Genomic DNA, 56,743 nt, shown 5'->3' with positions numbered 1-56,743 from the left:
ACAAAGTAGACTTTCCAACATTTGGCCTGCCAGCAATAAGAACACTTTTAAAATTTTGAACTTTAGAATTAATCAAAGCTAACCTGCCTCTTTCTTTATGTAGGTATTTCTATTATAATATCAAATATTACAGCTTTATGCCAATTATAAACGGATGCTTAATTGATAAGAAAAAAAAGGAATAGTAAACGAAAAAAAAGTAGATTTAATCAAATAGATATATTTTTAATATTATTTGCAATATTCCTAACAGGGCTGTGCTTATTACTCATAATTCAAAATTCACTAATTAAAAATATATTCAATGAACAAGTTGACAATAATGACAATTTTGAATTTAGTCAATCAAAACCTAATAAAATAGAAGCAAGACTAGATAATACAAAAAATGAAACTATGAAAATACTTAGTAATGAAAATTTTTTAATCAAGCCACCTGAAATACAGAAGATTGAAGAAGAATTTAAATATCAAGAACAAAAACACTTAAAAAACAAAAAAGAAGTTAAGCTATATTTTATAAAAGTAACTGCTGAGGGACATTTTTTAAAACAAGGGATTAAGAGAACTATTCAATATGATAAAAATATTCTTAAAGAAACATTAAAAGCACTAATTAACGGTCCGAATGAATATGAACTTAAAAATAATTTCTTAAGTCTAATTCCTATCAATACCAAAGTATTAAACTTAAGTATAAGTGATGGAATTGCTCACATAAATTTATCTAAAGAGTTTTATGAAAATAGCTTTGGAGTAGAAGGAACAATCAATCAGATAAAGCAAATTATTTCAACATGTCTTGAAATTCAAGGCATCAATGGAATAACCTTAAAAATTGAAAACAATCCAATAATACTTGAAGATTTAAATTTAAACTTTTCAGGAATTCTAGATAACACAAAACTCGCAAAATATTAAAAATTAATATCACCAATAAGTGCAAGAGATTGCGCAAGATTTATTGAGCTATCTTTAACAACTAAAAACATAAATTCTTGATTTCCCTTCCGTCCCTTGGTTGTAAGTTTTAATATATTTTTAATTTGTAAGTTATTATCATAAAATTTTCTAATTACCTTCTCTAATATCTCGCTTAAATACCTATTTTCAACTATACCATTAAACTCTTTTATATCTAAATGTAATCCTTTAAGCTCAAATTGGGGCTTAACAAGAGCAACGATAAGCTTATCAGAAAGTTTATCAATTAAATTTGTACATATACTTACAACAGATCTAAAAGAGACATCAATAACAGCTAAATTAGGTTGCATGTCAAATTGTTTAATATCAAAAATATTAGTCTTTTCAAAAACTCTAACCCTTGGGTCAACTCTTAGCTTATAAGAGAGTTGATTAAATCCAACATCAACTGCATAGACTAACTTTGCACCTTTTTGCAAAAGACAATCCGTAAAACCACCTGTTGAAGCACCAACATCAATGCAAATTTTATCTTTAACTGTAATTTTAAATGTTTCTAAAGATTCAAAAAGTTTAAATCCCCCTCTTGAAACAAACTGTCTAGATTTATCCTCTACTAAATCTATTTTACTATTTCTTAACAGCAAAACCTTAGGATTTCTTTCTTTGTGAGAATTGACATATATCCTGCCAGTCAAAATCAGAACTCTGAGTTCTTCTCTTGTTAAACTTGGATAAGTTTTACAAAGCACATTTAATAAACTATTTCTGTATTCTTTCAATTTTCAGAGCACGTCCCGTCTTTAAATGAGAAGTAATAACAACTCCCTGTATAATCACATCCTCTTCAACGGTTTCTGTTCGTAAAGCTACATATTCAAGTAATCCTTTAAGAGAAATTTCAGGATTAAACCCTATTACAGAGTTCAAACTACCAGTCATTCCAAGATCACTAATATAAGCAGTTCCCTTATCCAAAATCCTCTCATCTTGTGTCATTATATGTGTATGTGTACCAACAACCCCCGTTACCAATCCATTTAAAAAATATCCAAAGCTTTCTTTCTCATAATTACTCTCAGCGTGAAAATCAACAAAAATAGTCTTAGCCTTATTCCTAATCATGTTTACAACTTTTTTTATATTTTCAAAAGGATTTTTAACAATGAAAGTCATTCCTAAAAATCCCTGAATGTTTATAACAGCAACCTTTTCACCCTTAACATTTAAAATACAATATCCATGTCCTTCAAGTAGATCTGAAAAATTATTTGGTCTTAAAATATACTCTTGTTTATCCAAATATTCTCTTATACTACTTTCCGCATAAACATGATTACCCGTAGTAATAACATTTACACCTGCCTTAAAAAGATTTTCCGCTATCTCTGGAGTAATTCCAAAACCACCTGAGGAATTCTCTCCATTAACAATTGTCAAATCTATATTGTACTTCTCTTTAAGGCTCTTAAGATTAAAAAAAATCTTTTTAAGTCCCCCATCACCTATGATATCTCCAATTATCAACGCTCTAATAACATCATTATCTTGCATACTCAATAACTCTAGTCTCACGAATAATAGTAACTTTTATTTTACCAGGATACCTCATCTCAATTTCTATTTTCTTTGCAATATCTCTTGCAAGCATAGTAGCTTTCTCATCATTAACCAATAAATTATCAACAATGATTCTAACTTCACGACCCGCCTGAATTGCATAACATTTTTGAACACCCTCAAATCCATACGCAATCTCTTCAAGTCTCTTAAGTCTACTTATGTAATTATTTAAACTCTCACGTCTTGCACCAGGACGAGATGCGGAAATAGCATCAGCTATTTGAACAATGATAGCCTCAAAACTTTCAGGCTTTATTTCATTATGATGTGCAGCAATAGCATTGACAACAATATCGCTCTCTCCACAACTCTGAGCAAGCTCAGCACCTGTAATAGCATGTCCCTCACTATTCTCAGAAATACTCTCCATGCCCTTTCCAATATCATGTAAAAGACATGCCCTTTTAACAACAACAGGATCTAATTTCATCTCTTTAGCTAAAATTTCTCCGATTATTGCTGTTTCTTTTGAATGACTTAAAACGTTCTGACCATAACTGCTTCTAAAATAAAGCCTTCCAAGACCTCTAATCAGTCTTTTATCAAATCCATGTATATTTAAATCAAATACTGCCTTCTCGCCTTCCTCAAGAATAATATTATTGATCTCATTAGTAACACTATAAACAATCTCTTCAATTCTTGCAGGATGAATTCTCCCGTCTGCAACAAGTCTTTCAAGAGTCCTTTTAGCTATTTCTTTTCTTACTGGATCAAAACAAGATATAACAACAGCCTCAGGAGTATCATCAATAATAATATCTGCACCTATTAATGTTTCAAGAACTCTAATATTACGTCCTTCTTTTCCAATGATTCTACCTTTCATCTCATCATTAGGCAGTTCAACAGAAGTAACTGTAAACTCAGAGCTGACCTCTGTTACTATGCGTTGCATAGTAGAAACCAATATATCTTTAGCCACCTTATCCGCTAAAAGTTGAGCCTCTTGCTCACTTTTATTAATAATTACCTGAACATCTCTTTTAGATTCATTTTCAACCCTTTCAATTACAATCTTTCTTGCTTCTTCTTTTGTAAGACCGGCAATATTTTCTAACTTTTTAACAAGAGATAATTCCTTATCTCGTATAATTTTTTCTTTTTGCTCAAATTCCTTAAGCTTAAAATCAATCCTACTCTGCTGCTTATCAAGAGCTGATATTCTCTTATCTAAAGTCTCTTCTCTTTGTAATAATCTTCTCTCTAAATTAAAAACTTCATTTTTTCGTTCTCTTATTTCCCTATCTTGCTGATTTTTCTCTTTAAGCATTTGAGCTTTTGTATGTGAAATAACTCGTTTTCTCTCATTTTCTATCTCTAAGATTGCCTCTTCTTGTACCTTCTTTAGCTTTTTATCTAAATTTAATAAAGAAAATTTACCTAAAATAATCCTTATTACAAAACCTAATACAATACCTAAAATACCAGCAAGAATAGAAGAAAAAGTAATATATGACATACAATTTACCCCCTATTCCACCAAACCAATTAAATATAAATCCTTTAGAAGAAGGACATATTTAATATGTAAGACTATTACTTTTCTTCTAAGGTTTTATCAACTAGTTCAAGAATTGCCATCTCAGCTGCATCTCCATACCTTCGTCCTAGCTTAATAACCCTAACATAACCACCCTTTCTTTCTTTAAAGATAGGGGAAATTTTAGTAAATAATTTATTAAGAATAAATTTATCATGTATAAATTTTGACACTTCTCTCCTATTATGCACGCTATCAATTTTAGCTCTTGTAATTAACTTCTCCGCAAATCTCTTAACTTCACGCAACTTTGCCTTAGTAGAAGTTATTTTTTCATGCTTAAAAAGAGAAATTACCATATTTTTCAAAAGCGCCTTTCTATGACTTGATTTCCTATTTAACCTATTAAATCCTACCTTAGTCTTCATATAAAAATGGTCTCCCTTCTAATGAGATATTTTATCGTTTTTATTCAATATTTTTAAAGCTTCTGTCTTAGACATTCCCAAAAATAATCCATAAACACTAAGTTTTTCAACTATTTCCTCTAAACTTTTATTTCCAAAGTTTCTTGCCTTTGAAAGTTCCTCTGAACTCTTGCTAATAAGCTCTCCTAAAGTCTTAACATTTTCCTTGGTTAAACAATTAAGAGATCTAACAGATAAATTTAATTTCTCAATATTTATGTTAAGTATATCAGAATCTCTAAATTCAGAATCATCAACAGAATGTACAACTTTATCTTCAAAATTAACCAATGGAAGTAAAAACTCCCTTATTATAGACGCCGCCTTTTTAATTGCATCCTTAGCACTAATTACACCTGTTGTCCAGATCTCCATAACAAGCTTATCATAATCAGATCTCTGTCCAACTCTAGTATCTTCAACAGAATATGTCACCTTTTCTATTGGAGAGAATATAGAATCAAGTGCAATGGTATTAACTTCTTCTAAATACTTAGCATTATGTTCAGAAGAAACATACCCTCTTCCATAATCAACTTGAAATTCAAAATCCAAATTCGCCTCACTTGAAAGCGTAGCAATAACTAAATCTTTATTACAAACCTCAACACCTTCTCTTTCAAGATGAACTGCCTTTAAAACATTAGTATCTTTCCCATTAACAGAAACACTTATTGTCGCACTCTTAACTCCCTCATCTAACTTTAAATGAATATTTTTAATATTAGCAATTACTTCAAGAGTATCTTCTACAACACCAGGTATTAAATCAAATTCACTTGAAACAATCTTTAAAGATCCACCTTGATTAGACTGAATTCTCATAGCAGAAATAGCATATCCTTCAATAGAAGATAGCAAAACTCGTCTTAAAGTATTACCAATAGTAACACCAAAACCTTTCTCAAAAGGATATATTATAAATTTTCCATAAGAGCCATCATCCTCTCCCCTTAAAAACTCAATCCTATCAGGTATAGTAAAATCTTTTAAAAGTTTTCCTAAAGACATCAATAGCTCCTCCAACTAAACTCGTCTAGTTTTCTTAGGTCTACACCCATTATGCGGTATTGGAGTAACATCTGAGATTGATTTAACAATGATACCTGTTGATCCAACAGCTCGTATGGCAGACTCTCTACCAATTCCTGGACCTTTAACAAAAACATGAACATAATTAATACCAAAATCCTTAACCTTGCCTAAAGCCGCTTCTGCAGTCATCTGAGCAGCATAAGGGGTTGATTTTTTAGCACCCTTAAAGCCCATTCCACCTGCGCTTGCCCAAGCTAAAGTATTTCCCCTTATGTCTGATACAGTCACGATTGTATTATTAAAAGTAGCCTGTATATAAACATTGCCTTCGCCAATACTTCTTTTTACCTTTTTTTTATTAGTTGATACTTTTGCACTCAAGCTTCTCCCTCCTCCATAAGCAAAACAACTTTATTTAGAAGCCATCTTCTTATTAGCTACAGTTTTTCTCTTGCCCTTCCTAGTTCTTGCATTAGTTTTAGTTCTCTGACCTCTTAAGGGTAAACCTTTTCTATGTCTAAGTCCCCTATAACATGCAATATCCATAAGCCTTTTAATAGACATAGCTAACTCACTTCTAAGCTTCCCCTCAACAACATACTCACTCTCAATTATTTTTCTAAGCTTATTAACTTCATCATTATCCAAATCTTTAGCTCTTTTATCTGGCAAAACACCTGTTTTTTCACAAATTTCTAAAGCTCTAGCTCTTCCTATTCCATAAATAGACGTAAGAGCAATCTGAAGTTGTTTGTTATTTGGCAAATCTATTCCTGCTATTCTAGCCATTTTTTCCCCTTATTTTTGTCTTTGTTTGTGTTTAAGATTATCACAAATAATCCTTAAAACACCTTTTCTCTTTATTACTTTACACTTTTCACAAATTGGCTTTACACTTACTCTAACTTTCATAAATTACTCCTAAATTTTCTGCAAAAAAGCATACTTTTTGCCAGTTCCACGAGACAATCCTTGGGTCTTTAAATATGCATCAATCTGAATTAATGTATCAAGAGCTACTCCTACCATAATAAGCAATGAAGAACTACCCATAATCCTTGAGACATCATAAGGAAATCTAAAAATATTTTGCACTAAAAATGGAATAATTGCAATAATAGACAGAAAAATAGAACCTGAAAATAATGTCCTATTCATAATCTTATCCAAATAACCCTCCATCTCATCTGCCTTTATACCCGGAATAGTTCCCCCATTTTTTCGAATATTATTACTTATATCTTTTGGACTTAATTGTATCTTTGAATAAAAATAGGTAAATCCTATTATTAAAACTACATTCAATAAAGTATAATAAAGCCCATTGGGTCTTAAATAAGATAAAATTTGTCTTGACATAACAGAAGTTCCAGCAAATCCACTCAAAATTTGCAAAGGCAAGGTAATAAGCACAGATGCAAAAATAACAGGCAAAACACCTGACGGGTTAAGCTTGATTGGTAAATAAGAACTAACTGTATTCCTGGAGTTTGCTCTAGCATAATGAATAGCAATTCGTCTTTGTGCCTTATACTCATATATGATCAATATCACAACTAAAATAAAAACACCTAGCACTAATATCACAAAAACAGGATTAATATTTTGCAATGGATCTCGCATGCTTTGAAAAAGATTAAATAAAGCTGCTTGAAGTCTAACTACTATTCCTGAAAAGATTATTAAAGATACACCATTTCCAATTCCTCTCTGATTAATTTGCTCACCAAGCCATAAAAGAACAAAAGTACCTGTTGTAACTGTCAAAATAGCAACGAAAATGTACCTATAAAAAGGTATATTAAGCGCTCCTGGAATACTTTTGGCATAAAGACTAGTAGCATATCCTTGGGCTACTGCAGTAACAATAGTTAGATATTTTGTGTATTTTTTAATTTTTTTCCTTCCATTATCCCCTTCTTGCATCTTCTTAAGAGAAGGAAAAGAATAAACAAGAAGTTGAATAATAATTGATGCTGAAATATAAGGACCTATGCTAAGCATAAATATGGAAAAATTACTAAAAGCACCACCTGAAAAAAAATCAAAATAATTAGTAATTGAAAAATCTGACTGGGATTTAAAATAACTTCTAAGAGCTACAGGATCTACTCCTGGTATTGGCAAGTAAGAACCCACTCTAAAAATAAAAAGAATAAACAGAGTAAATAAAAATTTGCTCCTTAAATCCTTAATTGAAAATAAATTAAAAAACAAACCTTTCATTTCACTACCATTCTAAAGTAATTTAATACTACAACCAATTTTTGTTGCCAATTCCTCAGCGGATTTCGAAATACGAGTAACTTCAAAATTCACCTTCTTAGTAAGCCCGCCATTAGCCAAAATCTTGATCTTTTTCTTATTCTTGCCTACAAGCCCTTTTTCTAACAAAGTACTATAATTTACTAAATCTCCAGTTTCAAATTTTCTATCTATGTCCCCAAGTCCCACAATCTCATACTTTACCTTATAATCATGATTGGAAAAACCTCTTCTTGGAAGTCTTCTATAAAGAGGAGTTTGTCCCCCTTCAAAACCAATCCTTGGTGAACTATTTCTAGCTTTTTGTCCCTTTTGTCCTCTACCAGAGGTCTTTCCAAGCCCAGAACCTGGACCCCTACCAACAATTTTTCGAGACTTATTAGCCCCTGAAGGTCTACTTAGCTTAATCATTTTTTACCTCACTTAATAAAACCATGCTAATTACACTATTAAGCATCCCTTTAAGAGACTTATTTAAAACATGAATTTTTCTATCTCCTATCCTCTTAAGACCCAAAGCTTTCAATGTCTTAACCTTACTATCTAATTTTCCAATAAGACTTCTCTTAAGCTCAACTTCGACCTTAATGTCACTCTTAGCAAGAATTTCTCTATTTATTGCCATTTTCTGAATAAAAGCTCTATTCTTAGCTCTAGATCTTGACGCTTTAAATCTAGCTTTTTTAAGCTGAAGTCGTAATTTTCTCTTAATCATAAACTAACTCCATAAAGTCCTTAAAGTTTTACCTCTTATTGCTGCCACCTTTCTAGCATCTAAAACCAAATCAAATGCTTTAAAAGTCGCCTTTACCACATTCATAGAATTATTTGAACCAAGAGATTTACTTAAAATATCATGGACTCCCAATGCTTCCATGACAGCACGAACAGGTCCACCTGCAATAATACCAGTACCTTGGGTTGCTGGTTTAATTAAAACTTTAGCTTTTTTAAAATCCCCAATGACCATATTAGGAAGAGTACCCTTTTTAATAGGAACAGCTCTTAAGTTTTTCCTAGCATTAGTTAAACTCTTCTTTATTGCATCACTAGCATCATTAGCCTTGCCAAATCCCCAGCCAACATGACCCTCACCATCACCAACAACCATAAAAGCAGAAAAAGAAAACCTTCTCCCACCCTTTACAACCTTAGTAACTCTATTTAATGATATTAATTTCTCTATTTGCTTCTTATGAACTTGAGCTTCCACTATAATTCCCCCTAAACATCAATACCGGCTTCACGCAAAGAAGTTGCAAAACTTGCAATAAGGCCATGATATTTATAACCATTTCTATCAAAAATAAGCCTACTTATGTTCTTATCTTTAAGTCTCTTTGCAAGAACTTCACCTAGCTTCTTTATATCATCAATATTTTTGTTCAATTTAAGGTCCTTCTCAAGGGTAGAAACACTGGCAAGAGTATGACCTGCCACATCATCAACGACTTGAACATAAAAATATTTATTAGATTTAAAAACTGTAACCCTAGGCCTATCTGCAACACCAAAGCCAATTCTATCTCTTATTCTCTTCTTACGTTTTATATTTCTTTTTTCAGCTTCTTTTACTTTTTTCATAAATACTCACCTAAAACCTATTTTTTTACGCCTGATTTTCCTACTTTTCGTCTGCCTACTTCATTATCATATCTAATCCCTTTACCCTTATATGGCTCTGGAACCCTTAAACTTCTAATCTCAGCAGCAACCTGTCCAACTCTGCACTTATCTATACCCTCAACAGCAATTTTGATATTACCATCAAGTCGAATATTAATTCCTTCAGGAATTACATACTCAAATTGAGTTGAATATCCCAAGTTAAAGAAAAGACTCGTTCCTTGTTGCTCAACCCTATACCCTATACCATTAATAGTGAGGGATTTTGAAAATCCATCAGATACTCCCTTAACCATATTAGAAATCAAACTTCTATAAAGCCCATGAAAAGCTCTTGTCTGTTTATCGTCCAAAGAACGCTCAACAATAATATTACTATCCTCAACTCTAACCTGAATGCTACTCTTTATTTCTTGGCTTAATTTGCCTCTCTTGCCCTCAACTGTTACTATGTTGTCATTAATATCAACTTTCACAGAATCAACTATCTTTATAGGAAGTTTACCAATACGTGACATAATTTACCTACCTCTTAAACCTTACCAAACTGAGCAAATTAGCTCACCACCTACTTTATTATCTTTAGCTTGCTTACCAGTAATAACACCTTTTGAAGAAGACACTATTAATATGCCATACCCATTTTTTATTCTTGGCATATTTTTGTATGAAGAATAAACTTTTCTACCAGGAGTTGAAATAGCATCTATTCTATTTATAGCCGGATTTCTCTTATTATCATAATTTAGTATTGCCTTAATAAAAGAAAGGCCCTTATTATCAAAAACATTATAACTCTTAATATACCCTTCTTCCTTTAAAATGCCTAAGATAGACTTATTTATTTTAGACATCTTTAAGTCTACAGACTCATGCTTAACCCTACTTGCATTTCTTATCTTAGTTAACATATCTCCCACTGAATGCGTAACAGCCATAAATTCTCCTTACCAGCTTGATTTTGAGACACCAGGAATTAATCCTGCAGATGCATGCTTCCTAAAACATATACGACACATACTAAAATCTCTCATATACCCCTTGGGACGCCCACATAACTTACATCTATTATTTTGTCTTGTTTTATATTTTGGCTTTCGTAAGGCCTTAACTATCATTGATTTTTTAGCCATAAATAAAAACTCCTTTAATTACTAAATGGCATACCAAACTTAGAAAGCAAAGCTTTACCTTCTTTGTCGTTTAAAGCCGTAGTCACTATTGTAATATTCAAGCCAGATATCCTTTCTATTTTATCATAATCTATTTCAGAAAATATTATTTGCTCTGCTATCCCAAAAGAGTAATTACCATTACCATCAAAAGCATTGCCATTTACACCTCTAAAATCTTTAACACGAGGCAATGCTAAATTAATAAGCTTATATAAAAACTCATACATAATATTACCCCGAAGCGTAACCTTAGCCCCTATCTCTTGACCTTGTCTAATCTTAAATCCAGCAATGGCTTTCTTAGCCTTTGTCTTAACAGCCCGTTGCCCAGTAATTTGACTAAGCTCCGAAATAGCTGAATCTAAAAGCTTTTTATTTTTAACAGCATCACCCACTCCCATAGAAACAACAATTTTCTCTATTTTTGGCGCCTGCATAATAGATTTATAGTGAAATTCACTAACAAGCTCTTTTATAATATTACTTTTATAATGCCTCTTTAACTCAGGAACATAACTCATAAGCTAAACATTCTCCCCATTCTTTTTAAGATATCGCTTTTTTTCATTATTTTCAAATTTAATCCCTATTCTTGAAGTTATACCATTTGAAAATAACATTACATTTGAAATATCTACAGGTGCTTCCTTATCAATTATCTTGCCCTTCTCTTGAGGGGTTCTTGCCTTAATAACTTTCTTAACCATATTACAAGATTTAACAACAACCTTAAGATTTTTTCTATCTATGCTAACAATTTCACCCGTCTTCCCTCTATCCTTACCACAAAGAATCTTTACATTATCACCTACTTTCAATTTTGTCTTCATAAATAGCCCCTTATATTACCTCTGAAGCTAATGAAACAACTTTCATAAAGTTAGCATCCCTTAGCTCCCTTGCAACAGGTCCAAAAACTCTCTTGCCCCTTGGATTCAAATTAGCATCAAGTATAACACATGCATTATCATCAAATCTAACATAAGTCCCATTCTTGCGTCTTATCTCTTTTGATGTTCTAACAACTACAGCTTTATGCACATCTCCCTTCTTAACAGGTGAATTGGGAATTGCTTGCTTCACAGCAACAACTATTATGTCTCCAACCCTAGCATATCGTCTTTTACTTCCACCAAGAACTTTTATACACTGTGCAATCTTACCACCAGTATTATCAGCAACTGTTAAATATGTCTGCATCTGCACCATAATCAATCTCCTCTATAAAAATGACTGGAATTACTTTGACCTCTCCAAAATTTCACCAAGCATCCATCTTTTCTCTTTACTAATGGGCCTGGACTCAATAATTCTTACCTTATCCCCAAGTCTTGATTCTTCTCTCTCATCATGAGCTTTAACTCGTTTACTCACTCTTAAGTATTTATGATAGATAGGATGCATTTTTCTTTGAACAATTTCAACAACTATTGTTTTACTCATCTTATCACTAACAACCTTTCCAATTAGCTCTTTCTTATTTTCCCTTGCCATAATACTTAAACCTTCCTAATACCTATTGCATATTCATGAACTATTGTATTAAGCCTTGCGATATCTCGCCTCAGCTCCCGTCTTTTTAAAGGATTCTCAACATGACCAACCACAGCCTTAAATCTTAAGTCCATATATTCTTTTCTTAAAGCCAATCTCTTAGCTTTTACATCCTCAAGAGTAAGATCCTTAAATTTTTTTAACATAATTCACCTCAAATCTCGCCTTACTACAAATGCAGTCTTAACCGGGAGCTTAGAACTGGCAAGCATCATAGCTGCCTCAGCAAGTTCTCTAGGCACTCCAGCCATCTCAAACATAACAGTCCCAATCTTAACAGGAGCATTCCAATGATCAACTCCTCCCTTGCCCTTACCCATTCTTGTTTCAGCAGGCTTCTTGGTATAAGGTACATCTGGAAATATTCTGATCCAAACCTTACCCCCCCTTTTAACCCTACGAGTCATAGCAACACGGGCTGCTTCAATTTGCCTTGCAGTAATAAAATATGTATCAAGAGAAACAAGTCCATATTCTCCAAAAGATATTTTGTTACCCTTATGAGCCTCTCCAGAAAGTCTTCCTCTTTGCTTTTTTCTATATTTAACCTTCTTAGGACTTAACATTTAACGCTCCTTAAAGATTCTAGACATCAGAACCATTTTTCCTTTTAAAATCATTATTGGACTTAGATCCAAGTTCTAATTTTTCTTTAGAAAATTTATCGTCACTTAAAACTTTTCTACCCCTATCATCTACTCTACTCTTGCCAAAATGCTCACTCTTTTCTCTTGAAGATTTTCTGTTAATTACCTGACCAGCATCTGAATTAGTCTGTTTTCCTAAAACTTCTCCCTTAAACAACCAAACTTTAACACCAATAACACCATAAGTTGTCTGAGCCTCAGCAAAACCATAGTCTATATTAGCCCTAAGAGTATGTAAAGGAATCCGTCCTTCTTTAACTTCAAAATTTCTGGCAATCTCAGCCCCACCAAGTCTGCCTGAGACTTTTATTTTTGCACCTTGAACACCTTTGGAAATAGAAGATAAAAGTGAAGACTTTAAAAGTTTCCTATAAGAAGCTCTATTCTCAAGCTGCTTTGCTATCCCATTAGCAACAATTTGTGCATCAAATTCTGGCTTCTTAATCTCTTTTATTTTAATATTAATCTTTTTAGATATTTTTCTAGTTAATAACTGCCCAATTTTTTCAAGATTGGCGCCCTTAACTCCAATAACAGAACCAGGTCTTGGAGTAGAGACTACTACTGTCACTCTTTGAAGATTATTTCTAATAATTTCTATGTCGGAAATATCAAATTTAATGCCTTTAAAAAACTTCATAATTTCTCGTCTTATTAAGAAATCTTCGTGAAGAATCTCAGAGTATAATTTTTTATCAAAATACCACTTTGATTTCCAATCCCTATTAATCTTAATTCTTAAACTGTAAGGATGTACTTTTTGACCCATATCTTATTCTCCACCATACATCTTTTCATAAACTTCGACAAAAATATGACAACTTCTATTAACAAGCCTATCTGCTCTACCTCTAGCTCTAGGCCAAATGCTCCTACGCTTTCTTCCATCGTCTACCATGACTGTCTTTACAAATATCATATCTTCAGAAAGATTCCTATTATGATACATAGCATTCGATGCTGCTGACTTGACCACTTTACCTAAAAGTTTAGCACCTTTATTGGGCATAGAATAAAGTATTGCAACAGCCTCAATATAAGGTTTGCCTCGTATATTATCGGCTATAGGCCTTACTTTTTTTGGAGAAGATGGCAAATTCTTGCCTCTTGCAGTATATCTTCTATTTACAAACATAAACTCTACTTCCTTCCCTTCTTATCTGATTTAGCATGTCCTCTAAAAATTCTTGTAGGTGAAAATTCCCCAAGCTTATGCCCAACAAGATCCTCAGTAATATACACAGGAATAAAAGACTTCCCATTGTAAACAGATATAGTAAGACTTACCATCTCAGGAATTATTGTTGAAGCTCTAGAATAGGTTTTAATTACTACCCTTTTCTCTCTGCCAGAAGAGGCCAAAACTTTTTGATAAAGACTTTTTTCTATAAAAGGTCCTTTTTTAATAGATCTTGCCACTACACACTCCTACTTATTTCTTCTTTTAATGATAAATTTATCTGAGTACTTTTTCTTCTTCCGAGTCTTATATCCCTTAGCCGGCTGTCCCCAAGGAGATACAGGATGACGGCCACCAGAAGTCTTACCCTCACCACCTCCATGTGGATGGTCTACAGGATTCATCGCAACACCCCTTACTTTAGGCCTTTTGCCAAGCCATCTACTCTTACCAGCCTTACCAATAGAAACATTCACGTAATCTTCATTGCCAACTTCTCCAAGAGTTGCCATGCATTTCTTAAAAATCATGCGCATCTCGCCTGATGGAAGCTTAACTGTTACATAATCTCCCTCAGAAGCAAGCACCATCGCATATCCCCCAGCACCTCTTACAAGCTGTCCACCTTTTCCAATATTAAGCTCAATGTTATGCACTGTCTTACCAACAGGAATATTCTCAAGTGGCAAAGCATTACCAATCCTTATTGGAGAATTTGGACCGCTCTCTAAAATATCACCGACTTTAATTCCTTTAGGAGCAATAATATATCTCTTATCCCCATCTTTGTAAACAAGCAAAGCTATATTAGAACTTCTATTTGGATCATACTCAATAGATACAACTCGAGCAGGTATACCAAACTTATCCCTTCTGCCAAAGTCAATCTCTCTATACCGTCTTTTATGCCCTCCACCTCTTCTTCTAACACTAATTCTTCCAGAAGAATCTCTTCCAGCCCTAGATACCTTCCCTCTAGTTAAAGACTTCAAAGGGTCATTACCCTTACTCAACTCATCAAATGATAAAGTTGTCTTATAACGCAAAGATGAAGTTTTTGGCCTATAAGTCTTAATACCCATATTTTTCTCCAAACCTACTAAAAAATATCTATCTTATCTTCTTTTTTAAGATAAACATACGCCTTTTTCCATGAAGAAGTTTTCCCTTTGCCAATAGGATAACCTTTTCTTGACACAACCATTTTAACCTTGCTCTTAACATTAAGCAAATTACATGATATTGGAGTAACATTAAAAAGCGCCTTAATAGCAGCACCAATCTCTTTTTTATTTGCTTGCTTTTTAACCTTAAAAGCATAAACATTCATACTCTCTCTTTGAAAATTAGTTTTCTCAGTAAGCATAGGCGAAATTATTATATCATAAGCTCTCATAACTCATCCCTACTATCCATCTTATTTAACATAAAGCTCATTAAGCCCATTAACAGCAGACTCAAGTGCTATTAAATTTTTAGCATAAAATAAATCAACAACTCTAAGTCTATTGAACGATAAAATCTTTAAATCTCTTATATTGCGTCCTGCTCTTTTAACCATCTGATCATCATTGCCCAATAAAATTACTGTCTTACCATTAATCTTTACAAAATGCTTCATTATCAAAGCAAGCTCTCTTGTCTTTCCTGATTCAATAGTAAAATTTTCAACAATCTTTAATCTATCTTCTACAGATGCACATAGACTTAAAACAGATCTAAAAGCAAGTCGTTTAACTTTCTTTGGAAGCTTATAACTATAGTCCCTTGGTTTCGGACCTAAAGCTATACCTCCACCAACCCAAACTGGATTTCTCTTAGTACCAACTCTTGCACGTCCTGTACCTTTTTGTTTCCAAGGCTTCTTTGAACTACCTCTAACCTCAGACCTAGTTTTAGTTGAAGCTGTTCCAACTCTAAGATTAGCTAGCTCATTATTAATAGCATTATATATAGAACCATAACTAATATCTATATTAAAAACTCCATCCTCTAAATCTATAGTTCGAAGTTCTTGTCCATCCTTAGAAAAAACTTTTCTTTCCATACTAAACACCCACTTTTTTTGCCTTTTTAACAATAACAAAAGAACCCTTAACTCCTGGCACAGCTCCTTTTACCAAAATGGCTCTTTTCTCCTCATCAATAAAAACAACTTCAAGATTTTGAATAGTTTGTTGCTCTCCACCCATTCTGCCAGCCATTTTAGTGCCCTTAAAGGTTCTAGAAGGTGTAGCAGCTTGACCTGTACTACCAAGATGTCTATGAAACTTAGAACCATGCGAAGATGGACCACCACTAAAATTATGTCTCTTCATAGCCCCTTGAAAACCTTTACCTTTAGTAGTACCAGTAATATCTACATACTTAATCTCTTTAAAAGCATCAAGACCGACCTCATCACCAGCATCATAACCTTTAAGCCCCTTAAATTCTATCACATATCTCTTAGGCTCAACATTCTCTAGGTTTTTATATTGACCTCTTATAGGTTTTGAAATTTTAGAACTCTTAAGATCTACAGAACCCATTATCAGAGCATCATACCCATCTCTCTCTACCGTCTTTTTTCCTATAATATAATTGGGCTCAAATTCTATCACCGTCACAGGCACCACAACTCCATTGCCTTGAAAGACCTGCGTCATGCCAACTTTTTTTCCAATCAATCCCAACATTAAAACACCTCAAATTCATAACTTAAAAAATCTATTTACTGCTTAATATCAACCTCCACTCCTGCAGGAAGCTCTAATTTCATTAAAGAATCCATTAAAGCAGAAGTAGGCTCTAAAATATCAATAAGCCTCTTATGAGTTCTCATTTCAAACTGTTCTCTTGATTTTTTATTAACATGAGGAGAACGCAAAACAGTATATTTCTTTATCTTTGTCGGCAAAGGAATAGGACCCTTAATTTGCGCCTTAGATTTTTGAACAGCCCTAACAATAGATTCAGCACTCTGATCTAATATCTTAACATCAAAACTAAAAAGTCTTACCCGTATCTTATCTTTAGTAATCAATTTATTCTCCTAAACTTTAGAGATATAAAAACCCCTAAACCCTACACTATTCCAATATTTCAAGAATCCTTCCTGAAGCAACTGTTCTGCCACCTTCTCTAACAGCAAACTCAACATTTTTATCCATAGCTATTAAAGATATAAGTTCAACAACAATGTCAACATTATCTCCAGGCATAACCATTTCCTTGCCCTCTAAGCTAACCATACCTGTAACATCTGTTGTTCTAAAGAAAAACTGTGGTCTATATCCTGAAAAGAATGGTTTATGTCTTCCGCCTTCTTCCTTAGTTAGACAATATATAGAAGCCTTGAACTTTTTATGAGGAGTAATTGTACCAATAGCAGCAATAACCTGACCTCTCTCAACATCCTTTTTATCAACCCCTCTTAACAAAAGACCAACATTATCCCCTGCCTCACCTTGCTCAAGAATCTTTTGAAACATTTCAACACCAGTAACAGTTGTCTTTCTGGTTTCTCTAATTCCAACGATTTCAACTTCTTGTCCAACCTTAATAATACCTCTTTCAATACGACCAGTAGCAACAGTACCACGTCCAGAGATAGAGAAAACATCTTCAACAGCAAGCAAAAATGGCTTATCAATATCTCTCTCAGGAAGATCAAAATAACTATCCATAGTCTCAAGAAGTTCCTTTATGCATTTTGTAGCTTCAGGATCATCAGGATTTGACATAGCCCCAAAAGCCGAACCCTTGACTATTGGTGTATCACTAGGGAATCCATATTTTTCAACAAGTTCCAAAACTTCAACTTCAACAAGTTCAACAAGTTCAGGATCTGCTAAATCTAATTTATTTAAAAACACTATTATCTTCTTTATTCCCATTCGCTGTGCAAGAAGTAAATGCTCTTTTGTCTGGGGCTCTGCTCCACTATCAGCAGCAACTAATAATATTGCCGCATCCATCTGAGCTGCACCTGTAATCATATTTTTAATATAGTCAGCGTGTCCGGGACAATCAACGTGAGCATAATGCCTACCGGTAGTTTCATACTCAATATGTCTGGCATTAATTGTTATTCCTCTTGCTTTCTCTTCAGGCGCATTATCAATATCTTCATACTTAAGCGCCTTAGCATCTTTATTTACCTTTGAACAATAAATACTAATAGCTGCAGTTAATGTTGTCTTACCATGGTCAACGTGCCCTATTGTACCTACATTCATATGCGGCTTTGTTCTCTGAAAAACTTCCTTAGCCATGAATCACCTCCCAAAATTTATACTCTCAATTTTTACCTATTCTTCAAAACTCTTATTTTAAGAATCCTATTTTGTTTCTATATTAAGATACAACAATCATAAAATAAGTAAAACTACTATATTTAAAAACATAACTTCTTAGAAATTGACCCGATTTTTCGTGTTTTTCTAAAAGAATTCTTAATAACTCTATCAGTCTACATATTATTTAAAATATAGTCAATACGTTTAAACATCTTAATATAAAATATATAAAACAAGCAATATTGTGCTAAGGCACAGTTGACAATCATAAAGAAAAGTTAAATTTTAAGAAAATAATGATATGAATATTAAAATTTACTTATTATTCTAAGCTTACAGTTAAAAAGATTACAATAAAATAACAATATGTCACGACACGATTTGAAACATAGACTATTAAACAGTATTACAATATTCATTGTATCCATAACTATATCATGTATAAAAAACAATTCCGTAAAATCAAAAGAAATCAGCAAAGAGATTACCCATATTATCAGCATAAAGAAAAATACAGAAAAGATTGAAATTGTAAGATTTCATACCAACAATAAAAACGAATTAATCATTACTCTTAAAAACAACAGAAAAATAGATATAAAGCAAAATTCATTAGCAATTTTTAAAAAAGGAAATAAAACCGGTCATCTAATTAAAGAAGGCATTAAAGCAAAAGAAGAAAAAACTTTTAAAGTAAATATCAATATCAATAAGAAACAAAAAAATATATTTTATATATTTTTAAAACAAGATTAATTTATCAATATCCAATTTTATATAATTTCTTTATTACTAATATAAATATTACTCACTCTTGATTTCTAATCCAACCAACATAAAACTAACATAAAATAAACCAAAACATGATCATTAAATTGATTATAATTTTTTCTGGTAAGAATTATTAAAAATAATGCTCTCTGACAAGACTCTAGCATCTTGAACTAAAGAACTTAAGTTAAAATATGATGCAAATCAATCCCAATTTATAAATTAATATTATTGTATCTTCGTCCAATATCTAGTAAAAGTTAAACACACCACAATAATCAAAGCCACATAATGTGAAATTATAAAAGCATACCCCAACGAATCTTCTATAACTCCAAAATATTGGAAAATAAACACAACTGGCAAGCGAACAATCCAAAGACGAATACAACTAACAATCATAAAAAGCTTTGTAAGTCCTACACCTATCAATCCTCCAAAAAAAACTTGTTGCAATCCAAATCCAACAGTTCCAATTGATGTCAATAATAAATAACGATTAGCATAATCGAAAACTTCTAAATCATCTGTAAACATCTTTATTATAATCTCCCTAAAAGATATTATGGATGATGCAATTGTTAGCATTATTACCAAGGTAACAAGAAATCCCTTTTTTAAAGTATCTCCTACCCTGCTAATATTTTTTGCACCAAGATTTTGTCCAACAATTGAAACAATTCCAGTACCAATACTCATTCCAGGAAGAAGTAAAAAAGAAATAATATTATTAGCCATTCCATAAGCAGCTAAAAATTTTGAGCCAATTCGAATTACAATATAATTAAGAACTAAAAAAGACAGAGAAGCCATCATCTGTCCAAAAGCCGCTGGAAGACCTAAGTTAACAATCTTTATTATTATAGCAATATCTGGAACAATATCCTTTAAGCGCACTTTAAGTCCACAATTTAATCTATAAGTAAAAAAAAGATAAGAAACAACTGTCATTAATTTTGCAAAAAGAGTAGACCAAGCAGCACCAGCAATACCTAAATTACAAGTAAACATTAAAATTGGATCAAGAATAAAATTAATAATATTTGCAACCAAAATTAATATCATCGAAATGACAGTTTCGCCTTGAGCATTTAATATGTATATAACAGCAATACTTAAAAACATTATGGGTATCGCATAGATTACGACATAAAAATAAGCTTTTGTAAGCTCTTTAAGTTCGCCACTTACACCCATAACATCTAAAATAAGATCTATAAATATTAAAACTAAAACTGTAACAAATAAAGACAATACAAAATTTAAAAATATTAATTGCCCTGCATATTTTGAAAACTTAGCAAAAGTCTCTTCCCCAATACATCTAGACATTAATGATACGCTTCCTGTAGCCATTCCCATAGCAAAAACCATAATAAGGAAATTAATAGGACCAGTAAGAGATAATGCAGCAAGCGGCATAGCTCCAAGCTTTCCAACGTAAAACATATCCACCAATTCATAAAAAGCCTGAAACACATTAGTTGCCACGATAGGGAAACTGATAACTAAAAGTACTCGATATAAATTGCCTTCCAATATTAATTTTCTAATTTTAGTTCTACTTGTTAACATAAAAATATACCTTGCATTCTATTATACTAACAAATTGGCAAGTTTTATGAAAAAGCACGCTTTTATTTAAGTCTAAAAAATAGATAAAATAGATTGTGAAACTTATGCAAATATATGACTAACCCATAAATCTGGATAACACTAAAAATAACATTCTCTTATCTTCCCTCTCTTAAAAAGCAACCTTACTTTTACCTAACAAAAATAAAATTTATTGCTCTTTCACTCTCTTAATCTTTGCTCCCAGAGAACTTAACTTGGTAACAACATCCTCATATCCTCTCTCAATTTGATAAACATTTTGAATACGACTCTTACCCTCAGCACAAAGAGCTGCAATAAGCAAAGACATACCAGCCCTAACATCAGGAGAGGACACATTACTTCCCTTAAGAATGGTTTTCCCCGTAACTACCACACGATGGGGATCACAAAGAACGATCTGAGCACCCATTTTAATAAGCTTGTCTACAAAAAACATTCTTGATTCAAACATTTTCTCAAAAATAAGAACAGTTCCTTGAACTTGAGTTGCAGTTACTATAATTATACTCATAAGATCTGTTGGAAAAGCTGGCCATGGTCCGTCATCAATTTTGGGAATATGTCCCCCAAAATCTAATTTCACCTTTAAATCCTGTTGTTCCTTAACATATATATTTTCGTTGTCATACTCAAAATTAATACCAAGCCTTGAATATACATGCCTTATTAAAACAAAATTCTTAGGATCAGCTTTGTTAATCTCAAGCTCACCCCCTGTTAATGCAGAAAGACTAATTAAAGAACCTACCTGCATGAAATCAGCACCTATGCGAAATCTAGTTCCACTTAATTTTTTTACGCCCTTTATTCTAATCATATTAGAACCAATACCAGAAATATCAGCACCCATAGCATTCAACATGTTACATAAATCTTGCACATGCGGTTCACATGCAGCATTCATTATCACGGTCTCACCAACAGCAAGAACAGCGGCCATAATAATATTCTCAGTGGCAGTAACTGATGCCTCATCTAAAAACATTTCAGCACCAACCAATTTATCTATTTCTAAAACAATCCGTTCTCTCTCTATTAACTTAGCACCAAGCCTACCAAGTCCATAAAAATGAGTATCAAGACGCCTTTTGCCAATAACATCTCCACCAGGGGGAGCAATATCGATTCTACCACACCTAGCAAGTATAGGCCCCACTAACAAAATTGAGGCTCTAATTAAATCCGTCAAGGAAGAATCTAACTCTGTTTTTACAATATTTAAAGCCTTAATTTTAAGGATATTACCTTCCCTTAATACTTCAGTCCCTATGTCCTTTAAAATTTGTAAAATAACTTCTACATCTTTAATATCTGGAATATTTTCTAAAATAACCTCTTCATCTGTAAGCAATGCCGCTACAATGCAAGGCAAAGCTGCATTCTTATTTCCACTGGCTGTTATCTTTCCACCTATTTTAAAACCACCCTCTAAAAGATAGCTATACATTATTACCTCCAAACTAAACAAGCTTACATAAATAAAAACACAGTTTAGAAAATTAAAAGTGTCGTTTTAAACGTCATTATTATTCTCAAGACTAGCATCAAAATCGATGTATTCCCTTACAACTTCAACCACTAAAGCTTTCCCATCATTAATCTCAACTATAACACCATTAAAACCAAGTCCATCCCAAGATTCAGTAAATCGATTATTTAAAAGACCTCGTAAGAATTTATCTATCTCAAATTTAGGTGCATATCCAATAACACTATTTAAACTGCCAACTCTACCAAGATCAGTAATAACTGCAGTATGATCAAAAATTCTAAGATCTGCTGTTAATATTCTCTTACCAATACCCAGACAAGCACTAACTCTAGATTTTAGATAAAAAAACATGGCATTAACCTCAGCAGTAGTATTTGAATCAAAGAGTACAATTATATTATTAGTATGTAACTTAATTTTTTCGTAAAAATAATCAAAAGCAAAAAAAGGATTATTAAAATTATATTTTGTAATTCCTGTCTGCCCAACAAGCCTAATTACGGCAACCTTACTGCCATTAACATTGTAAATAAAATAAGAATAACCTTTTAATTTGGCAGGACAATTTAAAGGTTTTAAAATAAAATTATATTTATCAAGTTCATCACTAAGTCCAGCTCTTATAAACGCATTTTCTCCTAAAGTTAAAACATCAATACCATACTTTTTTAGTAAAAATGCATGTCTTTTACACAGGCCTCGAAACCCTGTAGTAAAATTATTACCAGATATCACAAAATCAATGCCCTTTCTTTGTTTAAAAGAAGACAAAAAATTCTTAATCACAATAATGCCAGGCTTGCCTATAACTTCCCCAGCAACTAAAATCCGCAAACTCACCAAAGCCTCTCTCTTTATTTATCCAGATTAAAAAACTTAGAAATAATTTTTTTTAAAAAAATATTTGATACAAAATAGCTTATCACAATTGAAATAATAATCATAAAAAAAACCAAAATAAACTGAAAAACAGAAGAAACAATAATATTTAGTTTAGCAATAAAAAGAAATTCAATAAAAAAAACCAAAAACATTAAAGCTAAATTAATTAATGAACATAAAATAAAGTATAAAATCTTCATAAATCGGTACTTTTATTTTTGGCAAACAAATCATAAATTATAAATAAAGTTATTCCAATAACAACATAACTGTCTGCAAAGTTAAAAGTTGGCCATCTTTGAAGGCCAAAAATGCCAAAAAATTTTACGTCCAAGAAGTCCACAACCCCTAAAGATCGAAAAAGTCTATCAATAATATTTCCAATACCACCAGATAAAATCAATATAAAAGCAATTCTAGCTATTTTACTAGTTTCTTTTAAAACAAAATAAAAAACAAAAACTAAAATAATAATAGGAATTACAAGAAAAAACAAATTTTTCAAGCTAGAATGAATATTCGCACCTATTGAAAATAAAATCCCAGTATTTCTCACATGTATTATTTTAAAAAAATCGCCAAAAAAAGATAAATATTCAGTTCCAATGCTAATATATTTAACAACCAAATACTTAGACCATTGATCAATAAAAACTAAAATAGAGATAAATATAACACTGCTAGTTAATCTGTTTCTATCTATATTCATATAAAAATCCTTATAAATTAGTATCTTTTAAAATAAAATTAACCTCTAATTCCTTCCAACTCCTAAAATATTCCATTAATTTGATTAAACCAAATGTTTCAGTAAAATAATGACCAGCAAATATTAAATTCACACCATATTCTTCAGCTAAAGGATATATCTGATGGGAGGTATCCCCTGTTATGAACAAATCAATTCCATGTTCTAATGCTTCTTCAAAAAAAGAATATCCAGAACCACTAACAATAGCTACCTTATCAACATTTTCCTTAAATTTTTTGTAATAAAGAACATGTTTATTATGAATTTCAATTCTTTTTAAAATTTCAGAAAAATTAAATCCAGCAATAGAAATAATGCCTAAATTAATCCCTTTATAATTTGCAAAGGGAATAGAACTATGAAACCCCAAAAAATCAGATAATACTTTACTATGAGAATAAACAGGATGGGCATCCATCGGCAAATGAACACAATAAAGTGATAAATCATTATCAATAAGCCACTTAACTCTTTCGTACATCCCAGAAACAATTTTCTCTGATTTTGACCAAAAAATACCATGATGAGTGATTAAAAAATCATAATCTTTTGCTTCTCTTAAAGTTGCCATACTTGCATCAACAGCAAAAGCGACTCGCTTAACCCCAAGTTCTAAATTACCTACTTGAAGTCCATTAAGACTCCTATCAATATTCCTATAATCTTTCACCTTAAAAATTTCATCTAAATTGGATGATAACTCTTTAACAGTCAAATTAAATTCTCCAAATCAAAGCGTAACTTCTCTTGCCCCTAAACTTTCTATGAGAATAAAGATTGTAATTGCAATAAGTACACAAACCTGAATCCTCAACATCTAAATTAAAATTAGCAATCAATCCCAAATTAAAACTGGCATTGTCAAAATATATTTTATCATCCTTTTTGCAAAAAGATATATCTAACAATTTTTTATTAAATTTTAAATTCACCTCTGATAGAAACTCAGATGAAACCTCATAACAGCATGACCTATTATAAGGCCCAAATATAACCTTCAAATCCTCAAAATTTGAACCCATACTCTCAAACATAAGTAACATTTTTAAAATGATAAGCTTAAAACTACCCTTATATCCACTGTGAGCAAGCCCGATATATTTTTTTGATTTATCAAACATATATATCGGAAGACAATCTGCATAGTAAGCAAGAAGGGCAACATTGCAAGAAGAAGACACAAATCCATCTCCTTCCTGAAAATTAACAAAATCATCAGAAACTTTATAAACAACATTCGTATGTAATTGTTTTAAATATTTGATTTTTTTATCCTTAGGAATAAAACTTAAATTATCACTATTAATATCTCTTATATCTAAATCAAAAGGTTTCTTAGTATAGATCAATTTAATGCTAGGATCTAATTCGAACTCATAATAAAATTTCCTCTCTACCACTCTCATAATCTAAACTCTTCACCAAGATAAAGCTTTTTGGCTTTCTCGCTATTTATAACATAATCAACATTACCCTCATCAAGCACCTGTCCTTGATAAATAATGTAAGCTCTGTCTATTATATCAAAAGCATCTCTTACATTATGATCAGTAATTAAAACCCCAATATTCTTACTCTTCAAAATCCTTATTATATCCTTTATATCTCCAATAGCAATAGGATCGATACCTGCAAAAGGCTCATCAAGCAACAGAAAATACGGACTTACAGCTAAAGCCCTAGCTATTTCAGTTCGCCTTCTCTCTCCACCAGAGAGAGTATAAGCTTTTTGATGTTGTATTCTCTTGATTTCAAAGTCATTAAGAAGATTTACAAGTTCCATCTTGCGCTCAGCTTGAGATAAATCTTCCCTCCTCTCAAGAGCAACTAAAATATTATCTTCAACTGTAAGTTCCCTAAAAATAGATGGTTCTTGCGGCAGATAGACAATTCCTAGCCGTGCTCGCTCATACATGTTAAGACCAGAAATATCATGATTATTTATAAGAACATGTCCACTATTAGCTCTAATAAAACCTACAATAGTATAAAATGTTGTGGTTTTTCCAGCACCATTTGGCCCAAGCAAACCTACAACTTCGCCTCGATGCACATCAATAGTAACACCATTAACGGCTAATTTTTCTCCATACCTCTTAACAATGTTATCTGCCTTTAGCACAATATCAGTAACACTACCAAGGCTAAGCTTTTCTTTAATCGATTTTATTCTATTTTTTCTGTTGGGGAACATCTCCCTCCACTTGAGTAAATTTACCTTCAACATCACCCTCAAGATTATATTTTTTGGTTTCTGTATTTAAAACTATCCTTGAAGCAGAATAATAATTATCATCCTGATAAATCACCGGAACACCTTCAAGAACAATTTCCTTTTCTTCCTTATTATAAATTCCATTCTCAGCTCGTGCAAAAATATCACCTTTATATATCTTAACAGAATACTGCATAATATAAACACTTGTCTTGCGACTACCTTCAATTCTCTCAGCCTTAACAACAAGTTCATTTTCCAAATCTTCAAGCTCAACACCTTTTTGAAGATAAAAACTATCTAATTTTCTATTGACAAATAAGAATTGTGACTTAACATTCATTTTATTAACATAATCTTCATAATAAACATTGCCACGGGCCTCAATATAAGCACTCCCTTCTCCGTAAATTTCAATCTCATCAGCTCTAAGCTTAAAATCAGAAGAAATAACCTCAGGATTTCCCTTTAAAATAATTCTCCTATAAAGAGGTGACATAATACCATGAGAAAAATCCGCTCTAAAAGTAAATTCACCCTTTTTCTGCGCACCATCTACAGTTTTTAACTTCTCAGGCAACTCTTCAGACTTATTGAAACTCTTTTGATCTTGTGCATAACTACTTAAAAAAGTAATACAAACCAAACAGATAATCAAACTTCTCATTTTACAAGTCCTTCAATACCAGAATAAAAATAAAAATTATTATTCTTTAAAAAATATGAAAATCCCTTTCCAGTTATATTACTCTCATCAAATCTAATAAATACTGACTCATTTGGGGGCGATAATAGTTTTTTTTCATTATCTTTCCATAAAAGCCTATTAGTATTAATCAGATAATAGTTATTCATATCTTCTATCTTTAACTCCACAGAATCTTTCATATCTAAATCCTTAGTAACATGCGAGCCTTCTAAACTACTAAATTTACCTGAAATCCGATTTTCCAAAGAATGATATAAAAATCTTCCATTCTCAACTTTATAAATCTTGTAATAATTAAAATAATTAAAGCTTAAAGCTTCCAATATAGTTTGCTTCTTCCCACCTACAACATTATGATAACTAATCCCCAATATTTGTATTGAAGGGGTCTCTTTAGCAGTCTCTGCCCTACCAGAATGTTCATCGTAATCAAAAGTACAATTTAAGATAAACAAAAGCGGCAAAAAATAAAACAAAGCAAATCTCATCATACAAGTCCTTACATAAGCTTATAAAAAGCTACCTTTTAAGCTTTCCAATTGAAAAGTAAATATCAAAATCTCAATATGGCTCTCATTCACCAGATTCAGACAATTATTATCCGCTATCATTTAAATCTAAAATTTATAATATAAATTACTCAACCTATATAAAATCTCTGCTTCCATTTAAACAACTCATATTTATGCCTATCCACAAATACTATAACAATTATGCAATACTACTAAAAATTTTTCACTAGAATTTCCCTTATACTACCACGCCCAACTGGATTTGCATTAATAAATCTTTTAGAATCAACAAAAGTAACATTATAGTTTTTATATAGCCCAAGACTAAACTCGGTATTAGAATTTGAAAGCAAAAACTTAGCCCCTTTTTTATCTATTTCCTCACAAAAATGTAGTAATTTTTCATGCATTTTAACATCAAATCCATATCTACTATAATTTGTAAAATTACTTGTCTTTGAATAAGGTATATAAGGTGGATCAAGATAAACAAAATCATCTTTTTTAATTAAATCAAGTAAACAAAAAAAATCTAGACTTAAAACTTTAACCTCCCGTAGAAGCTTAGAAGCCAATTGTAAATTTTTAATTTCATAAAGACTAATCTTTTTATATTTACCAAAAGGAGTATTAAATCTCCCATCTCCATTTTCTCTATAAAGACCATTATAACAAGTTTTATTCAAATAAAGAAAAATACATGCCTTCTCTAAATTAGTTAAATCTTCATTATTAAAACTATTTCTAATATGAACATAATGCTCCTTAGTTAAAGGAGCATTATTATATTTTTCAACCTCTAATAGAAAATTATCCAAATTATAGGCAATTTCCCTATAAAAATTAATCAAATTAGAATTTATATCATTAATAATTGAATTTTTCAAATTCAAAGCAAAAAATAATGCCCCTCCTCCTACAAAAGGTTCAATATAATTATTAAAAGAAAGGGGAATATTATTTAAAATAACTTTCAATAAATTTTTCTTACCACCAGCCCATTTCAAAACAGGTCGTATTGCAACGCTCATATTAATATTTTAACCATAATAATGTTCAAGCTCATCATTTCTTTTATAAGTGAAAATTTCATCTTCTTTAAACCAAATGGGTATTTCACGAAGAGCATCATCAACACTAGCAGAAGCATGAATTACATTATAAACTGCAAACTTTTTCTCATTCGCATAGTTAAAACTATGATAAGCAAAATCACCCCTTATTGTCCCAAGAGAAGCCATTTTTGGTTCTGTAGAACCACAAAATTTTCTAACAACCTCAACAGCTTCAACACCTTCAATAACAAACACAAAAACTGGTGAACTAATTATAAAATCAATTAAAGATCGCCAAACAAACTCGCCATGCCTTATGGCAATATCATCATAAAGATAATGAATCTCGGCCATTGCTCTATTAACTAAAGTCATCTTAGCAGCCACAATTTTCAATCCTGCCTTCTCAAATCTAGAAATTACATTACCAATCAAACCCCTTCTAACACCATCAGGTTTAATAATACATAAAGTTTTTTGTATTAAAGTAGACATAAAAACCTCCCAATGTTTTCATTACAATTCAAGTTAATTATAAGATATAAGTTATTGACTTTATAAACATCTGGTTCAAAAGAATAAATAAAAAAATAAGCCTATAAATAAACTTTAATTCTCAAACTATAAATTAAAAAATTAAAATTAATACTTGAAATGAGCAAAAATCACTTGAAACAATTTTAAAATCTATAAAAAATAAATGCCTTTTAAATCTTACATATTAAATCTTAAACGCAAAGCCCTCAGAGTAGTCATTTTATCTGCATTACTAATGCTACCTCCAACAGGAAGACCAGATGCTATTCTTGTAACATTAATATCCAAATTCTTTAAAATACTACTAATATAATTTGCAGTTACATCCCCTTCAATGCTAAATTCTGTAGCAATAATTACTTCCTGAGCCCCAAGGGCACTAACATAACCTTCTAACTTATCAAGATTTAATCTATTTGGGCCAATATCTTTTAAAGGATCAAGATGACCATGAAGTACAAAATAAAATCCATCATATTCCCCAGTAGATTCAATAACCTCTAAATCTTGCGGCATCTCCACAACACAAATCACATCTTTATTCCTACTTAAATCCATACAAATATCACAAAATTCTTCCTCAGCAAAGTTGTAACAACTTTTACATTTTTTGATGCTAGAATGGAGATTGCTTAAAATTTGTCCCAAATTTTTTGCATACTCCTCACCCTTATACAAAATATCATAAACCATTCGTGATGCTGTCTTTTTACCTATACCTGGCAACTTAGAAACTAAAACAATTAAATCTTGTATAATCAAATCTTAAATCCCAAATGGCATAGAACCCATTGTTTTTGATTTTATCTCTTCCTTAACCTTAGAAATAGCATCATTAAAAGCCGATTTTATCATGTGCTCAAGAGCCTCATTATCTAAATCACTAAAAAATTCTTCTTTAATTGAAACTTTCTTAACAAGAAATTCTCCATTCATCTCAACAACGATAACATCGCTTCCTGCCCTACCACAGACAACAATTTGAGATATTTCTTTTTTAATATTATCAATATTATCTTTAAAGCTTGTCATATTTTTTAAAAAATCTAATGGATTTACTGCCATATCCTAATTTTTCACCTCACTTGCTCCAAAAATGTTTTTGATCCTAAGTACCTCATTATCAAACTCATCATCATTATCTTTAAACTGCTTCTGAAATATAACATTCAATCTAGGAAATTCTTTACAAAATTCAGCTCTTATTTCATTCTGATAAGCTTGAAGCTGATTATACTCAAATCCACTAAAAATTTTATAATAAAGCACACCATTGTCAATCAAAATTTCTCCTGAATATACTAAAGTTTGAACATACTTAGATACTAAATAAATAAAACTTTCTTTAATTTTATCATTATCATCTACCTTATCAAAACTATCTTTTGTCTCTATAAAAATCTCATCAATATCATCACCAGCATCAAAGTCAAGACGTGTAGACTCTTTAACTTCCATCTTTAATACAGGCTCAATTTTACTTAACCCCACTTTTACTGGGTCTACTGAAGGAATATTGCCTAATTCTGATTTTAAATCAGTATCAACATCAACATCATTTACATCAAAACTAACCTCATCAAGCACCTTAGCTTCGATATCTTGAATTTGCTTAATTAAAACATGACTAGATACATAATCTTTAAGCCTAAGTATCTTAATAAAACTGATCTCAAGTTCATATTTAGGACTTACTGAAAACTGCAAATTCCTATAAGTTTCAAGTAATACACTAATACTTCTCTCAACATGATTCAAATCAAAACTTAATAATTTTTCTTCCAAACTCTTAAGTTTAATACCAATAAACATAAGATTTTTAATATCTAATTTCAGAAATAATATCTCTCTAAAAAACTCAATTGCATCAAGAAGAAATTGCTCACATGAAATCCCTGTTAAAAATACAGCATCTAAAACACAAAGCAATTCCTTTAAATCATCATTAAGAATGCTTAATGCCAATTTTTCTAAAAATTCATCATTGGTCAATCCCATCTTAGATTTGATTTGTTCAAATTTAATGTCGGAATTACTTAATGATACAATTTGATCAAAGAGAGTATAAGCATCCCTTACACTCCCCCCACTCTTATAAGCAATCCACCTTAAAGCCTCATCCTCATATTTAATATTATCTTCAAGGCAAACATGCTTTAACATCTCATAAATCTTCTCTAAAGGTAAAAGTCTAAAATTAAAATGCTGGCACCTACTCTTTATCGTATCTGGAAGCTTATGTACCTCTGTCGTAGCAAAAATAAAAACAATATAACTAGGAGGTTCTTCAATTGTTTTTAAAAGAGCATTGAAAGCAGAATTTGAAAGCATATGTACTTCATCAATAATGTAAACCCTATACCTAGAACTGGCAGGAGGAAACATTATCTCTTCTTTAATTTGTCTAACATCTTGAACAGAAGTATTTGAAGCACCATCAATCTCAATAATATCAAGGCTATTATCATTATCAATAGATTTACAACTGAAACACACACCACAAGGCATAACTGTTGGCCCTGCCTGGCAATTTAAACACCGTGCAAAAGCCCTTGCAGAAGAAGTCTTACCAACTCCTCGTGGTCCTGAAAATATATAAGCATTTGCTATTCTGTTATTTTCTATTGAATGTTTTAAGGTCTCAACAACAAAATCTTGCCCCTCAAGAGAATTAAAATCTCTAGGACGCCTCTTAATGGCAGTACCTCTTGCAGATATCATCCCATCTCCCCATACACTAATAAAAATCTCACTTAAACCTTAAATTACACAAAATCAAAAGCATCAAAACAATAAAAATATCATTTTTTACAATATGTATAATATAACATCAATACTTAATATCAAGTACTAACTCTATAAAAGCAGACTTGCCTACTAAACCAAAATAAATTTATCCTAAGACGTACGCACTCATTGAGTAATTACTTACCGCTGCTACCTTCCAGTCCTGACGGGATTAGGTAACACCCAATAGTGCGGATCCTAGGAACCGGAGAAAATGGGATTCGAACCCATGATACATTTTCATGTATACACGCTTTCCAAGCGTGCGCCTTCAGCCGCTCGGCCATCTCTCCAAAACCAACGACTTCCGTGCCCAAGAGGATTTGAACCTCTGACCTTCAGAACCGCAATCTAATGCTCTATCCAGCTGAGCTATGGGCACAAACAAACATTTGATTTTATTGTAATAAAAATTATTATTTATTACAATAAAATCAAACTTATAAAAAAGTCAAAAATATTCTTAAAAAAATTACAATATTGATTCATTTATAAAAAAGGAGTAATAAATGGCAATTAAACTCATAATAGCAATATTCTTATTAATGATGTCATGTACAAAACATGAGGAACAAACAAAAAGCGCTGAAATTAATATTGAAACAAAAATTATCAAAGAAACCATTACTGATGAGAATAATAATATTTTTTACATCGATGCTCAAATTCCCACCATAGAAGGCCTAGAACTTGGATTTGAAGAGTTCATACAAAAATGGAAAATTTATAAAACCGAATTACTTAAAACAAAAAAATCTAAAGAATATGCCTATGAATTTTCTTATCACTCTGACTTTGAAATATTCAAAAACCCAGACCTTAAAATAACATCAGTTCTATATAGCCAATACACAATAGACAAATATGATGCAAATGGACTTACAACATATCATCCAATTAATTTAAGGGGAAAAGAAAAAATAAAACTTAAAGACATAATTTCAAAAGATCAATTAGACTCTTTGATGCAAGTATTAAGAGAACAGGTAGAAAAAGATTTTAGAAAATTTGGCATTCATTCTGATAATCAAGCTGAATTTGAAAAAGAATTTGAAAAAACTTTTAAACAATATAAATATTACTTTAAAAACAATAATGTAGTAATTTTTTATGACCCGATCGTAATACGCCCACACGTAGACGAAAAAGTTGAATTTATCTTTCCAATCGATAACAATACCGAAAGCCAGGAAACAGATTGTCCAATATGCTCAAAGTAAAATAAAAAACGGAGAGGGTGAGATTCGAACTCACGGTAGGCTTATACCCACGACGGTTTTCAAGACCGTAGCATTCAACCACTCTGCCACCTCTCCTAAATTATTATCATAATAATAAACTCAAGAAATCTTTGTCAAGATAAACCTTAACAAAAACTCTTACGGAGAGAATGGGATTCGAACCCATGGTCCCCTTTTAAAAGGACAACTTCTTAGCAGGAAGCCCCATTCGGCCACTCTGGCATCTCTCCTTGAAAGTATACTAATAAATAGTATATTAGAGTCATTATATTGTCAACAAAAAATAACTTTTAACGTCTTAATAATTGATTCTAAAATCTCTATAAGCCTCAATTAAATCTCTAATCTCTTTAATTGCAACATCCAATTTAATTCGTGTAAGTTCATCTGAAAAAATTTTCTCAGTAATTTCCACTTCATTGTTGCTAGCTCTAAGTTCAATATGTTCATCTCTAATTTTCCAAATATATGGACACAGTCTAGTATTATAATCAAATACAAAAACAGGATCTTTTAAATTCAAGGAATTGTCAATAAAGAACAAATATTCCAACGTCCATTTGCCTTTTAAAAACATTGCAAACTCGTCTAAGAGTTCTTCAAGCAAAATATCTTCTCTAGATTCAAGCAAATTTAAAAATGCAGAATAAGTATCTGGTTTAATTTCACAAAGCTTTTTAAGATAAAAATGAGCATCTTCAAGCTCACGATTCCTTAAAAAAAATAAAAACGCATAAAAATAAACTGAATCCATATTAGGATAATCTAACAACATTCTATCAATAGCTCTCTTAGGAGAAAAATTCAAAAGCTCTATTGTAGCAATATGCATATTATATATTGTGTAAATATTAGGAAAACTTAAAATAGCTTTTACATAGGATTTAGTGGCTTGGGTCATATTACCTATTTTATGCAAAATAGTTGCTCTATTATGCCAAATATATTTAGAATAACTCGAATCTGTTAAAAATTTCTCGGAAAGTTTAACTGCACCACTGATCTCTCCAATAAAATAAAGATAATACATTAAATAATTAATAATAAGAGAAAGATTAGCCTCTTTAAAACTCTCATCTATCTCAAATGGTTTAGCACTCTTGAATATACAATTATTTTTTAAAAACCAAGAATTCAATTTAACAAGAGCATTATTTTTATCCACATCAACAGCTTTAGCAATCATTTGGATAGCCTCATCTTTCTTGCCCAAGATCTCAAACAAAATAGCAGCATTATTAATAGCCTGAATCAAGCTAGGATGTTGCTTATTGGCTTTTAAAAAATAACTCAAAGAGGTTTCATAATCTTTTAATCCAAAATAAAAAACACCAAGATTATAATTTTGAAAATAACTAAATTCATCTTTTTGCCCCTCAAATTTACCATAATGTAAAAGTTTAATTAAAAAATTATACTCACTTAAAATAGGATAAGTATCTAATACATATAGAAGTGCCTTATAATCCTTTAATTTAAAATAAATTAAAGACTTAAGAGATAGAGAATCAAAACTATCATCAAAAACATCAAGATTTAAAAGAGCATTCTTAAAATCACCCTTTTTATAAAGCTCTAAAGCCTGCTCAAAATTAATACTATTCATATTGCTCAAAAAACTCCATAGGTCTGACAGAAATCTCTTTTGAAAAAGATGCTTCATTTACACTCTTGTCTAAATTATAAGAAGCAACGCTAATATAATAAAGTCTTCCATTCTCAAGACCTGTAATTCTAAAAGAAGTCTGATTACCAACATCAATAGGAGATGTAAAAATGCTCCCGGCTTTACCATGATAATTACCAGGACTAACGCCAATATAAATATAATAGCCACCAATGTTACTATTAATAACTGGAAACCATTCAATCAATATCTCACCAGATCCTGGGACAGCTTTTGTTATTAGAGGCGGAAAAGGTGCGGCCTCAGGTATATAAGCAACAATCATGCCATAAAGAGCCGGACTCTCTACAGGGTCACCGCTTGGATAAAATTCGGCCTTAATTTGAATATATTTTGATACATTAAACTTAGGAAATCCATTTTTAGGATCAAAATAAATCCAATCCCCTGTTAAATTCTTTTTTATCTCTCCATTCTTACCTGTTTCATAAAAAACCTTATTATCCAACCTATAATAATAAAAAATATCTGTGTTTTTTGGCTTTACACTATCAAATTCAATAGATAAAATTTGAGAATAATCCTTAGATAGCTTGATTGGTTCTGTAATAATATATCCCTTATCTCTTGAAAAAAAAGCATTACTTACGTCTTCAAAACTTTTATGAATTTCAAAATTCTCAATAGCCCCTGTAAAATACTGCCCCAATGCAAAATCAATAAAATTACCAATATTTAACAAATAACCGGAACCTTCTCTCTTATCAGCAGTAACATACTCTATAGCCTGGGGCTTAGAGTCTATTAAATATTCCAATAACCCATCTTTTTGCTTATACCTAACAGTATGCAAATGCCACTCTTTTGGAATAAAATCATCATCGCTCTTTAGCTTAATCTTGATCGGTTCTCCATTATTATTTAAAAACACATTATTAAAATTCCAAACAAAAGTTCCGCCTTCACTCTCTAACCGAATGGCTTGATCTAGCCAAACACCTTTAATATTCTTATACCCGTTCCAACTTACAATAACCTCCCCGGTAACAGAAGTAGAACGGTATGCCCAAAACTGGATAGTAAAATCAGAAATTACATTACCTGAATAAAAGAAAGCCTTTTTTGTTAATGGTTTAAACTTAATAGTATTTCGACTTGAATAAAAAATTAAAGAATTACCTGAAATATTATGAAAAGAATTTGAAATCTTTGCATTACTTGAATCAACAAAATAGTTTAAAGCAGCATCCTTAACAATATTGTCTTTTTCTATTTCTAATCTAAAATCAACACTATTAAAATCTAAAATTCCCTTATATCTATCCAAATAAATTCCAAGAACATCTCTATTACCTTTTGCAAAGCTAACATTATGGGCTTCCTGAATAAATTTAAATCCATCCTTAGCATTAAGAATCAACTTAAGTTCCTGAGAAAAAACACTAGCAATACACGAACAAAACAGCACAAATATAAAAATCAATCTCATTACAGACCTTTATCTTTTTCAATACAAAAAGAATTAAAAAAATATACAATAATTCAAATATGATATAATATTATATCACAAAAATAAAAATGATTATTTAAAAGCAATGATAGACGCAATATGAGAGAACATTTAAACCACTTACACAAAAAAGTACAAGAATTACCAACAACAAGTGGATGTTATAAGATGTACTCACAAAACAAGAAAATACTATACATTGGAAAAGCAAAAAACTTAAGAGCAAGAGTAAAAAACTACTTTCTAAAAAGAATCAGCCATAAAACAAAAATACTAATGAGCAATGTAGCAAATATAGAAATAATTACCACAAACAGTGAATATGAGGCTCTACTCTTAGAATGCAACTTAATCAAGGAACACAAACCAGACTATAATATCAAGTTAAAAGACGATAAAGGGTATCCTATGATAAGAATAACTTGCGAGAAATACCCAAGAATATTTAAAACTAGAAAAATCATAAATGATGGAAGTGAATACTTCGGTCCATATGTTAATGCAAAAAACCTAGATTTAGTATTAGATCTTATTAACAAAACATTTAAAACTAGAAAATGCAAAAAGAAATCAAAAACCCCCTGTCTTTATTTTCACATGGGGCAATGTCTTGGAGTATGCTACAGAGAAGATCTTGAAGAACAATACAAAAAAGAAGTAGATAAAATAAGACATATCTTAAATGGAGAGATATCTAAACTTTTAGATGAAACTGAAATAAAAATGAAAGAAGTAATTAAAAAGGAAAATTTTGAAGCAGCAATAAAGTTAAAAGAAACTAAAAGATCATTAATTGAGATAAGTCAAACACAAATAATTACAAGAATGAATAAACTTAGTGCAGACTATATATACATTCATCAAACTGATAGTTTCAATGTGATAGTAATACTTAAATACAAAGACGGCAAACTAGTAGAAAAAGACATAAATTTTGATGAAAGCATATATGAAGAGGATGAGCTAACAGCAAAATTTATAACACAATACTATACAGCCCTAAACATGATAGTACCAGATAAAATATATATTTTTAAAAAAATTGAGACTGAAAATATTACAAAACTAATAAACGAACTTAAAAGTACAAAAACTGAAATAATCTGCGAAGAAACTAAAGAGACTATAAAGATAATGGAAATGGCAATTTCTAATGCAAAAATCGCATTAAGAACATATGATAATGAAAAAAATAGAGCACTAGAAAGTCTAAAAAACATTCTTGAAATGACAAAACTACCAAAGACAATTGAGGGATTTGATATTTCTCATCTTAATGGGCATAAAACAGTAGCATCTCTTGTTAGCTTTAAAACAGGCAAACCTTTTAAAGATGGATATAGAGTTTATAAAATCAACTCATTAGATACTGGTGAGATTGATGATTTTAAGGCAATAAAAGAAGTTATATCAAGGCGATACTCAAAATTAATTAATGAGCAATTAGAATTACCTGATTTAATATTAATCGATGGGGGAAAAGGTCAATTAAGTGCTGCTTATTCCATTTTAAAAAGATTAAAAATTGAAAATGAAGTTGCTATTTGTGCATTAGCAAAAAAAGAAGAAATAATATTTTTGCCAAACAAAACACAAGGTATTAAACTTTCAAAAGGAAATCCTGCTCTTCAGATATTACAAAATGTTCGAGATGAAGCCCACAGAAGAGCAAACAGCTTTAATAAAACACTACGCAAAAATATAAAATTGAATTATAGTCAAATAAAAGGAATTGGTGAAGAAAAAGCCAAAAATATTTTAAAAACACTTGGAACATACAAAGATATATTGCTCCTAAAGGAAGATGAAATAGCTAAGAAAATGAAAATAACCATTAAAATGGCAAAAAAAATAAAAAAATTCTCAGAAAATCAAAATTTAAAAAATACATATTCCATAAAATCTTAATTTCACATTTCATATAACTAAGAATAACGGATAAAAAATGACAATCTCTAACCTTTGTTCCAGGTCCATAACTTTTCTCAAGTTAGATACCATTAACAATACTTAAAAAGTCCATAAATTCAATTTAAAATAAGCAAATACTTTAAAAATTACATTCAAATTTAAAAGAAAAATTATTAAGGATGGTGTCATCTTGGGTTAATAATATTGATATCATAAAATATGACAAATTTAAATGCATATTCTTACCATAGATTCTTGCATATAGATCAAACTTATGTAATATTTTCAAAATAAATTTGATATCTAAAATTGAGTAATTTTTAAGTCCTATCTTATAAATTTTCTCTAGTGAGAAAAATATTTTATGCTTTTTAAAGACAGATGAAATGTTATGTGAACTCTCATAATCCATTTTTATCTTTAAAAATTTTTTGAATTGCCAACCAAGACTCATTAAAATATTAATTAAATCTTCTCCTTGCTCCAGGATGGATTTAACTTTAACTAAAGCACACTCCATATCTTTTCCCAAAATTGACTCAAATAATGAAAATGAATTCTCAATGCGCACAAAGCTAAGCCAAGCATTTATATCATGTTCATCAATGGTTTTATTTTTAATCATAAGGGCAAAGGAATTTATATAAAACTGCAAAATCCTAGTATCTGCATCTAACATAAAAAGCATTAAATTTACGGCTTTATCTGTAATTTTAATTCCAAGCTTTAAAAAACTTTTCTTTACAAATACAAACTTATCAGTATCAGATAGCTCATAAAAAGTTTTCTTAACTATATTCAAAGAACCTTTAGGATCAAAACTGATTGAATTTTCATTAGAAATAAAAATAATAATCTTATTTAAAGGCTTTAAGATCGTACTATAAATTAACTCTAAATCTTTCTTATTTTTTAAATTTTCAGACTCATAAATAATAAAAACTTCCCCTTTAGCAAAAAGAGAATTGGTCAAAAGCCGCTCAGAAAGCTCATATGATGATAATTCAGACATAAAAAGCTTAGTAATACATATATCATCAGCATTCAACTTATTAAAAATATCATTTAAATAAGCTTCTTTTAATCCTTGTTCTTTTCCTAAGAGTAAATAAATTTCTTGCATTTAAATAACATTATAATTCAAGTAATAAATATGTTATACTCCAATTATTAGGATAAAATATGAAAATTGCAATATTCACAGATACATATCTTCCAAACAAAAATGGAGTAGCAACATCTATAAAACAAATTAAAGAAGGATTTGAAAGAAAAGGTCACACCGTTTATATTTTCTGTCCACAATCTCAAAAATCAGACTTAAGAGAAGAACATATTTACAGATGCTTCTCAATCAAATTGAACCGCACATTAGATGCTAACATAGCATTTCCAAACGAGATGAAAATAAAAAATATAATACAAGAATATAAACCTGAAATAATTCACACGCATTCAGAATTCACTATGGGGAAAATCGGAAAAAAATTCGCCCTACAATACAATATCCCAATCGTTCATACAAACCATACAATGTGGGATTATTATCTACATTATCTAGGAATTCTTAAATACTTAATTAAACCAGACAAAATGATGAAGCAATTTTATGATCAAATTCATCATTTCATTTATCCATCAACTAAGGCACATGATAAATATTTTCATCTTGCAAAAAATGCTGACTACAAAATAATCCCAAATGGAGTCGACAGAAAAATTTTCATAAAAAACCTAAGTCAAGAAAAAAGACAAGAAATTCTAAATAAATATGGAATAAGCACAAACGATAAAATCATAATCTCTGTTGGAAGAATAAATAAAGAAAAAAATATATGTTTATTAATGGAACATTTAAAAAAACTTTTAATTGAAAACAAAAATTGCAAGCTTATCCTCATAGGAAGGGGCAAAGAAGAAACTAAGGTAAAGCAATTTAGAAAGCAACATGGACTTGAAAAACAAATAATACTAATTGGAACAATTCCATGGGAAGAAATGTATTACTATTATAAAATATCCGATGTATTTGCAAGTCTATCAAGAAGCGAAGTATATCCAATGACAATAATTGAAGCATTAACTGCCGGAATACCTGCAGTACTTATTAATGACACAATATACAAGAATATAATCCATCAAGGGCAAAATGGATTCTTAATAGACAATTATGAGGATATATACAAATACATGAAAGAAATAATAGAAAACAATGAAAAATTACAAACTTTAAAAAAAAATACAGAAGAGACATCTATGATGTTCTCAAGCTCATTTTTTATAGAAAAAATTGAACAGTATTATTCCGAAATCATTAATAACTCAAGATATTAATGCAATTTGCTAAAATCCACAATATGAATGGGAAATTTTATTCCCATATCACTTAAAATACCTTTAATATTTTCTGCTATGAAATATTGAAAATCCCAAAAAAACTCAGTCTTTACAAAACATCTAACTTGCATGACTACGTAATAAGGCGTATATTCCTTTACAATAACACTGGGGTCCTGAACACTATATTGTTCTCTATTAATTGAGAATGCCAAATTTTCTATCTTGCTTTTAAGAACATCAATATCTGTATCATAAGGCACTTGAAAACTGAATGCAATCCTCCTTTTAGGATTTGCAGAAAAATTAGTAACCGATGTACTTGTAAACTTACTATTTGGAATCTTAATAATCTTACCATCTACAGTCTTAAGTGTAGTAAAAAATATCTGAATATCATTTACCTCACCCTCAACATCATCACAGCTAATGTAATCACCGATTTTAAAAAAATTGGAATTTAGCACAATAAATCCACTAACAAAGTTAGATAAAATTCCTTGAGCAGCAAGACCAACTGCAAGACCTAGAGATCCAAATATAGCAAAAATAGAAGTGGTAGGAACACCAAGATAAGGCAAAATCACTAGAATTAACACCATATCTGTCATCACTGCAAAAAATGACTTAAAAAAATTAAGAACAGTAGAATCTAGTTTTGTCTCCAACTTAGATTTTTCAAAAGCCTTAAAAAAAAATTTACCCATCCTCTTAATAACAAATCTTAAAATGTACCACACTAAAAGTGCTACTAAAACTTTTAATCCATAACCTAGTACCGTTTCAAAAATTGAATTAATATAATCCTGAAAAATAAATATTTCTTTAAATAAATTTAATGTTTCTGACTGTTCATTCATAAGCTACCATGGTTATAGTAAAAAAAATAATTGAAAAACACAATCTTTACAAAAAGTATTACTAAAAAAAATTAATATATAAAAGCATCTATCACAATCAGCATTACATAGTCACTGTGATAAAATGTAATTTAATCTTAATACTTAATACCCTTTAAAGTTAGGATAAGAAATGCATGAATAAAACAAAAGAAACATCATACGAATTACTAACATTATTCTTTCTTGTATTAAAAATAGCAACAATCACAATTGGCGGGGGTTTATTAATAATATCCGAACTTAGAAAAGTAATCGTCAATAAAAGAAAGTTAATATCGGAGAAAGACTTCAATGAAATATTGGCAACATCAAACGTAATTCCTGGGGTAACAGCGATTAATTTTGCATTCTTAGTTGGTAAAAAACTTAAAGGATTTAAAGGTGCAATTATATTAACTATTGCTGGGATCTTACCATCCATATTTGTAATAACAATTATAGCCCTTTATATAAACTTAAATCCAAATAACATTTATTTTCAAAAATTCCTTGAAGGTGCAAAAATATCATCAATAATGATAATGTCAATGATCGTATTCGAATTCTCAAAAAAAATGCTAAATAAATCAATGCGAAAATGGATAACATGCTTATTAATAACATATGCACTATATAAATTTCATATAGATCTATCACATATATTACTAACATTTTTATTAATATGTTTGGTAACATATACAGTAAAGAAAATATTTATGCAAAAAAAGGTACAAATTTGATTCTAATAAATTTATTCATTACATTTTTAAAAATAGGAATTTTAAATTTCGGTGGAGGAAATGGCATCGCAACGATAATTAATAAAGAAATCATTGCTAATAAGGGATGGATAACAAAAGAAGAATTTATTAATATCATTACAATATCTAGAATTACTCCAGGTCCTGTTGCTACCAATATAGCAACATATGTTGGCACCAAAGTAGCTGGTATTACCGGCGCAATAACTGCCACAATAGCTCTAATAACTGCGCCAATATTAATTATTACCCTTATAACATTAATACTGCATAAGATAAACTTCTTAAATTACTATCTCGAAAACCTAAAACCTGTAATTATCGCATTATGGATAATGACCATAGTTATTTTATTTGAAAGTATATTGTTAAAAACAAACCATAATAATATAGGGCTTTTAAAAAGCTCTGTACTTGCAGGATTGAACTTAATAATTATATTACTTTACAAAAACATCACTCCTGCAATACTAATCATATCCAGTGGAATACTATATATTTTTATGTAAAGATGATTAAACAAAACTTAGAACTAACACAAAAATTACAAATAACACAAATTAATACAATCAAAATACTAAGTCTTGACAAACAAGAATTAATAAAAATTATATTAAACGAAATTGAAAATAATGAATACCTTCAAATAGACTCAAATAAAATATTTTTCGAAACACTAAAAACTTATAAATTTAAAAAAATTTTCTACAAAGAAGATGATAATAATAATAAAACACAATATGAGATTGCACTGGCTAAAACATCACTCACAATTTTTCTTAAAAAACATCTTTTACTACAACTAAGAATTCAAAGACTCAGCAAAGCTGAGCTTAACATAGGAGAAACCATAATAAATAATCTAAATAACAAAGGATTTTATATAATCAACCCTTATGATTTCTTTCAAGAAGAAGATTGTCCTCAGGTAACTAAAATGATCAAACTAATTCAACAATTTGCTCCAATAGGATTTGCGTACCTAACATCATAGAATCATTAATATTACAAGCAAAACATCATAAATTAGATAGCAATATAATTAAAATTCTTGAAAGAGCAGACTTGCTTGAAAATACTCAAGACAAGCTAAAAGAAGAACTTAACATCAACACTCAAGATTTAAATGATGCTCTTAACACAATTAGACTTAAGCTTAATCCTAATCCCACATTTGAGTTTAAAGACAAAAATGATACAAATAACTATATTGAACCAGATATCATTATTATAACTAAAGGCAATGCACTGAAGATAAAAATTAAAGGGGTTAACATTTTCAAAAAAGACGTTAAAAAACAAGAAATTAAAGATTCAAAAAAAATATAAACAAGCAAAATGGTTAATTGAATCTTTAAGATACAGAGATGAAACACTAGCTAAAATAGGAATAGCAATATATACATTGCAAAAAGAATTCTTACGAAGGGGTTTCAAAAGTCTACGGCCAATAAAATTAGCTGACATATCTGAAAAAATTAATCTATCAAAATCAACTATATCAAGAACAATAAAAAATAAATACTTAAAATTCGACTGGGCACAATCTTAATTAGAAAACTATTTAATTCAATAGGCGGTGCTAAAACAAATGAATTTTCAAAATTAAGTATTAAACTAATAATAAAGGGAATATTAGAACAAAATAAAATATGGTAGATAATCAAATTTCTGATATACTAAAATCTAAAGGAATCACTATTTCAAAAAGAACTGTAAATAAATATAGAAGTGAATTAAAATTTGAAGGAGAAATTTATGGAACCTAAAATACAAGCTATTAATTACCATTTAAGCAATAGTACAAAAGATTTTATTATAAAAAAATTAGAAAAACTTGGGACACACATTAAACAAAACTCAGAAAGTCTCAAAATTACAATAAAAAAAGAAAATGATATTTTCGACATAGATGCTCACCTTCACTTTAATTGGGGGAAAATAATACATATTAAAGAAGAGGGCAAAGAATTATATGCCTTAATAGAAAACTTAATAGAAAGATTGCAAAATACAGCAAATAAAGAAAAAAATAAAAAAGATACAGTAAAATAAACAAGTAAAATTAAATGCAAACAATAACAATTGAAATAACTAATAAAGAAGGCCTTCATGCAAGGCCATCAAGTATGATTGCAGAATTTGCAAGCAAATACCCTTCTTGTAATATAAAATTAGTTACAGAAGATGGAAGAGAAGCTGATGCTAAATCTACAGTTGAAATTATGATACTTGGGGTTATATATAAAGAAAAAATAAAAATCATCGCAAGTGGCAAAGAAGCAACTGAAATAATTGATAAACTATCAGAACTATTAAAATCAAACTTTAAAAAAGAGATGAAAGAATGAACAAAAATATCTTATATAAAACATTATTTATCATAAATCCTATTCTTTCATTTGGAATGGCAGACTACATGAAAGATACAGGCAATAACATCGACGTCAAAATTTCTTCCTTCATAATGAGTCTAGCAATTATTGTAATATCATCTAGTCTCCTTGGCAACTTAGTTGGCAAATTTGGAATCCCAAAGGTAATAGGACAAATAACAGCAGGCATACTTCTAAGTCCAACATTTCTTGGAAAGATTAAAATACCTTTATTATTTCCATTAGGCATCATTAGTGTTGGTGAGAATCACTTAATAAATGAAGAAATATTTGCAATATCAACAATAGCCTCAATCATACTACTCTTTATGGCGGGCCTTGAAACCAACTTAAAATTATTCCTTAAATTCTTACCACGTGGGGGATTAATAGGGATAACGGAAGTCATTGGTACTTTTACAAGTTTTGCATTAATATCTACTATTTTGTTTGATGTACAACTCATTAGTTCCACAGCTCTTTTTATAGGAATTATTGCAACACCTTCTTCTGCAGGAATTGCTGCAAGCATACTCTCAGCCAAGAAAAAAATGAGTACATCAGAAGGAGTTACAATAATATCAACTTCAATAATTGATGATGTTCTCTCAATGATTATGCTAACAAGTGTAATAACGATAACAAGATCACTCTCAGATCTTGATATCGCAATCTCAATTACAGCAACAATTAAGAACATACTAATTTGGTTTTGTCTAACATTTATATTAATCTTATTATCAGAACCAATTTCAAAATTACTCAAAAGCTTTAATAGTGTCACTTTAGCAACCGTGATAACTATTACTTTCACTTTTATTGTTGCAAGCTTTTTTCAAAACATAGGGATGTCATTTGTAATTGGGGCTTACATATTTGGACTTGCCATGTCAAAAACGGATATTGTATGTGTAATCCAAGATAAATTAACAATATTTGAAAGATTTTTTATACCAGTATTTTTTACATCAATAGGGCTTATGGCCGACATTAATGTAATATTATCAAAAGAAGTCTTAATACTTGGAACTCTGCTCAGTCTCATAGCCATAGCAACAAAACTTATATATTGTTTCATTCCATCATATTTCTTAGGCTTTAACAAGCTAGGTGCACTAAGAATAGCTTTTGGAATGGTTCCAAGAGGTGAAATATCATTAATTATCGCAAATGTAGCACTTTCCTCTGAATTTATAAGTCAAAAAATATTTGGAATGATAATAATCATAGTCTTCTTGCCAACAATTATTGCAACACCAATAATAAATATTCTATTCCAAATAAATAAAAATGGCTTAAAGAAAGAAATTAAAACAGAAAAAAATACCCAAATCACAGTATCATTTAAATATGACAACCTAACAAAAATACTTGTATGGGATTTAAAAAATGAACTTAGAAACGAGGGATTTTTTACTCAACAAATAAAAAATGACTTCTCACAATACATAAATGCAAGACGTAATGATATTTCACTGTCAATAAAAAGAGAAGGAAGCAAAATTACATTTGAATGTCCAAACAAACATCTAATTATCATACAAGATTTATTTAGAGAAACTATTTTAAACTTAGAGAGAATAACTGAAGAAGTTAAAACTGTCTCTGTGAAAGCACAAAAATTAGACTACTCAATAAATTATGAAAAAATACGCGGTAATATCACTCTAAATAAAAGAATTAAAAAGGAAAATATTATTTTAGATTTAAAAGCAACAAATAAAATTGAAGTATTAAGAGAACTACTCAGTGTAATAAAAGTGGAAATTGATAAAGAAACAATATTACAAGACTTAATGGAAAGAGAAAAACTTATAACTACAGCCCTTAAAGAAGGATTTGCAATACCTCATTTAAAGACTAATTTAATTAAAAAAATGCATATTGCTATTGGAATCAGTCATAATGGAATTGATTTTAATGCCATTGATAACAATTTAAGCCATATATTTATATTAATACTATACCCAGCAAAAGAGCATGTTAATTATCCACGCATCTTATCATCTATTGTGGGTAAAGTTGGTTCTAATAAAAAAGCAATGCTTAAAGCTAAAACCGATAAAGAAATTTATAATATAATAGTAGGATAAATTATGTTCAAAACCATTAGATGCAATCAAATAAACGATAAACTTCTAAACCAAAAGATAGAAATAAATGCCTGGGTCAAAAAAATAAGAGAACACGGAAAAGTTACATTTATTAATCTTAGAGACAGATATGATGAAGCACAGGTACTTGTAAGTGGTGAAAAGCTTTTAAAGATAACATCTCAAATAAAGATGGAATACTGCATTAAAGTTCAAGGAACATTAGAGCTTAGACCTTTAGAACTTGCAAACAAAGAAATGAAAACAGGAGCATTTGAAATACTTGCAGAAAATATAGATATAATCTCAAGATGTAATGAACTGCCCTTTATGATTGAAGACAATAATAATGCAAATGACAATGCAAGACTTGAATATAGATATTTAGATTTAAGACGCGAAGAACAAAAACAAAAAATAATATTAAGAAGCAAGGTAACACATATAATTAGAAATTACTTAACAAAAAAAGACTTCCTAGAATTAGAAACCCCAACATTTGTCAAATCAACCCCAGAAGGTGCAAGGGATTTCCTTGTTCCATCAAGAATACATAAAGGACACTTTTATGCTCTACCACAATCACCACAAATTTATAAACAACTTACGATGGTAGCTGGGCTTGATAAGTACTTTCAAATAGCTAGATGCTACAGAGATGAAGATTCAAGGGGCGACAGACAACCAGAATTCACACAACTTGACCTTGAGATGAGCTTTATAAAAAAGGAAAATATATTTAAATTAATGGAAAACCTTATGTTCGCCATTTTCAAAAATACATTAAATATTGCCTTGCCCAAGAAATTCAAAAAAATGACTTATAAACATGCAATGAACACATATGGAAGCGACAAACCAGATACTAGATATGAATTATTAATACAAGATATGAGTAAACATTTTAAGAGGTCTTCATTTAATATCTTTCAAGACATACTACAAAATAAAGGCACAATAAAAGCACTTATCATAAAAAATCAAGCTCATAATTTTTCAAGAAGCAAGATTAATAATTTAGAAGAACATGCCAAAATTTATAAGGTACGTAATCTTTATTTTGCTAAAATAGAAAATAATGAATTTTCAGGGGGCATTGCCAAATTTTTAAATGAAATAAAACAAACTTTAATTGAAACTTATTCACTTGCAAACAACGACATAATATTTTTTATAGCTGATTCATGGGAAACTGCTTGCAAAGCCATGGGACAAGTTAGAATCAAGATTGCAACTGAACTTAATCTCATAAACAAAAACATATTTGAGTTTTTATGGATTTATGATTTTCCATTGTTTGAGTATGATGAAGATACAAAAAGTTACCAAGCAGCCCACCATATGTTCTCACTTCCCAAGCAAAAATATATCCACACTCTAGAAAACAATCCAAGTAAAGTCCTAGGAGAAGTTTATGATCTTGTATTAAACGGCATGGAACTTGGTTCAGGTTCAATCAGAGTGCACACAAGAGAACTTCAACAAAAAATTTTTAACATAGTGGGATTTAAAGACGAAATAGCAGAAGAAAGATTTGGTTTCTTTTTAAAAGCATTAGAATATGGCGCTCCTATTCATGGTGGGATAGCCATTGGAATTGATCGGCTCTTAATGCTTATGACACATTCAAGTTCAATAAAAGATGTAATACTTTTTCCAAAAAATTCATTCGCAGCCAGTCCGCTCGACAAAGCTCCTTCTAGGATTTCAAATGAACAACTAAGAGAATTAAATTTAACAATTGAAAATTATAAAAATTAAGGATACCATGGCATCCTTAATTACAACTCATAAAAGCAACAAAATTTATTCAATTACAATCTTTTTCTCTTGGGTTTTCTCAACAACTTCCGGCTTTTTAGGAAGATTAATAAGCAAAACACCATTTTTTAGTTCTGATTTGATTTTATTTTGATCAATATTTCCAGATAATCTAAAACTTCTTGAAAAAGAGATATCTCTTCTCTCTACTCTCAAGTACTGATCATTTTGCTCTTCCGCCCCATCCTTACTCTCATAACTTATTGTCAAATAATCATTTTTAATTACAATTGATATATCGTCTCTTTTTATCCCCGGTAAGTAAGCTTCAAGAGCAAATGACTTACCCTCATCCTTAATATTAACCGGAACATTTTGAACGCCTCCAGAACGCATAAAATCAAAATCATCATTCAAAAAATCTATAAAACTTTTCTTATAATTTGTTAACCACACATAAACCTCCTTTTTTACCAATTCACATAAAATCCTATACAAAACCATACCAAGCATTCAATTTTAAGATTGAATTAATATAAAAATAAATAAACAAAAAGCATAACGATGATGAGCATTGATGAAACATTCAATATAATAAGACGTATATTCATTATACATAAACACACACAAATAAAAAAGTCGCCTTTTTAGGCGACAAAATTCAAATTCTTAATTACACTTATCTCAATTTCTATTAATATTATTAAGATTCTTGCAAGCAAGCTTTACACGTTCCTTCATGCTAATCTCAGATTCTCTAAGCCACACTCTTGGATCATAAAATTTTTTATTTGGAACATCAGCATCATTACCATCGCCAAGCTGCCCTTGTAATCTATTTTCATTTTTCTTATAAAAATTCAATATACCTTCCCAAGCAGCCCACTGAGTGTCTGTGTCAATGTTCATTTTAACAACACCATAAGAGAGTGCTTCATGAATCTCTTCCATTGTAGATCCAGAACCCCCATGAAATACATATGAAACAGGTTTTGGATTGCTTGAATTAGTCTTTGATATAACGTAATTTTGTCCGTCTCTTAATACTTTAGGAGTAAGTTGAACATTTCCAGGCTTATAAACCCCATGAACATTTCCAAAAGCCGCTGCAATTTGAAAATTAGGACTAACTTTCATAAGTTCAGAATACCCATAGTAAATATCCTCAGGAGTTGAGAATAACTCATGCTGTGCTCTATCTGAATTATCAACACCATCTTCCTCACCACCAGTAATTCCAAGCTCAATTTCCAAAAACATTTCAATCTTGGACATTCTCTCTAAAAATTTTTTTGATATTTCAATATTCTCTTTAATTGGCTCTTCAGATAAATCTAACATATGTGAGGAAAACAAAGGTTTTTTATGCTCTTGATAATATTTCTCTCCATACTCTAAGAGTCCCTCAACCCAAGGAATTAATTTCTTTGCACAGTGATCTGTATGAAGAACAACAGGCACTCCATAATACTCTGCCAGCAAATGAACATGCATAGCACCAGAAATGGCCCCAAGTATAGAAGTTCCCTGAGGTTTTTCAACCTTAAGTCCCTTACCACAAACAAAAGCAGAACCACTATTTGAAAACTGTATCATAATAGGAGAATTAATTTCTTTAGCTGCTTCCAAAACAGCATTAATTGAATTTGTACCTACACAATTAATTGCAGGAATCGCAAATCCTTCACTCTTGCATATTTCATATAAAGTATGCAGGTCTTTACCATAAACCACTCCAGGCTTAATCTTATCTAAAACGCCCACTTACAATACCTCCTTCCTCATAAATTGACATATATTTTATATATTTTATATTATATACCTTAAAACCCAAAATTGACCCTACTTTTAAAAAACAAAATCTTAAAAAAACAATAAATACAATAATTCCATGCAACAGATACACAACAATACACTACTTAACTATCTTAGATTTATACCAATTTGCAAATTTTTTTATTCCCTCTTTAATAGAGGTTAAGGCCTCATAAGCAAAATCATTCTTAAGTTTCGAAATACTACAGCAACTCTCCACAACATCTGCTTTTTGCATGGGCAAAAAATTTTTACAAGCTTTATTTCCAAGATTTGTTTCAAGCTCATCAATAAACCCCATAAGCTTAATAGCATGTCCCGTACCTATATTGTATATCTTATAAGGGGCAAGCGAGCTTGAAGAATTGGGATTTTGTGTATCAAAATTATGATCACTCTCAGCTGGCTTTTTAAGTACACTATAAACACCATCTACAACATCATCAACATAAGTAAAGTCTCTAGCCATATTTCCATTATTAAAAACATTGATGGGAGTTTGTTTTGTAATACCATCTGCAAATAAATATAATGCCATATCAGGTCGTCCATAAGGCCCATAAACCGTAAAAAATCTTAATCCTGTTGTCGGGATATTAAAAGATGAACTGTAAGCATGTGCTATTACCTCATTAGATTTTTTGCTAGCTGCATATAAATTTAAAGGATGATCTGTAATACTATCCTCATTTGAAGGCATCTTTTCATTTATTCCATACACTGCAGATGTTGAAGCATAAACAAAATGCTCAATATGACTTTTATGTATTCTGCATGCATCTAAAACATTAAAAAATCCAACAATATTAACTGAAATATAACTATCAGGATTTTCAATACTATCCCTAATACCGGCCTGAGCTGCTAAATGACAAACATGCGTAAATTTATACTTAGAAAAAAGGGATAAGACTTGCTCTTTATTTAAAATATCAAGACAAATAAAACTTAAATTATCATATTTATTACTTTGAATAATTTTTTTACTACATATATTCTCACGATCAAACCCTAAAACTTTTAATCTTTCATATTTCAAATTAGGTTCATAATAATCATTTATAACATCAACACCTAAAACCTCATGCCCATTATCAGCAAGCCTCTTGGCAACATGAAATCCAATAAATCCTGCAATACCTGTTAAAAACACTCTCATACAACAATTTCCATCAATTACTACATAAACAATAAATTGACTATCTTAAATCCTAATAACCATAAAGCACCAACTAATTAAATATTAGTAGTTACAGCTTAAGCAAAGCTTAAAGTTAAATCATCAGCTTATAAATATTGGAAGTTGAAATTTTACTTCCTAACATTAGCATCCCTTTTTTGATAACTACGAAAATTATTATTATATTTACTACTCCTAACATAAGAAATTCGAACTCGCTTTAAATTTCCATCTCCCTCACTCTCTGTCTTAATATCATTATAACGATTTAAAGTAGTATGAATAATTCTTCTCTCAAAAGGATTCATTGTTGGCAAAAGAATAGAACGCCTACTTCTTTTAACCTTATGCAAAGAATTTATTGCCAAATTAATAAATCTTGATTTAAATCTTTCTCTATAATCCTCAATATCTAATATTATTCTATTAAAATTACTATTATCTCCAATAAGTCTAGATACGTAAACATTTACCAAAAGCTGCAAAGCATCCAAATTTCTTCCTTCTCTTCCAATTAAGATATTTGGACTGTCTGTTTTAATAGAAATTTTAATATACTCACCTTCTCTAGATTCAATATTTAAATCAACACAATACCCCATTTTATTTATCATTTCCTGAATAAAATCCAAAGCCTTATTATAAACATCTTCATTAATCTGAACCTCAGATTTCAGTGAGTCTTTTCTCACATGAGGAGATACTTTTATCTTAATCATCTCTTTTTTAAATAAAAATCCAACCTTTTCCTTATCCAAAATCTCTACATCAAACTCACCTTCTTTTAAATCAAGATCTCTCATAGCTTTTTTAATTGCTTCCTGTTCTGTTTTTCCATAAAATTCATAACTCATCTGTTCCTCCTTTCAGATACATTCATCTTTATATAGTATTGTTGCAAAATAGTAAAAATATTGGTTGTAATCCAATAGATTAAAAGTCCTGATGGCATATCATACAGTATGAAAAAAAACATAATGGGCATACCAAAATACAAAATTTTCTGTTGTGATCCAAGACTTTTAAAACTAACATTAGAACTAATTATTGTAGAGATTAGTTGAGTAACCATCATAATAAAAGGTAAAATTCTAATATCAGTCCACATAAAAACTTTATACCCAAAATAATATATGCTATCACCAATTGACAAATCATCAATCCAGCCTGGAATAAAACTAGCCCCCCTTAGCAAAAAGAAATTATTCACAAGGCCATAAAGAGCAAAAAATACAGGTAGTTGTAAAAGAATAGGAAAGCATCCTCCAAGGGGATTAACTCCTTCTTCCCTATAAAGTTTACCCATCTCTTCATTTAACCTCTTAGGATCATTTTTAAATTTTACTTGTATCTCTTTCATTTTTGGCTGTAATTTAGAAAGTTCTGCTGTAGCCCTAAAACTCTTAAAAGTCAAAGGAAATATAAGTATTCTTACCACAATTGTCAAAAACATTATTGAAAGTCCCCAATTAGGAATAACATTATAAAAAATTTGCATTATCAATTGCATAGGAACTTGAATAAAGTATAACAAGCTCTTCTCTACAGACATTCCAAATTCAACATTAGATAAACCAAAACTATTTAGATCCTCTTTATTAAAAAGATCTAAATATCCATTATCTTTAGGACCTGCATAAATATAAAAGGTATCACTAATATTTTTATTACCTACTTTGTTTAAAATAAAAGCCTTTAAAATTTTACTTTCCTGTTTAAATTCAACATTCATATTTTCTTTTGAAACTAAAACTTCAAAATATTTAGTACCCGAACCAACCCACTTAGGACTAATAACACTTAAACCGTCCTTACCATATCTAAGCTTAGTATCAAAATAAATAGCCTGAGATAAATAATTATTATATTGCAGCTTACCTCTCTCGCTTAACTTTTCAATATCAGAACTTAATACAAACTTATAAGAATCAATATCAGAATTATCATTAGCATCAATGTTATTTAAAAAGATTTCAAGCTTGATTAAATATTCGTCTTTGCTTGAAAATGTATATCTCTTTATGTACTCGTAATACTTGCCATTATATTCAAAATTGGTCTTAAAATCATGCGTATAGTCATCTACTCTATCGTACGCAAACAAATCTCTAGTTAAGTTATCAAGGGTAACATAAAAAAGACTTTCCCTATCCATATTAACCTTAACCATCTCTGTTGGTTCTCTTTCTAAATTTAAATGCTCCTTAAGCTTTAAAGAAATTAAATCTCCCCTAAATGTCGAAAAAGTAGCATAATATATGCCAGTCTCAACATCAACGTTTTTAGAATTAGCACTTAAATTTAAAGCATAATCTTCATCAATTGAAGAATTATCAATATCAAAATCACTATCCAAGTTAAATCCAATTTCTTTGTCCATTACAGAAGGAGATTTTCGAGAGAAAAAGATATCATCAATAAGCATAAAAGTACCAATAAAAAATAAAGACAAATAAATAGCTCTTAAAATTCTTTTACTCTGACTCACATATTCCTCTTCATGATATACACAATTATATTCCTTAGCATCGTCTCAACTTCATAATAACTAACATCTGCTTTTTGAGGATAAACTACGAAAATAAAGTCAACATACTTATCTTTAAGTAAAGCAAATTGTTTCCTAAAACATTCCTTAAAAATCCTCCGAACACGATTCCTCTTAACAGCACTTTTAAAAATTCTAGGAAAGGTCACAAGTACTCTAGAGATAGCTAAACTTGTAAACTCATAAAATACATTAACCCCTTCTATCCTAATAAATCTACCTTTTTTAAAAAGATCTTGAATTTCTACTTTTGATTTTATGCTAATATTTCTTTCTTTCATCAGAAACAGTTAATTTTGATCTTCCCTTAGCTCTTCTTCTGGCAAGAACAAGTCTCCCGCCCTTAGTTTTCATCCTAGCCCTAAATCCAAATTTTCTGTTCCTCTTAACCCGACTCGGCTGATAAGTCCTCTTCAAAAAAGCCCTCCAATTAAAAACATTCTCTACTCATAAGATATAAGTTAAACACTACAATATTATATTATACAATTGCAATTGTCAATAAAATCATCTTAGTAAAACCTTTACATCCAATATTTCAAGACCTGTAGACTCATTTATTAATTTTATTATTTTTGATCTATTAAAAGAAATGCTATATAAAATACTTGAATTCCCTACAGCAACAAATAATATCTTATTATCTTTTAAATTCAATAATTTAACTCTATCTGCAAGGTCTTTAAATATAATTTGCCAATTTTGAGATAGTATAAAACTGGCATTGAGCTTTTCATTAGCACATATATCTGAATCTAAATATTCTTTAAGTACATCAGCGGCTTTCTTAAAGTTCAATCTTTCCATTCTTAACCTTATATACTATAAAATTACTCTCTTGTTTAATATCATAACAGTCATCTAAAAACGTAAAGAAACATTGAGAATCCTTTGGCAAAATATCAAAAACTCTCTTCCGTCTCGTACTATCCAATTCCAAAAATACATCGTCAAAAAGCAAAATGGGAGCTATCCCAAATCGCTTATTAAAAATAATGACCTGAACAACTCTATAGATCAAAGCAAGTGCCCTGGTCTCTCCTGTTGAAGAATGATGAGTAAACACCCTCTCACCACTTAATACCTCATATAAATCTCTATGCGGACCTATTAAAGTAGTCTCATTTAAAAGTTCATCCTTTTCTTTTAAAAATAAAAGATGTAAAAATTCATCTCTCCCACAACATGTAACAGAAGGCAAATATTTAATCTCTAAACTATAAGAAACATTAAAAATCAATGAATAATAGTATTTAAAAAATTCATAAAAATGCTTGATAAAATTTTTCCTCATTCTTGTTATCTCAAAAGCACAATCAACAAAAGCTTCATTATAAACTTTAAGCAAATCTCTATTGCCTTGTTTTAAGATCAAATTTCTTTGCTTCAAAATCTTTCTATATTTCCTAAGAGAATCTAAATAACTTAAAGAAACAAGACTTATTGCCTGATCAAAAAACCATCTCTTCTTAGCGGGAGCTCCAATAATAAAGGCAGTATCATAATTTGAAAAAACTATTGCTGGAATATTTAATATCAAATCTTTCCTATCCTTTATAAGGCTATCATTAACCTTTATTTCTTTTCTTCCATTCCTAAATGATAAACTAATCTCTGCGTCCTTTTCCATAGTTTTACAAAAACACTTTAAATAAAACTCAGTCTTGCCATATGTAATAAGTTCTCTATCGGTATTAACTAGAAATGAAGACGCAAAAGCAAGACAATAAATAGCATCAAGAATATTAGTCTTGCCTGAGCCATTTTCTCCACAAAGATAAATATTATTAAAATCAAAATTAATAACCTGATTTTTTATATTCTTAAAATTAAAAAACTCAATTTTCTTTATCATCTTGCCAATAAAAGAATTTTAGTTTAGTACCATAGGCATTATTAAATGAATGAAGTCAAAGTTATCAGGTTCATTCAATTTTAATATACCTCCTCCACTAAATTTTATCTCTAACTTTGAAGTATCAAATACACCCATTGCCTCAGTAAGATAAGCACTATTAATAGCTATAACTTCCTCACTCCCCTCATAATCATAATTGGGATCTTGTATGAAAAATTCTCCCTTTCGTCCTGTAATTGAATCTTCTGCCATAAGTCTTAGTTGATTACTGGAGAAACTTAAAATAACCTTTTTAGACCTCTTATCTGTGTAGGAATTTACCCTTGAAAGCCTATCTTTTAAAACACTAATCTCAACTAATGATCTGTTTTGTTGGTCGTTTGGTATGATACTTTCATAATCAGGATAATTCCCATTTATAAGACTGCAAGCTATTTTATAATTATTGAATTCAACATAAAACTTCTTATCAGAAACCTTGAGCTTTATCATGCCTTCTCCTATCATCATCTGCTTTAGAAGATTAAACATTTTAACAGGCACTATGAAGTTAATATCCTCTTCAAATACTAATTCTGTTTTATATACAGACATTCTATGCGAATTAGTCGAGACAAGTGTTAATGTAGAGTCTTTGTCCTTTGTGAAATAAATCCCATTTAGAACATTCTTAGATTCATCATGTGATGCTGAGAATGATATCTTGTTTATAATCTTCTTAAACTCTTTTTGGTTTAAATCAACTGTAAAATTATAAATCTCTCCATTTATGTCATAATTATAACTTTCAATCTCTTCATTAGAAAAAGTCGGTTCACTTAAATGATCGTTTGTGCAATTCTCACTTTTATTTTCTGATTCTCCAATAATGTTTAGTCTGTTCTCATCTTCTCTAAATTTTATTTTTAGTTCATTGTACAAATTTAGCGCCTTTACAGCATCTGCAAAATTGGAAGCATTAATTAATACCTTGAAATTTTCTGTTGAAACAATTGGAATTGTACTTTCAAAGAAGATGTTTCTATCCGTTGCTTTTATCGTAAGGTTGGAATTTTCTACTTCAAGTAGCATTGCACTCCAAATATCATTTATGTTTCTGTTTAAAATTATGCTTTTGGCTTTTTCAATCTCATCCGAGATTTGTTCTGTATCGCAAAGTATGAATTTTTCATTCAATGTCTTACCCCCTTGTATTATATTATCATCTCTTCTTAGCTTTTATGAATGCAAATTTTGTTTTGATTATTTGTGT

71 protein-coding genes, 4 tRNA genes, 1 other RNA gene and 1 pseudogene (1 of these 77 only partly in view) are annotated in these 56,743 nt (G+C 30.4%); 12 read left to right on the top strand and 65 right to left on the bottom strand.

Translation table 11 applies throughout. The features are described 5' to 3' along the window. A protein-coding gene (gene der / locus bhYOR_RS02555) for a ribosome biogenesis GTPase Der (protein WP_025399829.1) crosses the window boundary here: on the bottom strand, positions 1-76 show its beginning. Its footprint begins 1,241 nt before the window's first position; the window shows 76 of its 1,317 coding nt (coding positions 1-76); the start codon lies at positions 74-76; the stop codon falls past the left edge of the window. An 86-nt stretch (positions 77-162) separates the two neighbouring features. Here der and bhYOR_RS02550 point away from each other — a divergent pair, with 86 nt between their 5' ends. Next, positions 163-921, top strand: coding sequence for a GerMN domain-containing protein (locus bhYOR_RS02550; protein WP_025399828.1), 759 nt, complete (start codon positions 163-165; stop codon positions 919-921). Here bhYOR_RS02550 and bhYOR_RS02545 read toward each other — a convergent pair. From bhYOR_RS02545 to tuf, 31 genes are all read right to left on the bottom strand, one after another. After that, a complete protein-coding gene (locus tag bhYOR_RS02545) occupies positions 918-1,709 on the bottom strand; it encodes a TlyA family RNA methyltransferase (RefSeq protein WP_025399827.1) in 792 nt (263 codons plus the stop codon). The genes bhYOR_RS02550 and bhYOR_RS02545 overlap by 4 nt on opposite strands. After that, positions 1,690-2,481: a TIGR00282 family metallophosphoesterase gene (locus bhYOR_RS02540; protein WP_025399826.1), complete on the bottom strand. Its 792-nt coding sequence runs from the start codon at positions 2,479-2,481 to the stop codon at positions 1,690-1,692. The genes bhYOR_RS02545 and bhYOR_RS02540 overlap by 20 nt, the downstream gene beginning before the upstream one ends. Beyond that, entirely contained in the window at positions 2,471-4,012 is a 1,542-nt protein-coding gene (gene rny, locus bhYOR_RS02535) for a ribonuclease Y (RefSeq protein ID WP_025399825.1), read from the bottom strand. The genes bhYOR_RS02540 and rny overlap by 11 nt, the downstream gene beginning before the upstream one ends. A 77-nt stretch (positions 4,013-4,089) precedes the next feature. Then, complete coding sequence (gene rplQ / locus bhYOR_RS02530; RefSeq protein WP_025434061.1) at positions 4,090-4,461, bottom strand: 50S ribosomal protein L17; 372 nt, start codon at positions 4,459-4,461, stop codon at positions 4,090-4,092. A gap of 18 nt (positions 4,462-4,479) precedes the next feature. Then, positions 4,480-5,511, bottom strand: coding sequence for a DNA-directed RNA polymerase subunit alpha (locus bhYOR_RS02525; RefSeq protein ID WP_025434060.1), 1,032 nt, complete (start codon positions 5,509-5,511; stop codon positions 4,480-4,482). Between the two features lie 15 nt (positions 5,512-5,526). Beyond that, positions 5,527-5,916, bottom strand: coding sequence for a 30S ribosomal protein S11 (gene rpsK, locus bhYOR_RS02520; protein WP_012422262.1), 390 nt, complete (start codon positions 5,914-5,916; stop codon positions 5,527-5,529). Between the two features lie 30 nt (positions 5,917-5,946). Next, on the bottom strand, positions 5,947-6,324 hold the full coding sequence (gene rpsM / locus bhYOR_RS02515) for a 30S ribosomal protein S13 (protein WP_025434058.1): 378 nt from the start codon (positions 6,322-6,324) through the stop codon (positions 5,947-5,949). Between the two features lie 9 nt (positions 6,325-6,333). Continuing rightward, positions 6,334-6,447: a 50S ribosomal protein L36 gene (gene rpmJ / locus bhYOR_RS02510; RefSeq protein ID WP_002557090.1), complete on the bottom strand. Its 114-nt coding sequence runs from the start codon at positions 6,445-6,447 to the stop codon at positions 6,334-6,336. A gap of 9 nt (positions 6,448-6,456) precedes the next feature. Continuing rightward, positions 6,457-7,761, bottom strand: a complete 1,305-nt coding sequence (gene secY / locus bhYOR_RS02505; RefSeq protein ID WP_025399822.1) for a preprotein translocase subunit SecY — start codon at positions 7,759-7,761, stop codon at positions 6,457-6,459. A gap of 12 nt (positions 7,762-7,773) precedes the next feature. Continuing rightward, a complete protein-coding gene (gene rplO, locus bhYOR_RS02500) occupies positions 7,774-8,211 on the bottom strand; it encodes a 50S ribosomal protein L15 (protein WP_025399821.1) in 438 nt (145 codons plus the stop codon). Beyond that, a complete protein-coding gene (gene rpmD, locus bhYOR_RS02495; RefSeq protein ID WP_025399820.1) occupies positions 8,204-8,515 on the bottom strand; it encodes a 50S ribosomal protein L30 in 312 nt (103 codons plus the stop codon). The genes rplO and rpmD overlap by 8 nt, the downstream gene beginning before the upstream one ends. A gap of 3 nt (positions 8,516-8,518) precedes the next feature. Then, positions 8,519-9,013, bottom strand: coding sequence for a 30S ribosomal protein S5 (rpsE, locus tag bhYOR_RS02490; RefSeq protein ID WP_086936081.1), 495 nt, complete (start codon positions 9,011-9,013; stop codon positions 8,519-8,521). An 11-nt stretch (positions 9,014-9,024) separates the two neighbouring features. Continuing rightward, positions 9,025-9,384 carry a 50S ribosomal protein L18 gene (rplR, locus tag bhYOR_RS02485; protein ID WP_025399818.1) on the bottom strand — a complete coding sequence of 120 codons (360 nt, stop codon included), beginning with the start codon at positions 9,382-9,384 and terminating at the stop codon, positions 9,025-9,027. Between the two features lie 17 nt (positions 9,385-9,401). Further along, the gene (rplF, locus tag bhYOR_RS02480; protein ID WP_025434057.1) at positions 9,402-9,944 is read right to left on the bottom strand and encodes a 50S ribosomal protein L6; all 543 of its coding nucleotides are present in this window, start codon (positions 9,942-9,944) and stop codon (positions 9,402-9,404) included. A gap of 21 nt (positions 9,945-9,965) precedes the next feature. Then, the gene (gene rpsH, locus bhYOR_RS02475) at positions 9,966-10,364 is read right to left on the bottom strand and encodes a 30S ribosomal protein S8 (RefSeq protein ID WP_025399816.1); all 399 of its coding nucleotides are present in this window, start codon (positions 10,362-10,364) and stop codon (positions 9,966-9,968) included. 9 nt (positions 10,365-10,373) lie between these two features. Continuing rightward, complete coding sequence (locus bhYOR_RS02470; protein ID WP_025399815.1) at positions 10,374-10,559, bottom strand: type Z 30S ribosomal protein S14; 186 nt, start codon at positions 10,557-10,559, stop codon at positions 10,374-10,376. Positions 10,560-10,573: 14 nt separating this feature from the next. Then, complete coding sequence (gene rplE, locus bhYOR_RS02465) at positions 10,574-11,122, bottom strand: 50S ribosomal protein L5 (RefSeq protein ID WP_025434056.1); 549 nt, start codon at positions 11,120-11,122, stop codon at positions 10,574-10,576. Between the two features lie 3 nt (positions 11,123-11,125). Beyond that, positions 11,126-11,431: a 50S ribosomal protein L24 gene (rplX, locus tag bhYOR_RS02460; protein ID WP_025434055.1), complete on the bottom strand. Its 306-nt coding sequence runs from the start codon at positions 11,429-11,431 to the stop codon at positions 11,126-11,128. 10 nt (positions 11,432-11,441) lie between these two features. Beyond that, positions 11,442-11,810 (bottom strand): 50S ribosomal protein L14, encoded by a 369-nt coding sequence (gene rplN, locus bhYOR_RS02455; protein ID WP_025399812.1) that lies wholly within the window; start codon positions 11,808-11,810, stop codon positions 11,442-11,444. A 30-nt stretch (positions 11,811-11,840) separates the two neighbouring features. Next, a complete protein-coding gene (gene rpsQ, locus bhYOR_RS02450; protein WP_025434054.1) occupies positions 11,841-12,095 on the bottom strand; it encodes a 30S ribosomal protein S17 in 255 nt (84 codons plus the stop codon). A gap of 5 nt (positions 12,096-12,100) precedes the next feature. Continuing rightward, positions 12,101-12,301, bottom strand: a complete 201-nt coding sequence (gene rpmC, locus bhYOR_RS02445; RefSeq protein WP_025399810.1) for a 50S ribosomal protein L29 — start codon at positions 12,299-12,301, stop codon at positions 12,101-12,103. Between the two features lie 3 nt (positions 12,302-12,304). Next, on the bottom strand, positions 12,305-12,721 hold the full coding sequence (gene rplP / locus bhYOR_RS02440) for a 50S ribosomal protein L16 (RefSeq protein WP_025399809.1): 417 nt from the start codon (positions 12,719-12,721) through the stop codon (positions 12,305-12,307). A gap of 19 nt (positions 12,722-12,740) precedes the next feature. Further along, positions 12,741-13,571 carry a 30S ribosomal protein S3 gene (rpsC, locus tag bhYOR_RS02435; RefSeq protein WP_025399808.1) on the bottom strand — a complete coding sequence of 277 codons (831 nt, stop codon included), beginning with the start codon at positions 13,569-13,571 and terminating at the stop codon, positions 12,741-12,743. 3 nt (positions 13,572-13,574) lie between these two features. Beyond that, positions 13,575-13,937 carry a 50S ribosomal protein L22 gene (rplV, locus tag bhYOR_RS02430; protein WP_025399807.1) on the bottom strand — a complete coding sequence of 121 codons (363 nt, stop codon included), beginning with the start codon at positions 13,935-13,937 and terminating at the stop codon, positions 13,575-13,577. 5 nt (positions 13,938-13,942) lie between these two features. Continuing rightward, entirely contained in the window at positions 13,943-14,221 is a 279-nt protein-coding gene (gene rpsS / locus bhYOR_RS02425; protein ID WP_011772429.1) for a 30S ribosomal protein S19, read from the bottom strand. Between the two features lie 9 nt (positions 14,222-14,230). Further along, the gene (rplB, locus tag bhYOR_RS02420) at positions 14,231-15,064 is read right to left on the bottom strand and encodes a 50S ribosomal protein L2 (RefSeq protein WP_025434052.1); all 834 of its coding nucleotides are present in this window, start codon (positions 15,062-15,064) and stop codon (positions 14,231-14,233) included. A gap of 17 nt (positions 15,065-15,081) precedes the next feature. Continuing rightward, positions 15,082-15,378: a 50S ribosomal protein L23 gene (gene rplW, locus bhYOR_RS02415; protein WP_025399805.1), complete on the bottom strand. Its 297-nt coding sequence runs from the start codon at positions 15,376-15,378 to the stop codon at positions 15,082-15,084. A gap of 21 nt (positions 15,379-15,399) precedes the next feature. Continuing rightward, entirely contained in the window at positions 15,400-16,029 is a 630-nt protein-coding gene (gene rplD / locus bhYOR_RS02410) for a 50S ribosomal protein L4 (RefSeq protein WP_025399804.1), read from the bottom strand. 1 nt (position 16,030) lies between these two features. Then, positions 16,031-16,660 (bottom strand): 50S ribosomal protein L3, encoded by a 630-nt coding sequence (gene rplC / locus bhYOR_RS02405; protein ID WP_025399803.1) that lies wholly within the window; start codon positions 16,658-16,660, stop codon positions 16,031-16,033. Between the two features lie 35 nt (positions 16,661-16,695). Next, a complete protein-coding gene (rpsJ, locus tag bhYOR_RS02400) occupies positions 16,696-17,007 on the bottom strand; it encodes a 30S ribosomal protein S10 (protein ID WP_011772424.1) in 312 nt (103 codons plus the stop codon). Positions 17,008-17,053: 46 nt separating this feature from the next. After that, complete coding sequence (tuf, locus tag bhYOR_RS02395) at positions 17,054-18,238, bottom strand: elongation factor Tu (protein WP_025399802.1); 1,185 nt, start codon at positions 18,236-18,238, stop codon at positions 17,054-17,056. A 405-nt stretch (positions 18,239-18,643) separates the two neighbouring features. Here tuf and bhYOR_RS02390 point away from each other — a divergent pair, with 405 nt between their 5' ends. Continuing rightward, a complete protein-coding gene (locus tag bhYOR_RS02390) occupies positions 18,644-19,018 on the top strand; it encodes a hypothetical protein (protein WP_407933124.1) in 375 nt (124 codons plus the stop codon). Between the two features lie 243 nt (positions 19,019-19,261). On the opposite strand, the gene bhYOR_RS02385 is transcribed toward bhYOR_RS02390, so the two are convergent. From bhYOR_RS02385 to bhYOR_RS02300, 17 genes are all read right to left on the bottom strand, one after another. Beyond that, positions 19,262-20,608: an MATE family efflux transporter gene (locus bhYOR_RS02385; protein WP_025399800.1), complete on the bottom strand. Its 1,347-nt coding sequence runs from the start codon at positions 20,606-20,608 to the stop codon at positions 19,262-19,264. Between the two features lie 211 nt (positions 20,609-20,819). After that, a complete protein-coding gene (gene murA / locus bhYOR_RS02380) occupies positions 20,820-22,100 on the bottom strand; it encodes a UDP-N-acetylglucosamine 1-carboxyvinyltransferase (protein ID WP_025399799.1) in 1,281 nt (426 codons plus the stop codon). 66 nt (positions 22,101-22,166) lie between these two features. Continuing rightward, positions 22,167-22,985: a TIGR00282 family metallophosphoesterase gene (locus bhYOR_RS02375; protein WP_025399798.1), complete on the bottom strand. Its 819-nt coding sequence runs from the start codon at positions 22,983-22,985 to the stop codon at positions 22,167-22,169. Between the two features lie 238 nt (positions 22,986-23,223). Beyond that, the gene (gene lspA, locus bhYOR_RS02365) at positions 23,224-23,736 is read right to left on the bottom strand and encodes a signal peptidase II (protein ID WP_025399796.1); all 513 of its coding nucleotides are present in this window, start codon (positions 23,734-23,736) and stop codon (positions 23,224-23,226) included. A gap of 10 nt (positions 23,737-23,746) precedes the next feature. Continuing rightward, a complete protein-coding gene (locus bhYOR_RS02360; RefSeq protein ID WP_025399795.1) occupies positions 23,747-24,493 on the bottom strand; it encodes a Nif3-like dinuclear metal center hexameric protein in 747 nt (248 codons plus the stop codon). Position 24,494: 1 nt separating this feature from the next. Then, positions 24,495-25,184: a peptidoglycan editing factor PgeF gene (gene pgeF / locus bhYOR_RS02355; protein ID WP_025399794.1), complete on the bottom strand. Its 690-nt coding sequence runs from the start codon at positions 25,182-25,184 to the stop codon at positions 24,495-24,497. Continuing rightward, positions 25,181-25,972 carry an LPS export ABC transporter ATP-binding protein gene (lptB, locus tag bhYOR_RS02350; protein ID WP_025399793.1) on the bottom strand — a complete coding sequence of 264 codons (792 nt, stop codon included), beginning with the start codon at positions 25,970-25,972 and terminating at the stop codon, positions 25,181-25,183. Before lptB ends, pgeF begins: the two co-directional genes overlap by 4 nt. Next, positions 25,950-26,660, bottom strand: coding sequence for an LptA/OstA family protein (locus bhYOR_RS02345; RefSeq protein WP_025399792.1), 711 nt, complete (start codon positions 26,658-26,660; stop codon positions 25,950-25,952). Before bhYOR_RS02345 ends, lptB begins: the two co-directional genes overlap by 23 nt. Beyond that, complete coding sequence (locus tag bhYOR_RS02340; RefSeq protein ID WP_025399791.1) at positions 26,657-27,190, bottom strand: hypothetical protein; 534 nt, start codon at positions 27,188-27,190, stop codon at positions 26,657-26,659. Before bhYOR_RS02340 ends, bhYOR_RS02345 begins: the two co-directional genes overlap by 4 nt. Before the next feature lie 236 nt (positions 27,191-27,426). Then, on the bottom strand, positions 27,427-28,245 hold the full coding sequence (locus tag bhYOR_RS02335; protein ID WP_071190277.1) for a DNA adenine methylase: 819 nt from the start codon (positions 28,243-28,245) through the stop codon (positions 27,427-27,429). A 9-nt stretch (positions 28,246-28,254) separates the two neighbouring features. Further along, entirely contained in the window at positions 28,255-28,764 is a 510-nt protein-coding gene (locus tag bhYOR_RS02330; RefSeq protein ID WP_025399789.1) for a nucleoside-diphosphate kinase, read from the bottom strand. 219 nt (positions 28,765-28,983) lie between these two features. Next, positions 28,984-29,568 (bottom strand): recombination mediator RecR, encoded by a 585-nt coding sequence (gene recR / locus bhYOR_RS02325; RefSeq protein ID WP_025399788.1) that lies wholly within the window; start codon positions 29,566-29,568, stop codon positions 28,984-28,986. 3 nt (positions 29,569-29,571) lie between these two features. Next, positions 29,572-29,871: a YbaB/EbfC family nucleoid-associated protein gene (locus bhYOR_RS02320; protein ID WP_025399787.1), complete on the bottom strand. Its 300-nt coding sequence runs from the start codon at positions 29,869-29,871 to the stop codon at positions 29,572-29,574. A gap of 3 nt (positions 29,872-29,874) precedes the next feature. Then, positions 29,875-31,527, bottom strand: coding sequence for a DNA polymerase III subunit gamma/tau (dnaX, locus tag bhYOR_RS02315; RefSeq protein WP_025399786.1), 1,653 nt, complete (start codon positions 31,525-31,527; stop codon positions 29,875-29,877). 172 nt (positions 31,528-31,699) lie between these two features. Next, positions 31,700-31,797: signal recognition particle sRNA small type (gene ffs, locus bhYOR_RS02310), an RNA gene on the bottom strand. 2 nt (positions 31,798-31,799) lie between these two features. Next, positions 31,800-31,886 (bottom strand) — tRNA-Ser (locus bhYOR_RS02305). Between the two features lie 15 nt (positions 31,887-31,901). Next, positions 31,902-31,975 (bottom strand) — tRNA-Arg (locus bhYOR_RS02300). Between the two features lie 127 nt (positions 31,976-32,102). Here bhYOR_RS02300 and bhYOR_RS02295 point away from each other — a divergent pair. Further along, entirely contained in the window at positions 32,103-32,813 is a 711-nt protein-coding gene (locus bhYOR_RS02295; protein ID WP_025434050.1) for a DUF3298 domain-containing protein, read from the top strand. Positions 32,814-32,822: 9 nt separating this feature from the next. On the opposite strand, the gene bhYOR_RS02290 is transcribed toward bhYOR_RS02295, so the two are convergent. The 4 genes from bhYOR_RS02290 to bhYOR_RS02275 all read right to left on the bottom strand — a co-directional run bounded on the left by bhYOR_RS02290 (position 32,823) and on the right by bhYOR_RS02275 (position 35,950). Continuing rightward, a tRNA-Ser gene (locus bhYOR_RS02290) sits at positions 32,823-32,909 on the bottom strand. A gap of 66 nt (positions 32,910-32,975) precedes the next feature. Further along, positions 32,976-33,064: transfer RNA gene (locus tag bhYOR_RS02285), tRNA-Ser, on the bottom strand. 68 nt (positions 33,065-33,132) lie between these two features. After that, positions 33,133-34,440 (bottom strand): tetratricopeptide repeat protein, encoded by a 1,308-nt coding sequence (locus tag bhYOR_RS02280; protein ID WP_025434049.1) that lies wholly within the window; start codon positions 34,438-34,440, stop codon positions 33,133-33,135. Then, positions 34,433-35,950: a fibronectin type III domain-containing protein gene (locus bhYOR_RS02275; protein WP_025399783.1), complete on the bottom strand. Its 1,518-nt coding sequence runs from the start codon at positions 35,948-35,950 to the stop codon at positions 34,433-34,435. The genes bhYOR_RS02280 and bhYOR_RS02275 overlap by 8 nt, the downstream gene beginning before the upstream one ends. A 120-nt stretch (positions 35,951-36,070) precedes the next feature. On the opposite strand from bhYOR_RS02275, the gene uvrC reads away from it, so the two are divergent. Continuing rightward, positions 36,071-37,879, top strand: a complete 1,809-nt coding sequence (uvrC, locus tag bhYOR_RS02270; RefSeq protein ID WP_025434048.1) for an excinuclease ABC subunit UvrC — start codon at positions 36,071-36,073, stop codon at positions 37,877-37,879. Between the two features lie 142 nt (positions 37,880-38,021). Here uvrC and holA read toward each other — a convergent pair whose 3' ends face one another. After that, positions 38,022-39,005: a DNA polymerase III subunit delta gene (gene holA, locus bhYOR_RS02265; protein ID WP_025399781.1), complete on the bottom strand. Its 984-nt coding sequence runs from the start codon at positions 39,003-39,005 to the stop codon at positions 38,022-38,024. A 59-nt stretch (positions 39,006-39,064) separates the two neighbouring features. On the opposite strand from holA, the gene bhYOR_RS02260 reads away from it, so the two are divergent. Next, a complete protein-coding gene (locus bhYOR_RS02260) occupies positions 39,065-40,216 on the top strand; it encodes a glycosyltransferase (protein ID WP_025399780.1) in 1,152 nt (383 codons plus the stop codon). Here bhYOR_RS02260 and bhYOR_RS02255 read toward each other — a convergent pair. Next, entirely contained in the window at positions 40,213-41,079 is an 867-nt protein-coding gene (locus tag bhYOR_RS02255) for a mechanosensitive ion channel family protein (protein WP_025399779.1), read from the bottom strand. The genes bhYOR_RS02260 and bhYOR_RS02255 overlap by 4 nt on opposite strands. A gap of 176 nt (positions 41,080-41,255) precedes the next feature. On the opposite strand from bhYOR_RS02255, the gene bhYOR_RS02250 reads away from it, so the two are divergent. The 7 genes and pseudogenes from bhYOR_RS02250 to aspS all read left to right on the top strand — a co-directional run bounded on the left by bhYOR_RS02250 (position 41,256) and on the right by aspS (position 48,090). Next, entirely contained in the window at positions 41,256-41,840 is a 585-nt protein-coding gene (locus bhYOR_RS02250) for a chromate transporter (RefSeq protein ID WP_025399778.1), read from the top strand. Further along, the gene (locus bhYOR_RS02245) at positions 41,837-42,370 is read left to right on the top strand and encodes a chromate transporter (RefSeq protein ID WP_025399777.1); all 534 of its coding nucleotides are present in this window, start codon (positions 41,837-41,839) and stop codon (positions 42,368-42,370) included. Before bhYOR_RS02250 ends, bhYOR_RS02245 begins: the two co-directional genes overlap by 4 nt. Positions 42,371-42,372: 2 nt before the next feature. After that, positions 42,373-43,630: pseudogene (rpoN, locus tag bhYOR_RS02240) on the top strand (RNA polymerase factor sigma-54). Then, complete coding sequence (locus bhYOR_RS02235; protein WP_025399776.1) at positions 43,620-43,916, top strand: HPF/RaiA family ribosome-associated protein; 297 nt, start codon at positions 43,620-43,622, stop codon at positions 43,914-43,916. The pseudogene rpoN and the gene bhYOR_RS02235 overlap by 11 nt, the downstream one beginning before the upstream one ends. Before the next feature lie 14 nt (positions 43,917-43,930). Next, positions 43,931-44,212, top strand: coding sequence for an HPr family phosphocarrier protein (locus bhYOR_RS02230; protein ID WP_025399775.1), 282 nt, complete (start codon positions 43,931-43,933; stop codon positions 44,210-44,212). 56 nt (positions 44,213-44,268) lie between these two features. Next, positions 44,269-46,329, top strand: coding sequence for a cation:proton antiporter domain-containing protein (locus tag bhYOR_RS02225; RefSeq protein ID WP_407933127.1), 2,061 nt, complete (start codon positions 44,269-44,271; stop codon positions 46,327-46,329). A gap of 3 nt (positions 46,330-46,332) precedes the next feature. Further along, complete coding sequence (aspS, locus tag bhYOR_RS02220; protein ID WP_025399773.1) at positions 46,333-48,090, top strand: aspartate--tRNA ligase; 1,758 nt, start codon at positions 46,333-46,335, stop codon at positions 48,088-48,090. Between the two features lie 45 nt (positions 48,091-48,135). Here aspS and bhYOR_RS02215 read toward each other — a convergent pair whose 3' ends face one another. The 10 genes from bhYOR_RS02215 to dnaN all read right to left on the bottom strand — a co-directional run bounded on the left by bhYOR_RS02215 (position 48,136) and on the right by dnaN (position 56,667). Further along, a complete protein-coding gene (locus bhYOR_RS02215) occupies positions 48,136-48,546 on the bottom strand; it encodes an Hsp20/alpha crystallin family protein (protein WP_025399772.1) in 411 nt (136 codons plus the stop codon). Positions 48,547-48,774: 228 nt separating this feature from the next. After that, complete coding sequence (fbaA, locus tag bhYOR_RS02210) at positions 48,775-49,854, bottom strand: class II fructose-bisphosphate aldolase (protein ID WP_247088179.1); 1,080 nt, start codon at positions 49,852-49,854, stop codon at positions 48,775-48,777. A 151-nt stretch (positions 49,855-50,005) separates the two neighbouring features. After that, the gene (locus tag bhYOR_RS02205) at positions 50,006-51,064 is read right to left on the bottom strand and encodes an NAD-dependent epimerase/dehydratase family protein (RefSeq protein WP_025399770.1); all 1,059 of its coding nucleotides are present in this window, start codon (positions 51,062-51,064) and stop codon (positions 50,006-50,008) included. Between the two features lie 152 nt (positions 51,065-51,216). After that, the gene (gene jag, locus bhYOR_RS02200) at positions 51,217-51,939 is read right to left on the bottom strand and encodes an RNA-binding cell elongation regulator Jag/EloR (RefSeq protein WP_025434047.1); all 723 of its coding nucleotides are present in this window, start codon (positions 51,937-51,939) and stop codon (positions 51,217-51,219) included. Continuing rightward, a complete protein-coding gene (gene yidC / locus bhYOR_RS02195; RefSeq protein ID WP_025434046.1) occupies positions 51,936-53,573 on the bottom strand; it encodes a membrane protein insertase YidC in 1,638 nt (545 codons plus the stop codon). The genes jag and yidC overlap by 4 nt, the downstream gene beginning before the upstream one ends. Continuing rightward, on the bottom strand, positions 53,570-53,914 hold the full coding sequence (rnpA, locus tag bhYOR_RS02190) for a ribonuclease P protein component (RefSeq protein ID WP_025399767.1): 345 nt from the start codon (positions 53,912-53,914) through the stop codon (positions 53,570-53,572). The genes yidC and rnpA overlap by 4 nt, the downstream gene beginning before the upstream one ends. Continuing rightward, the gene (rpmH, locus tag bhYOR_RS02185; RefSeq protein ID WP_025399766.1) at positions 53,895-54,050 is read right to left on the bottom strand and encodes a 50S ribosomal protein L34; all 156 of its coding nucleotides are present in this window, start codon (positions 54,048-54,050) and stop codon (positions 53,895-53,897) included. The genes rnpA and rpmH overlap by 20 nt, the downstream gene beginning before the upstream one ends. A gap of 90 nt (positions 54,051-54,140) precedes the next feature. Beyond that, positions 54,141-54,440 carry a DciA family protein gene (locus tag bhYOR_RS02180; RefSeq protein ID WP_025434045.1) on the bottom strand — a complete coding sequence of 100 codons (300 nt, stop codon included), beginning with the start codon at positions 54,438-54,440 and terminating at the stop codon, positions 54,141-54,143. Beyond that, positions 54,421-55,488, bottom strand: a complete 1,068-nt coding sequence (recF, locus tag bhYOR_RS02175) for a DNA replication/repair protein RecF (RefSeq protein WP_025434044.1) — start codon at positions 55,486-55,488, stop codon at positions 54,421-54,423. The genes bhYOR_RS02180 and recF overlap by 20 nt, the downstream gene beginning before the upstream one ends. 18 nt (positions 55,489-55,506) lie before the next feature. Then, complete coding sequence (dnaN, locus tag bhYOR_RS02170; RefSeq protein WP_025399763.1) at positions 55,507-56,667, bottom strand: DNA polymerase III subunit beta; 1,161 nt, start codon at positions 56,665-56,667, stop codon at positions 55,507-55,509. Positions 56,668-56,743 lie beyond the last annotated feature (76 nt).

The organism is Borrelia nietonii YOR (assembly GCF_023035795.1).
In the GTDB taxonomy this organism is placed as follows: Bacteria; Spirochaetota; Spirochaetia; order Borreliales; family Borreliaceae; genus Borrelia; species Borrelia hermsii.
Note: the sequence above shows the minus strand (reverse complement) of the source record. Positions and strands in the feature narration are given on the sequence as shown.

What these genes read in the sequence shown, in the direction of transcription:
- bhYOR_RS02345 (WP_025399792.1), bottom strand. Translation starts at nt 26,660, where the DNA reads ATGAGAAGTTTGATTATCTGTTTGGTTTGTATTACTTTTTTAAGTAGT.
- bhYOR_RS02230 (WP_025399775.1), top strand. Translation starts at nt 43,931, where the DNA reads ATGCAAACAATAACAATTGAAATAACTAATAAAGAAGGCCTTCATGCA.
- rpmC (WP_025399810.1), bottom strand. Translation starts at nt 12,301, where the DNA reads ATGTTAAAAAAATTTAAGGATCTTACTCTTGAGGATGTAAAAGCTAAG.
- rplX (WP_025434055.1), bottom strand. Translation starts at nt 11,431, where the DNA reads ATGAAGACAAAATTGAAAGTAGGTGATAATGTAAAGATTCTTTGTGGT.
- rplO (WP_025399821.1), bottom strand. Translation starts at nt 8,211, where the DNA reads ATGATTAAGCTAAGTAGACCTTCAGGGGCTAATAAGTCTCGAAAAATT.
- bhYOR_RS02340 (WP_025399791.1), bottom strand. Translation starts at nt 27,190, where the DNA reads ATGAGATTTGCTTTGTTTTATTTTTTGCCGCTTTTGTTTATCTTAAAT.
- jag (WP_025434047.1), bottom strand. Translation starts at nt 51,939, where the DNA reads ATGAGTTATGAATTTTATGGAAAAACAGAACAGGAAGCAATTAAAAAA.
- rplB (WP_025434052.1), bottom strand. Translation starts at nt 15,064, where the DNA reads ATGGGTATTAAGACTTATAGGCCAAAAACTTCATCTTTGCGTTATAAG.
- rnpA (WP_025399767.1), bottom strand. Translation starts at nt 53,914, where the DNA reads ATGAAAGAAAGAAATATTAGCATAAAATCAAAAGTAGAAATTCAAGAT.
- secY (WP_025399822.1), bottom strand. Translation starts at nt 7,761, where the DNA reads ATGAAAGGTTTGTTTTTTAATTTATTTTCAATTAAGGATTTAAGGAGC.
- rplE (WP_025434056.1), bottom strand. Translation starts at nt 11,122, where the DNA reads ATGAGTTATGTTCCTGAGTTAAAGAGGCATTATAAAAGTAATATTATA.
- lspA (WP_025399796.1), bottom strand. Translation starts at nt 23,736, where the DNA reads ATGAATATAGATAGAAACAGATTAACTAGCAGTGTTATATTTATCTCT.
- bhYOR_RS02320 (WP_025399787.1), bottom strand. Translation starts at nt 29,871, where the DNA reads ATGGCAGTAAATCCATTAGATTTTTTAAAAAATATGACAAGCTTTAAA.
- bhYOR_RS02255 (WP_025399779.1), bottom strand. Translation starts at nt 41,079, where the DNA reads ATGAATGAACAGTCAGAAACATTAAATTTATTTAAAGAAATATTTATT.
- rplQ (WP_025434061.1), bottom strand. Translation starts at nt 4,461, where the DNA reads ATGAAGACTAAGGTAGGATTTAATAGGTTAAATAGGAAATCAAGTCAT.
- bhYOR_RS02260 (WP_025399780.1), top strand. Translation starts at nt 39,065, where the DNA reads ATGAAAATTGCAATATTCACAGATACATATCTTCCAAACAAAAATGGA.
- murA (WP_025399799.1), bottom strand. Translation starts at nt 22,100, where the DNA reads ATGTATAGCTATCTTTTAGAGGGTGGTTTTAAAATAGGTGGAAAGATA.
- bhYOR_RS02540 (WP_025399826.1), bottom strand. Translation starts at nt 2,481, where the DNA reads ATGCAAGATAATGATGTTATTAGAGCGTTGATAATTGGAGATATCATA.
- bhYOR_RS02330 (WP_025399789.1), bottom strand. Translation starts at nt 28,764, where the DNA reads ATGTCTACTTTAATACAAAAAACTTTATGTATTATTAAACCTGATGGT.
- holA (WP_025399781.1), bottom strand. Translation starts at nt 39,005, where the DNA reads ATGCAAGAAATTTATTTACTCTTAGGAAAAGAACAAGGATTAAAAGAA.
- rplC (WP_025399803.1), bottom strand. Translation starts at nt 16,660, where the DNA reads ATGTTGGGATTGATTGGAAAAAAAGTTGGCATGACGCAGGTCTTTCAA.
- rpsH (WP_025399816.1), bottom strand. Translation starts at nt 10,364, where the DNA reads ATGGCTGTTACGCATTCAGTGGGAGATATGTTAACTAAGATAAGAAAT.
- rplR (WP_025399818.1), bottom strand. Translation starts at nt 9,384, where the DNA reads ATGAAAAAAGTAAAAGAAGCTGAAAAAAGAAATATAAAACGTAAGAAG.
- rpmD (WP_025399820.1), bottom strand. Translation starts at nt 8,515, where the DNA reads ATGATTAAGAGAAAATTACGACTTCAGCTTAAAAAAGCTAGATTTAAA.
- bhYOR_RS02525 (WP_025434060.1), bottom strand. Translation starts at nt 5,511, where the DNA reads ATGTCTTTAGGAAAACTTTTAAAAGATTTTACTATACCTGATAGGATT.
- rplF (WP_025434057.1), bottom strand. Translation starts at nt 9,944, where the DNA reads ATGTCACGTATTGGTAAACTTCCTATAAAGATAGTTGATTCTGTGAAA.
- aspS (WP_025399773.1), top strand. Translation starts at nt 46,333, where the DNA reads ATGTTCAAAACCATTAGATGCAATCAAATAAACGATAAACTTCTAAAC.
- bhYOR_RS02280 (WP_025434049.1), bottom strand. Translation starts at nt 34,440, where the DNA reads ATGAATAGTATTAATTTTGAGCAGGCTTTAGAGCTTTATAAAAAGGGT.
- lptB (WP_025399793.1), bottom strand. Translation starts at nt 25,972, where the DNA reads ATGTTCCCCAACAGAAAAAATAGAATAAAATCGATTAAAGAAAAGCTT.
- recF (WP_025434044.1), bottom strand. Translation starts at nt 55,488, where the DNA reads ATGATAAAGAAAATTGAGTTTTTTAATTTTAAGAATATAAAAAATCAG.
- uvrC (WP_025434048.1), top strand. Translation starts at nt 36,071, where the DNA reads ATGAGAGAACATTTAAACCACTTACACAAAAAAGTACAAGAATTACCA.
- pgeF (WP_025399794.1), bottom strand. Translation starts at nt 25,184, where the DNA reads ATGAGAGTGGTAGAGAGGAAATTTTATTATGAGTTCGAATTAGATCCT.
- tuf (WP_025399802.1), bottom strand. Translation starts at nt 18,238, where the DNA reads ATGGCTAAGGAAGTTTTTCAGAGAACAAAGCCGCATATGAATGTAGGT.
- rpsM (WP_025434058.1), bottom strand. Translation starts at nt 6,324, where the DNA reads ATGGCTAGAATAGCAGGAATAGATTTGCCAAATAACAAACAACTTCAG.
- bhYOR_RS02335 (WP_071190277.1), bottom strand. Translation starts at nt 28,245, where the DNA reads ATGAGCGTTGCAATACGACCTGTTTTGAAATGGGCTGGTGGTAAGAAA.
- bhYOR_RS02295 (WP_025434050.1), top strand. Translation starts at nt 32,103, where the DNA reads ATGGCAATTAAACTCATAATAGCAATATTCTTATTAATGATGTCATGT.
- bhYOR_RS02275 (WP_025399783.1), bottom strand. Translation starts at nt 35,950, where the DNA reads ATGAGATTGATTTTTATATTTGTGCTGTTTTGTTCGTGTATTGCTAGT.
- rplW (WP_025399805.1), bottom strand. Translation starts at nt 15,378, where the DNA reads ATGAGAGCTTATGATATAATAATTTCGCCTATGCTTACTGAGAAAACT.
- dnaX (WP_025399786.1), bottom strand. Translation starts at nt 31,527, where the DNA reads ATGATATCTGCAAGAGGTACTGCCATTAAGAGGCGTCCTAGAGATTTT.
- rpmJ (WP_002557090.1), bottom strand. Translation starts at nt 6,447, where the DNA reads ATGAAAGTTAGAGTAAGTGTAAAGCCAATTTGTGAAAAGTGTAAAGTA.
- bhYOR_RS02250 (WP_025399778.1), top strand. Translation starts at nt 41,256, where the DNA reads ATGAATAAAACAAAAGAAACATCATACGAATTACTAACATTATTCTTT.
- bhYOR_RS02235 (WP_025399776.1), top strand. Translation starts at nt 43,620, where the DNA reads ATGGAACCTAAAATACAAGCTATTAATTACCATTTAAGCAATAGTACA.
- rplP (WP_025399809.1), bottom strand. Translation starts at nt 12,721, where the DNA reads ATGTTAAGTCCTAAGAAGGTTAAATATAGAAAAAAGCAAAGAGGAAGA.
- bhYOR_RS02180 (WP_025434045.1), bottom strand. Translation starts at nt 54,440, where the DNA reads ATGGAAAGATTGAACTTTAAGAAAGCCGCTGATGTACTTAAAGAATAT.
- rplN (WP_025399812.1), bottom strand. Translation starts at nt 11,810, where the DNA reads ATGGTGCAGATGCAGACATATTTAACAGTTGCTGATAATACTGGTGGT.
- rplD (WP_025399804.1), bottom strand. Translation starts at nt 16,029, where the DNA reads ATGGAAAGAAAAGTTTTTTCTAAGGATGGACAAGAACTTCGAACTATA.
- rplV (WP_025399807.1), bottom strand. Translation starts at nt 13,937, where the DNA reads ATGTTTGTAAATAGAAGATATACTGCAAGAGGCAAGAATTTGCCATCT.
- bhYOR_RS02385 (WP_025399800.1), bottom strand. Translation starts at nt 20,608, where the DNA reads ATGTTAACAAGTAGAACTAAAATTAGAAAATTAATATTGGAAGGCAAT.
- rny (WP_025399825.1), bottom strand. Translation starts at nt 4,012, where the DNA reads ATGTCATATATTACTTTTTCTTCTATTCTTGCTGGTATTTTAGGTATT.
- bhYOR_RS02470 (WP_025399815.1), bottom strand. Translation starts at nt 10,559, where the DNA reads ATGGCTAAAAAATCAATGATAGTTAAGGCCTTACGAAAGCCAAAATAT.
- rpsC (WP_025399808.1), bottom strand. Translation starts at nt 13,571, where the DNA reads ATGGGTCAAAAAGTACATCCTTACAGTTTAAGAATTAAGATTAATAGG.
- rpsQ (WP_025434054.1), bottom strand. Translation starts at nt 12,095, where the DNA reads ATGGCAAGGGAAAATAAGAAAGAGCTAATTGGAAAGGTTGTTAGTGAT.
- bhYOR_RS02225 (WP_407933127.1), top strand. Translation starts at nt 44,269, where the DNA reads ATGGCAGACTACATGAAAGATACAGGCAATAACATCGACGTCAAAATT.
- bhYOR_RS02205 (WP_025399770.1), bottom strand. Translation starts at nt 51,064, where the DNA reads ATGAGAGTGTTTTTAACAGGTATTGCAGGATTTATTGGATTTCATGTT.